Here is a 57,671-nt window from a genome sequence, read left to right on the forward strand (position 1 = left end):
GCTATGTACTGTTCCGTTTTCGAGCCCGCCTCATAACCGTAAGCGAATAATTCCTCAAATTTCTTTTGATATTCTTTTTTGAACTCTTGAACGTCAAATGCCATATATGCTTCCAACTCCTCTTATTCGTTGACTAATGACTGATAGACGTCCAGATAATCCTTGGCAGGTTCTTTCCAGCTGAAATCGCTGCTCATTGCTTCGCGAACCATTTCTGCCCAGGCTTTCGGTTGGTTCTCATATACATCCAGCGCACGATAAATGGTTCCGAGCAGTGCATAGCCACTGAAATCAATGAATGTGAACCCAGTGCCCTCTCCTGTGTAGGAATTGTAAGGGACTACTGTGTCTTTCAAGCCTCCCGTTTCATGCACAATCGGCAAAGTACCATAGCGCAAGGAAATCATTTGTGACAAGCCACATGGTTCGAATGCGGAAGGCATCAGGAACAAATCCGCACCTGCGTACATCTGCTGTGCCAAGGTGATGTCAAAATCGATGACCGCCGCAAAGCGATCAGGGTATTTTGCGGCAAAGTAACGGAAGGAGTTCTCGTATTCCTCTTCGCCGGTACCGAGAATAGCAATCTGCACATCCCGGGCATTCAATAATTCCTCGGTTTTTTCCTGCACAAGTTGATAACCTTTTTGATCAGTCAAGCGTCCGACACTCGTGATCAACGGGATGTCAGGATTCACTTCCAATCCCAAACGCTCCTGTAGGGCCGCTTTATTTGCCGCTTTACCGGTCAAATCGTCTACTGAAAAATGGAATTCCAGTTTCGGATCGGTTTCGGGATCATTGACATCGTAATCGATTCCGTTGATGATGCCCCTGATTTTCCAACTGTTATAGCGCAAAGTACCTTCCAATCCTTCACCGAATTCTTGTGTCTGAATTTCATTTGCATAGGACGGGCTGACCGTCGTGACAACGTCAGAGAAATTGATGCCGCCTTTCATGAAATTGACGTTCTCATAATACTTCACGCCAGCTTCATGATAGATGTTCATGCCGGTACCGAAAATGCTGGTCAGAATGGATGGGTCGTACACGCCTTGGAAACGGATGTTATGGATTGTGATGACTTTGCGGATGCCTTGATACGCTTCGACCCAATGGTATTTATCCACAAGCAGAACCGGAACCATGGCTGTATGCCAATCATTCACATGGACGACATCCGGGATGAAATCAATTTTTTCCATCATTTCGCAGATCGCCAAGGAAAAGAAACCGAATCTTTCGGCATCATCCATTTGACCGTAGAGAGATGGACGATTGAAATAGGCTTGATTATCGATGAAATAATAGGTCACGCCTTCCAATTCCAATGTTTTCACACCGCAATACATGCTTTTCCAACCGACCTGTACGCGGAAGTGCAGCAATTCTTTGATATCTTCTTTGTATTTCGCAGGCATGGTCGAGTAATACGGAAGCACTACCCGGATATCCACGCCTTGTTTTACTAACTCCTTCGGCAATGCATACGCGACATCGCCGAGACCACCTGTTTTAAAAAAAAGGAGCAGCCTCACTTGCGGCAAATAAAATTTTCATCGTGCGCATCCTTCTTTCTAAACGGTAATTGTTCTATTTTTTTCGATCACGACAAGATTATCTTTTGTGCCTTTCAAAGTCACGCCGGGTCCGACTGTAACATTTTTGTCCAGAATGCAATATTCAAGGATTGCACCTTCACCGATTTTAGAGCCTTGCATAATCATACAATTGTGCACTTCAGCATCCTTAGCGATGTTGACTTTACGGAAGATCAAAGAATTCTCGACCGTCCCCTCGATGACACAACCTGTAGCGAATTGGGCATTTTTCACATGTGCCCCTTTAGCATAATAGGTTGGTGCCCCATTTTTAACCTTTGTGATGACGTTTTGGCTACCGTGGAACAGCGCTGAAAATTTATTTTTTTCCAGCATTTCCATGTTCGCGTTGAAGTAAGCCGGGATAGAGTCGATATCGGCTAAATAGCCTGTATATTCGTAGGTGCTGATTTGGTATTCCGGCAAATAATGTTCAATCAGTTTGTCCGCATCGAGTTGCACGTCTTCCAGTTCGGCGCGTTGAATCAGCTCCAGCATCTTATCGACTCTCATGAAATACATATTCATGTCCAGAGCTAAACGGTCAAGTTCAGCAGCAGTATCTTCTGCATTGATAAGATGAAGCAAGTATTCATCGCGATCAATCAGAAGCACTTTTTCCTGCGGTCTCTCCTTAAAGAAAGTTTTAGGAACAGTCTTGTAGAGAACGGTGATATCGCCTTCCTTTGCCAAATGATGCTGCATAACCGCTTTGATGTCGACATTGGCCAGGATTTTGCTGCCCATGACGACAACGTATTCGCCTTTAGAGCGCTCAATGAATTCCTTATGGTTCTGATAAAAATCTGGAGCATCACCATTTTTTTCTTGGACCGCTTTCAGCATTTGTTGAGAATAGGTAAAAATCCCGCCGGCCAAGCCGGACTCAAGGTCCCATGTGGATCCGCTGCGAATATGGTCATAGATCGAGCGTCCGCTTCCTGCGATGAACATGCCCACTGATTTGATTTCAGCATGGCTGATGCTTGAAAGATTGAAATCGATCAGGCGATAACGGCTAGCGAACGGCAAAGAGGCAATCGGGCGGACATGTGTCAAAGGTTTCAACGCCGTCTCGTCCTCGGTTAAATTTAAAATGGCACAAATACTATTCATCTTCATCTTTCAGTCCTCCTATAACTTCAGCATATCCGACAACTTCGATTTCACCGTTCTTGCCAATGACATTCGCATTGTCGGCGATTTTTGCATTTTCCCCAATGATGGCATGCTCGATTGTGACATTCTCTCCGATTGTTACGTTCGCCATGATCAAACTATCGCGTACCACTGAGCCGTTACCGACCCGAACATTCTGGGAAAGAATCGAATGGGTAATTTCCCCTGCAACGTAGCAGCCATCAACAATCATGGAATCCGTCACATTGGATGTCTCTGTCAAGAATTGAGGAGGGGACACCGGATTTTTTGAATAAATGCGCCATTCTTCATCCCGGATGTTCAAGGTGTGATTTGGATCCAGAAATTCCATATTCGCTTCCCATAGGCTTTCGATGGTACCGACGTCTTTCCAATAACCATCAAACGCATAAGCGAAACAATTTTCGCCGTTTTCAAGATAGGTAGGGATGACGTTTTTGCCGAAATCTTCCATTTCGCGTTGTTTCGCCTGATCCTCAACCAAATATTTACGGAGTACCTGCCAATTGAAGATATAGATCCCCATGGATGCCAGATTGCTTTTCGGTTCTTTCGGTTTTTCATCGAATTCGATGATGCGGTTTGTCTGATCTGTGTTCATGATGCCGAAGCGAGGTGCTTCTTCCATCGGAACAGGGATAACACCCACTGTCAAACTGGCATTGTGCGCAATATGGAACTCCAACATATGGGAGTAGTCCATCTTGTAGATATGGTCACCAGACAATACCAGCACGTATTCCGGATTGTATCTGTCGATATAGGCGATATTCTGGTATATGGCATGAACAGTCCCCTTGAACCACTTTTCGCCGTCCGCACTCGAATATGGCTGAAGGATAGTCACTCCACCATCTCTGCCGGTCAATCCCCACGACTCACCATTTCCGATGTGTTCATTCAATTCCAAAGGTTGATACTGTGTCACTACCCCGACTTTATTGATGCCTGAGTTAGCACAGTTACTTAAAGCAAAATCGATTATTCGATATTTTCCACCGAACGGAACGGCCGGTTTGGCGGTTTCGCGTGTCAATTTTCCAAGCCGAGTGCCTTGCCCTCCGGCTAATATCATTGCTACCATTTGATTTTTCATAGTATCAGGAAGATTGCCTCTTCCTTTCGCCTCCTTATCATCATATCTTTGTGTGGATCTATTTATTAACACCAAAAACGCGTTTCGGTTTGATGAACAAAACTCCTAAAGCAGGTAACGTAAATTCGATCGAGAAAGGTTGGCGATTCATGCCTTCGAGGCTAGTGATCATTTCAGGCAGATTTTCGGTCCAAGTACCACCGAATTCCTTCATTTCCGTATTCAGCAATACTTCATAATGTCCCTCATATGGTACACCCACTCGGAAATTCCGACGTTCTACAGGTGTAAAGTTGCACACGACAATCAGGAAATCACGCGGTTTCTCACCCGTTCTTATGAAGGAAAGGACTGATTCCAAGTTGTTGTCAGCATCGAGAATCTCCAAACCGGTGTTGGCATCATCAACTTCATGTAAAGCTTTCGAATCTTTGTAAAGATGATTCAATGTTTTGATGTAATGCTGGAACTCCGGATTGAACTCGTTGTTCAGGACACCCCATTCGATTTGGTCGTAGAAGCGCCATTCCAGGAATTGTCCGATTTCATTGCCCATGAAGTTTAATTTCTTCCCTGGGTGAGCCATCATATAGGCTTGCAGCGTACGTAAGCCTGCAAATTGTTTATAGCGGTCACCTGGCATTTTAGCCAGCAGAGATTGTTTGCCGTGGACTACTTCATCGTGGGAAATCGGTAAAATAAAGTTTTCATTGAATGCATACATAAATGAGAAAGTGATTAGATTGAAATTGTCTTTCCGGAACAATGGATCCATTTCGAAGAAGCGCAACGTATCATTCATCCAGCCCATATTCCATTTATAGTTGAAGCCCAGACCGCCTGTCTCGATCGGTTTTGTGACATTGGCCCAAGCAGTGCTTTCTTCCGCAATCATGTAAGTATCCGGCTGGCGCTCGAAGACCTTTGTATTCATCTTCTTCAGGAATTCGATCCCTTGGCGGTTATCATTGCCACCGTCTTCATTCGGTGTCCAAGGACCTTCATCATAATCAAGATAAAGCATATTCGAAACGGCATCGACACGGATTCCGTCAAAATGGAACTCTTGTAGCCAGAAAATAGCATTTGAAATCAGGAAACTGTGCACTTGCGCTTTACCCAAGTCAAAATTCAACGTTCCCCAACGGTTGTTGATGGCGCGATTCGGATCAGCATATTCAAAAGTAGGCGTGCCATCGAAATTGGCTAACGCATAGTCATTTTTGCAGAAATGTCCGGGAACCCAGTCCATGATGACCCCGACCCCTTCTTTATGCGCTTCTTCCACGAAATCCCTTAACTCAAGCAAATTGCCGTAACGGGCAGCCACCGCGAAATACCCGGTGATTTGATAGCCCCAAGAAGCTTCCAGCGGATGTTCCATCAAAGGCATGAATTCGATGTGCGTGTAGCCCATTTCCTTCACATATGGAATCAACGTTTCAGCAAGATCCTTGAAGGAATACCAGCTGCCATCATCATGCTTTTTCCATGAACTGAAATGCACTTCATAAATGTTAAGCGGTTTTTGATAGATGGACTTTCTTTTTTTATTTGCGGCCCATCTACCGTCTTTCCATTTTTTCTCAGGCATGTCAAACACGACAGAGGCGTCTTTTGGTGGAACTTCGTACGCAAAAGAATAGGGATCGATTTTATATTTCTTTTTACCGTTTTTGTCCTCGATATAATACTTGTAACAGTCCCCTTGTGCCGCAGCCTCTGTAAAAAGCGACCAGCCTCCGGTTTTGCCGATTTTTTGCATTTCCACGGGTTTCCATTCAGTAAAATCCCCGACCACAGAAACGGTTTTTGCATGGGGCGCCCAAACTGTGAAACGCCATCCTTCAATCCCATTTTCGGTCCGTTGTTTACTTCCTAAAAAGCGGTAGCTTTCAAGATGCTCCCCGATGTTGAACAAATACATCTCTTTTTCCAACTCTTTAAGTATGTTCATTTTTGCACTCATCCAGACACTTCCCTTACAATTATATTGCTGTAACAAAACGATCCAATAATGATTTATTCAATCATGCCAGGTCCTTTCATTAATATATATTCATAATAACATTTTAAAGATGATTTTGCCATAATTCATAATAAATATATTGAAACCTTTTTTTCTGTTTGATAGTAATAATCTATCAGCCTTAATAGTTTTTTTACATAAAAACAACATTGTAAACGCTACACAAATCCAAGACACGAATATCACTATATAGAATCCACTTAAGTCATAAAAATGAACATTCAATTAGATTGTTATGAGAGTAGTTTCAATTAACCCTACTGTCATAATACTTTTTCAGTATCTACTTACAAATAGGAATATGAAAATACACAGACATATATTGTTATTAATTTCACAATTCGGATATTTGTCCCAATAAATAATGTTGACGCTTACATTTACATAGTAAAAAAACCCTGATTTGCAAAGATTGTGGCATAATTTTTACAATTCAGGGTTATTTTTACTTAATATTTACAAACGTTGGACCAAAAGTTCCACCGTGGGCACATCTGCCGGCGCCCAGTCCATCTCAGGCAATTCGGAGATGTTCACCCAACGCATTTCTGTATGCTCAGATAATCGGGGTTCGCCCTCGTATAATTCACAGAGCAACGTCGTCAATTCCACGGTTCCAAAATCATATGGATACTTGATTGTAAGAAGTTTGTCTTTGACCAGTATCCGGCAGGAAAACTCTTCCTCCATCTCCCGGACAAGTGCCTCTCCTGCCGTTTCATTTTCCTCAAGCTTACCTCCAGGGAATTCCCACAGGCCGGCCAATGCTTTACCCGGACCTCTTTTGGCACAAAAAATACTGCCCTCTTTTTCTATTACAGCTCCCACTACTTTGATCATACGGCGATTAAATCCTCCTGATTACAAGAATATTTTATTAATGACCCTTCCATCCGTGGCTTCTGGATATTTCAGTCCAATTGCATGCAGGAAAGTCGGGCCTTCATCTATCAGCCGGCCCTTCTCGACAACTGCGTCTCTGTCGATTCCTGGTCCGGAAACCATCAGCATCGTGGCATATTTTTTCTTTTTTGGACTGAAGCCGTGCGTTGCGCTATGCAATCTTCGATCAGGAAGGTTTTTTGCGGTACTCTCCATGAAAGGATAGTGCACGTCGCTCTCAAAATAATAACCCGCCTTCGCTTCCAGAATGAATAGGCAATTCTCATCCGCTCCCATTTTTCTGGCTTCTGCGGCCGAATGGATAGTTTCGATCCTGCCTTCGATTCCTTTCAACGCATCCAATATCATTTTGTTGGTGATGGTGACATCTTTCCGGTAAATATAGCAAGCTCCGTCCGCCGCTTTTGCCAGCACTTTCCAGTCTTTGATATTCCTTTTGCGATCCAAAGTCTGCCAGCCTTTGTCCAAAAACAGATGATTCGGGCGGATGACTGTATGCGTATCAATCTGATAATGATCGCCCAATACGGCCAACACGGTATTCTCATAGATGTCCATTTCTTTCATCGCTTCGATGATCTGACCGAGGTGGCGATCCATCCGGATGATGGCTTCTTTGGCTTGGTCGCTCAAGACGCCATAATGATGACGCATGCTATCCAGATCAACCAGATGCACAGCCATCAGATCCGGTTGTTTCGTTTTGATCGTGTCAACCGCAATAGCTGTCACAAACTCATCCAACTCCGGTTGGTCAATGCCGTTTCGCAATGAGCTGTATTTTTTGTTCATCTCCAGCGCATATTTCGTGCTGGATGCAAAAGCGGAAACCATCATCTGGTTTTTCCAGGGCCTGTTCGGAAAAATTTCTGCGAGGTTATAATCAATGGAAGGACTCTTCCCCGTCACCGGCCAAAGCAAAGCACATGTTGTATAACCAGCCTTCTTGGCGACATCAAACAACGTGGACTTCTTTATTTCTTTGGCATACCAATACCAATCTGGTGACAGTCTTTCCGGTTGCCGGTGTGTATTGTGGATGATGCCGTGGCGGTTCGGATACATCCCTGTTGCGATAGAAGTATGCGCTACGTATGTCAAAGACGGGTAAACCGACTCCACCTCTTTGACGAGTGCACTTCTGTTCAATATTTCCTGGAAATGGGGCAGCGTCTTGGCAAATTCTAAGTCACTGGCACCAAATGCATCTAACGAAATGATATACAGTTTTCTCTTTACCATATTATTACCCTCCTATCCTGTTATTTTACCATATATTAGATGTTGCATGGATACAGCAAGGTATTTAATTTCAATATTCTTGTGACTGTGGAGGCACGCATTTCGTCACCGTCTTTTTAAAAACATAAACAGCGGGGTTCTTTTCGCTTCGTTTCTTTCAAAATGCTATTCTTTTTTTAGGCAGTTAGGAGTAAAATGGATAATGTGCAATATCTAACAATATAATAGTGGAATCATTAAATTCGCTGACCTCCGCTGCCACATGAGCAGTTATTAGAAAAAGGAAGCGATTACATTTATTGTTTGCGCTATTCAAGAAAGTGTGGAAATGCAAACTATGACAATCACCTTCTCGGATTTTATCGACAGCATCCAGACGAATCCCATCCTCCTGATTATTGTAGTATTGACTTTGGGTGTCATCTTGGTGAACGGCTGGACCGATGCACCGAACGCAATTGCAACTTGTGTATCTACCCGGTCCATTGCTCCTCAGAAAGCCATCCTGATGGCCGCCGTATTTAACTTTTTGGGAGTCTTCGTGATGACCTCCGTCAACGCCACAGTTGCCCAAACGATTGCGAACATGGTCGATTTCGGCAACGACCCAAAACAATCCATCATCGCGCTTTGCGCCGCTCTTTTCGCGATTGTCCTTTGGGCAACGGCAGCTTGGTACTTCGGAATCCCAACCAGTGAGAGCCACGCCCTAATTGCAGGCATTTCTGGGGCTGCGATTGCATTACAGGGAGGCTTCGGGGCCATCAATGGAGCGGAATGGATAAAAGTCATCTACGGTCTGTTCCTCTCCACGATACTGGGCTTTGGCTTCGGTTTTGGCGTATCAAAGCTCACCACTGCCATCTGCAGAAATAAAGCCCGGCAAAAAACGGGACCGTTTTTCCAGAAAGGCCAAGTGCTTGGTGGAGCGGCTATGGCCTTTATGCACGGTGCCCAAGACGGTCAAAAATTCATGGGAATTTTCATGCTGGGAATATTCCTAGGGCAAGGCAACAGCGATACAACCCAATTCATTATCCCGCTTTGGATGATGATTCTCTGCTCATTGGTAATGGCCTTGGGTACTTCGATTGGTGGTTATAAGATCATCAAAACGGTGGGCATGAACATGGTGAAACTGGAAGGATATCAAGGCTTCAGTGCTGATGTCGGTGCTGCAGCTTGCCTTTTGCTCTCATCTATCTGGGGGTTGCCGGTCAGCACCACACATACAAAAACGACTGCCATCATGGGCGTTGGCGCAGCTAAACGGCTGTCTTCCGTAAATTGGATCACCGTCAAAGAAATGGTTTGGGCTTGGGTTCTGACGTTCCCGGGCTGCGGTTTGGTCGGGTACCTGATGGCGCTTATTTTCATGAATATATTCTGAGGAGATTGCAACTATGCTGATGAGAAAAAAAACAAAAGAATATAGCTACTACCAAGAATTCATCGAAGTTTCCGCAATGGCCGTTTCTGCAGCCAAATTGATGACTAGCATTTTGGCTGATTACAATCTGGAGACTTTAGAGGCCCGACTCAAGGAACTCCATGAGATCGAGCATGCAGCGGATCAAAAGAAGCACAAGATGATGAGTTACCTATATAGCGATTTTCTCCCTCCACTCGAACGTGAGGACATCATCGATTTGGCCGGGGAATTGGATACCACCATCGACACGATCGAAGACACGCTCATCCACATCGATATCTACCAGATTCAAAAAATCACGCCGGCAATGTTGAAGTTTATGGAGATAATCGAAAAGAGCGCATTGACCCTGGATGAAGCCATCAATGATCTGAAGAATTTCAAGAAATCAAAAATCATCAAAGAAGCTATCATTACCATCAATCGCCTTGAAAAGCAGGGAGACTCCTTGTACACCCGTTCGGTCAAGAAATTATTTGTCGAACAGAAGGATGCGCTGACGACAATGGCTACGACGAATATCTACGACCGGTTCGAACGGGCTACCGATTCCTTTGAAGCGGCAGCCAATGTCATCGAAAGAATTGTCCTGAAAAATTCGTAGCATTTTGCGGTACCAAGCATTCAGTATCCAAAAAAGCAAAGAAGTAGCCATCGAATCTCAGCGGATTCGGTGGCTGCTTCTTTGTTTCAGGACTATTTGTTAAAGTTACGGTTCCAAGGGGTCTTCCTTGTTGCCCTCTTCAGATTTTATTTCCTTTGTGGCATCGCTTTTTGCGGCCGGAGTTTCCGGCACATCTGCTGCACCATCCTTTGGCGGCACAGGCGGGGTGACAGTCGCTTTCGTTGCTACTACGGTCGTTCCTCCGGGTTTTCTTGGATGGGTCCGTTCAAACCGTTCTTTCCGGCGCTCTTCGATCTGCTTTCTTTCTTGGAGCTGCTTTTCGGCCCTTTGCTTGCCCCAAATCGTTTTGCCGAACAGTTTTTTGATTGCCCACAACAACAGCAGCAACAACAGAACGGCTACGAAGAACGGCATTGCATAGATGAACCAGATTGCTGCATCCTGCAGCCAATAGTAGAAGGAATAAAGCGAATCGATGAACGCATCCTTGACGCGATCCCAGAATGGCGTCGATCCGCCTTGATTGTTCGAAATGCGCGAACGCTCAGAAACCGTCAGATATAAAGCGGTATAGTCGATCAGATCATCGATGTTGTCCAATTCCGACTGCAGCACTTCTCTTTCGGCTATAGCCGCACTGAGGCTGTCCTCGATGGCAAGGATTTCTTCCACTGTCACAGCCTGGTCAAGTAGAGCCAACAGGCGCTCTTCCTTTCTTTGCAACACGCTGATGCGGGTAGCCGTGTCCTCATAATACTGTGTTACATCTTCATTGCCTTGCTGTTCGCTGATTTTCGTGCCCAGTCCACCCTCCAGATCATCCAGGAAGGCTGTCACGGAATCTTTCGGAATCCGGATTGTGTAGCTGCCTTGGCGATAATTTTGGGTCAACGAGGAAGGTGTGTAGATCATGTCGCCACCGCTTGATTCGTAGGAATATTCCACATAGGCTCCATATTTCCCGACGATTTCCTTCAGATAAGCGATGGAATCATCATATTTGAGCGTTTCATATGAGAGATGGACGGTGGTGACTACCTTTTCACCGATCAAAAGTCCCGAACCGACTTCCCCATCCATTTTGGATATTTCCGTCGTCACATTGTCTACTCCGGCAGCGTCCTGTTGCGAAACACTCGTTTCTTCAGTCGTTAAGAATGAACAGCCCACTAGTGAGAATGACAGCAGCGAAAGGATCAATAATTTCAGATTTTTCAATTGAGGCGCCTCCAATCTTTCCTAAGTTTCCTACTTAGATTATACCGCATGGCGGCCGCTGCGCCTAATAAAGCCCTTACAGAATTACAGGTCCGGCTATGCAGATTTGACTTGGTCGGAGAACAGCCGGAGAAACCGAGCGCTTCTCCGGTGAAGCTGCTCTGGCCGGAGGAGCCGGCCTATTTTCCGTGTGCTACTCCGGTTAGACTCTCCTCGCCGGAGCTGCCGGTAGATCCGGATGACCTACCTCCGGTGAACCGCCCCTCGCCGGAGCTGGCGGCCTTTTCCCCGGCAACACAAAAAGAAAGGGCCGGAAAGGTAAACACCTAAGTGTTCAACTTTCCGACCCTTTCTTCTGATACGGCATGGGTAAACCCATGGATGGGACTGTTCACAGCAGTCACCATCAAACATCCACATCCTGTGGTTGTGCAAGCACGTATGTCCCGTTTGATTTGCAATCACTATGCCGCTTGCGCGGAATGGGCGAACCCACCTGATTGCTCGTCGCCTCATCGCATGTAAAATATCTTATCATGCAAAATCTAAAAAAGCAAGAGTTTTATTTCGGTTGTAGGCAGCCTGCTGAATAATCCTTATTCTTTGCCGCTATCATCAAATTTCTCCAGCCAAGCATCAGCAATGAGCCTGTGCCCTTTTTTGGTCGGATGGACGCCGTCATTCGATAATGTTTCATATCCCTCTACAGCACCGATTGCATTCAAATCGGCATCCAGCCCGATCCAATCGGCATCGAATTCTTCGGCAAGGCGTTTGACGATTTCCTGTTTCGGGTCTAAATCGACTCGCCAAGTTTTGCGGTCTTCTGGATACGGGAAGACGAACGGCTCCATCAGAATGATCCGTGCATTCGATTTTTTACGCAAGGAAGCCAACAAATGGCGGTAATGCATTTCGAACTGTTCAGCGCCCGCTTCGGTCGCGAAAACACTCTCGTCGCCGACATTATGCCACGTATCATTGATGCCGATCAACATAGTGACGACATCGGGTTCGAGCGAAACGCAATCAGCGTGCCATCTTTCCGCTATATCATGGATTCGGTTGCCGCTGATGCCACGGTTGATCAGCTGGTAGTGTTCGGCATCGCCTCTGTCCGCAAGATCCTTCGCTATCATTGCCACATAGCCTTTTCCCAGCGAATCCGGATTGTTGCGGTTACGGCCGACATCTGTGATGCTGTCGCCGATGAAAAGCAATTTGTGCTTAGTCGTTTTCTCCATAGGTCCGCCCTATCTGTTCTGGATGACTTCAACCTTGTAGCCATCCGGATCGGTGATGAAGTAGTATCTTACGGAAGAATCAGGCAAACCTTTATAGTCGGTCACGTTGAATCCGGCAGCTGCCTGTTTGTCATGCAGGGCTTCAAATTCATCCACTCCGATGGCGATATGGCCATAGCCGTCACCGATGTTATAAGGCTCATGGTCGTAATTGTAAGTCAATTCCAACTCATAGTCATCGCCTTCCAATCCTAAGTAGACGATTGAGAATTTGTGTTCAGGGTAGTCCAGCTTCTTTTTTTCTTGGAAATCAAACGCCCCTTTGTAGAACGCAATCGATTTATCCAAGTGTTGTACGCGGATGCAAGTGTGTAACATTTTCATTAAGTCATCATTCCTCTCATTTATGCTATCTTTATCATACAGAATTATCGGTTCCTTTACAAAAAATTTGTAGCAAAAATAACCTTGCTATATCCTACAAACTGAATTATTCTAGAAGTTAGTTACCAGTGAGAAGGAGAAAACTCAATGAAGATATGTATTTACTGCCATAATCGCATCCCGAAAGAGGCTTTGATCTGCCCGATGTGCGGGTCGGACGTTTCCGATTCGGACGCTATCCAACAAGATGAATTTTATCAATCCACTTTATTCGAAGATAATACGGAAAATTTTGTCGATCTGACAGCAGATGAGGAGGAAGAAGCGGCTGAAACAGCTTCGCGTGCTGAAAAGCAAGCTTTTTCTTTCAATGGCGCAATGAATAAATTCTTCCGCTACGTTCGTTTTTTATGGAAAAAAATGAAAGACCCCGCAGAGACGAGAAAATCGCGCAGAGAAAGCCACAATCTTTACGGCTACTTCACCTTCGTCCTATCGGCATTGCTCTCAGCCGGATTGGTTACGCGGATTGCGGTCGCATTGACTAATCAATATGATCTACTTTCGCAGATTTCATTGCTTCCGACCGTCACTTTCCAGGTCGAACCGGTTGTTTGGTTCATGAAAAGTTTCCTATTGTTCTTAGCACTCTATTATCTGTACCCATTCCTAGCATATCTCATCAAAACATTCTTTCTGCACAGACGCCATGCCTTCCATAACTGGATGACGCAATATGCAGGCATGAATGCTTTCGGTCTGCTGCTATTGGGCACTGCCTTCATGATCAGTCTAATTGCCCCGATTTTGATGGCTGTACCTGTGCTGTTGTTGTTCTTGGTCCATCTCTCCAGCTATCTGGTGACGTTCATCGCCAGCTTGTACCAGACGATCAACGAAACAAAAAGGGATACCCTTTACCTTTGCCTCGGCGGTATCAGCGCACATTTGTTGTTAATGATAACGATTGCCTATGTATTATTCCTGAAAATGTAGCATAAAAACAAGTGCGGCTCACCAGTCAAAGGTGGGCCGCACTTGTTTTTTTACATATTCAAATCGGTAAAGGCATAGGGAACCAACTCTTTGATCGTCAGCTCTATGATTTTCCCGTGCTTGTCGGAAAGGTAGACAGGCGTTTCGTACCCGCACAATTCCACCATCACCTGGCGACAGATACTGCATGGTGGAAGGAAGGTTTCCGTGTCGCCGGCGATTGCGATGGCCGCAACGTCGTCTTTGTGGTAGCCTCTCGTAACGCCAGTGAATAAGGCGGTCCGCTCCGCGCAGTTTGTCGCGCCGAAAGAAACATTTTCCACGTTTACGCCTTCGATCACTTCGCCGTCCTTATAGAGGATTGCCGCTCCCACCGGAAAATGGGAATACGGGCTGTATGCATGTTGCATGGCTGATCTTGCTCTGGACACTAATTCTTCACTGTTCATCGATGATCCCTCGCTTATCATGAATGGGTATTTTTCTGCTCGGTAAATGTTCGTGTTTACAGTATACCGATTATTCCAGATTTTGCCAAACCGGAAAGGTCATCGATCCCTGTTGCCTAGATCCTGCTCAAGCTTTACTCGTTCGGATCAGAGTTCAGGCAAATTCGCCATGTAATCCTCGAGTGCCTGAATCGCTTCCGCCATAAAATCGGCTGTTACTTCGTAAGGCAGTCCGTGCGCCGGTGCTTCAGGTTTGGTCGACAGGCGGGCGATTTCCATGATACCCTCTTCATCCAATCTGCCCAAGTGCAGATCGCGGAGGCTCTTCGGAATGTTCAAGTGTTCATAGAACGGGATCAGATTGTCAATCTCCGCCCATTTCTTTTCATAAGCCAATTGGACCATGATTCCATAGGCAACTTTATGCCCATGCAGGAAATGATGCGACTCCGGGAAGTTGGTGATGGCATCATGGATTTCATGAGCGATGGTCGTCCGCGCAAAAGCATCCCCCATCCCGCCGACCATGCCACTGATGGAAGTGATGACCTCCGTCAGTTTCACAAAAGCTTCGGTCACTTCCCCCGCTTCCAGACTGGCGATCGCCAACTCGGCGTGGTCCAGGATGCTTTGTCTGCAGATGTAAGCAGCTTGGCGCGCCATCATCAGCATCGGTTGTTGGGCATTCTCAGGCAAGGAAAGGATTTCATCCGATTCGTACCATTTGGCCAGCGTATCCGCCAACCCAGCCACAAAAAAATCCTTCGGCGAATCGATGATCAATTTTGGTTCCAGCAACAAAAGTGAAGCTTGTTGCTGGAGGAAATCGTAGCGGATGAACACACCGTCTTCAGTGTACATGACGCTGAGCGGTGTCCATGGCGCGCAGTTGCTCGCCAATGTCGGCACCATTACATTCAAGATCCCCTCCGCTTTAGCTGCTGCATATTTCACAGCATCCATGATTTTCCCGCCGCCGACGCCGATGATCGCATCGCTCTCGTGCTGTACGGCCAATCCGACGATGCGGTCGACTTCTTCATAGCTGCATTCGCCCGAAAAAGCCACTTCGGTGATCGAAAAACCTTTTTGATAGAGCTCTTCAAGGTAGGGACGAGCTTTTTGCCAGGATACGGTCCCGTGCACGATCAAAATATTTTTGACGAAGCGCTGTTCCAATCGTTTCGGCAAAGTAGAGAGGACCCCCGCTCTGCATTCGTATTCTTGCGGACCAGTTCTTACGATCAATTCTTTCGTCATAAACGTCATTCCTCCCAGTATTTCTAGACCGTGCGCGTGAATGGATCACGGCTGATGCCGGCCGCCAACACTTGCTTCGCGTATTCTTGTGCGCCGAACAAGGAATGGTCGCGGTAATTCCCACATTCCTTCGCGGTCGTTGCCGGAACTACTGTCGTTTCCAATACAATCTGCAACACTTTTTCCAAAGCAGAAGCGATTTCTTCCGGAGTGTGTTCACCCCAACAGATCATGTAGAACCCGGTGCGGCAACCCATCGGTGACAAATCGATGACGCCATCGACATAATCGCGGATGTTGATCGCCAAAAGGTGTTCCAACGTGTGCATAGCCCCTGTCGGCAGCGCATCCTGGTTGGGCTGCACAAAACGCAGATCGAACTTTGTGACGATAGCCCCCGTTTCGTGCACTTCATAACCTGCTTGGCGGACATACGGAGCCTTCACCAAATCGTGATCCAATTCAAAACTTTCTACTCTAGCCATCTATATTCTCCATTCTTCAGCTTAAGTGCTGTTGTTTGTTTATGATGCGTACCAATACATTATACTAGACATTTATGAGATTTTCCTTAAAATTATATCACGTGGCGTGTTATTATGTAGGAACAGTAAAAAACTGAAAATTTGTTTTCGCGCATGAAAGGAGTGCTTCGCCACTTTGATAAGTATCGTTTTCCAGCAGTTGCTGACCATGTTCACCATCATGTTTTTTGGTTTTATTCTGATACGTACGAATGTTATCACTAGCGAGGGCACACGCCAGATATCGACCATCCTCTCCTTGTTCGTGATGCCAGCGACCATGATCACTTCTTTCAATGCAACTTTTGACGCACACCGCTTGAAGTTGTTGTTATGGGCGACGCTAGCAGCTTTTCTGACGATTTCCATCCGCGCGTTCATCGTCCGTGTCCTGCTGAAAAAAGAGGACCGCATCGACAAATACGCCACAATTTTCCCGAATGCTGGTTTTATCGGCATCCCCTTGGTACTTGCGACAGTGGGATATGAGGGCGTCTTTTTCATGTCCGGATACATCATGGCAAATAACGTCACCCAGTGGACTTACGGCCAATATCTGATTTCGGGCGACAAAAAGGCGATGACCCTGCGGCAAACCCTTCTCAATCCCGGAATGATCGGGGCTGCCATCGGTTTGTCCATCTACATCAGCCGCCTGCCGATCCCTGATTTTCTCTGGAAGTCCGTTGACAGCTTGGCAGCGTTGAATACGCCGCTGGCCATGATTATTCTCGGCAGCTATATCGCCAACAGCAATTTTTCGGAATTATTGGCTTTCCCGAAAGCGTATTGGACTACTTTCCTGCGTTTGATCGTCACCGCTCTCATCTCAATCGGTGTTATCTATTTGTTGCCGATCAATGACTATATGGTGGAAATCGTCCTGACCATCGCTTCCTGTGCGCCAGCTGCAACAAATACCGCCATTCTTGGCCGTTTGTTCGGTGGCGACTACGAATATGGAGCGAGGCTCGTGGTCCTGACCACTTTACTGTCTTTATTTACAATACCGTTCATCGTGCAATTTGCACAACTGTTGTTCGGATAATCATTTCAGAAAGAAGGTATGCACATGGAAAAGTTACTAGAAGGTATCGTCAATTTCAGAAGAGGGGATTTTGAATCTCATCGAGAGCTGTTCAAGGGGTTAAAAGCATCCCAGAAACCGCATACCCTCTTTATTTCCTGTTCTGATTCACGTATCGATCCAAATATGATCACTGGAACGTTACCTGGCGAATTGTTCATCGTCCGAAACATCGCCAATATTGTGCCGCCTTATCGGATGACTACCGAATACGTGGCAACGACATCCGCCATCGAGTATGCCGTACTCGCGCTCGGCGTAGAGAACATCATCATCTGTGGCCATTCCAACTGCGGCGGTTGTGCTGCTTGCCTGCATCCCGAAGGAAAATTAGAGGAGTTGCCGCACACCCGCAAATGGCTGGAACTGATCCATCCAGTCCGTGACCGCGTCCTGAAGGAAATCCCGGAAACCGAACCTGAGGCACGGGCTTGGATGATGGAGCAAGGCAATGTCGTGGAGCAGCTGAAGCATTTGATAACTTTCCCTTACATAGCCGCAAAAATGAGGGAAGGCAAGCTGAAAATCAGCGGGTGGCACTACATCATCGAGACCGGTGAAGTTTTCATTTACGACCGTGATAAAGGCGAATTTTTGCTGGCCAACGGTTAATAAAAATCGAAGCAAAAAAGGACGCATCCCGCAATTAAAGCCGGGATGCGTCCTTTTCATTTTGATTTCTGTTGCGTTCTATACAGAGCGCACCGGTGCGGCTTTTTTGCCGACCGCTTTCCAGACGATTTGAGCCAACCAATAGTCGACCATGCTGTGGATGACTGTTCCGATGCCGACAAGCAGCATGACAGAAGAGATCAAACCCTTATCGTAATAGGCTTCCGTCAGGTTCCCTGCAAAATAGAACAGGCTCACAACAATGACTTCACAGCCGGCATGCAAAACGCCCAAAAAAAAGCTGAAAAGCAATGATTTTTTTAAATCATGCGCCATTTCCGGGTGCCTTTGGATGTATTTCGCACCGACATACGAAAAAATCATGTGCGTCGCCGCACGCAAGACTACGACCAATGGAAAGCCGCCCAACATGAAGCCGACTGCAGTTCCAAAGGCAACCGCAACAGCGATGCCGGGTGAAAGGAACATGGCGATCATCGTCGCCACATGGCTTGCCAAGGTGAAGGATGCCGGTTCAAGAATTATTTTCAAAGGGGATATCATCGGTATCAGGATCCCTATCGCAATCAGTAGAGCAGCTATCGTAATGTGTTTCGTTTGTGTACGTGTATTCATTTCGCCAATCCCTCCAAAGAAGTATACAACTGTCTTGACAGTTGTAATATATTATATAATCTTTTCAGGCATTGTCAAGCTTATTTTCATGCGTTTTCAACCGGAATAGAGGATGCCGGCTTCCTGCAATTCCTTTTTGATGCGCAGGAAGGTGTCTTCATCCTTGCAGGCAAGTGTATGCAGGTGAACGCCGCCTGTCAGCGAAGACAGCATCGCTGCTTCGTTTGTTGCGATTTTTTTCATGAAATCGATGACATCATGGCGCGAACGGATGTGCAATTCACCGGTCAAGGTGCCATAAACGGGATGCTCTACTTGGACATCCACGACCTCGCCGCCATTGTCCACGATGATATTCAGTTCCGTCACAGTATCGGCTTGCGAGTGCTGGCAGGCAATTTTGCCCGTAAACAGGCTGCCTTCGCTCTTGAATGCATTCGCGGACAGATAGCCCCTTGGCGTTGCCAGGATCTCAATCCCTTTGGCGCGAATCAACGCGATATCGCCCACGATGACCTGGCGACTTACCGACAACAATTCAGCCAGTTGGGTGGCGTTCACCGGTTGGTCGGCGCCCTCCAATAATTTGATGATTTCATTTCGTCTCTCTGCTGCTTTCACAAACCTCACCCTTCCGTAACGCGTTCTCTTCTTTATAGTACCTATTTTTACTCCGGACTGCAAGAATCGAAAACACAAAAAGCCAGCAACGCGCCGCACAAGGCAGTCGTTGCTGGCTTTTCTTATTTGTTTTCCGTTGCGGCGATGTAGCAGCCCAATAAACGGAAATAGACGCTGCTCCGGTGGATGAAGCGCAGGGCTTCATGGACGTTTTCGTCGGCGATGTTGCCTTCGAAATCCAGGTACAACAGATATTCCCATTTTTCCCCTTCGACGGGGCGGGATTCGATCTTGATCAGGTTGATGTGGTACCTCGCGAAATGACGCAGCAGCTTGAAAAGCGTGCCGGCTTGATTGTCCAAAGAGAACACAACGCTGACTTTGTTGCAGCGCGGATTCGACTCGAGGTCCTTGCCGACGATGATGAAGCGAGTCGTGTTTTCGCTCTGATTTTGGATGCTCTCCGCCAAGATAGAGAGGCCATGGATCTGGGCGGCTCTTCTGCTGGCGATGGCACCTTTGTGCGCATCGCCGGAATCCTTAACCATTTTTGCGCTGTCGGACGTGCTGTGGAACGGAATCTGACGCCACTGCTCGTGGTACTTGAAATAATCGGTAGATTGCTGGAAACCTTGCGGGTGCGAATAGACTTCTTCGATCTGATCCAGACTGGTCCCTTCCAGGCCGATCAGGTGCTGTTCGATTTTGATGTATTGCTCGCCCACGATGGAAAGGCCGTATTTGTACAACAGGTCGAGCACTTGTGAAATCGCACCGGTAGAAGAGTTTTCCACAGGCAGAACGCCATAATCGATTTCTCCATTTTGGATGGCCAAGAAAAGCGACTCAAATGTATGGTAGTTTTTAGGATCGCGGGGCGCTTCCTTGAAATAGGCCAACATCGCTTCTTCACAGAAGGACCCCGTTTCCCCAAAGTATCCAATCTGCGCAGGTTGCTTGGGTTCGTGAATCGCAAAAATCTGCTCATAATCGTTCGAGGCTGCCCGGACATCCTTCTGGACCTCCTTTGAAAGATCCATGATCGTATCCAAGAAATGATGGGTCTGCACCGCAAATTCATCACTCTTCAGATGGGTAAGATTCTGTTCCGCAACGCGCTGCTCACGGCCTTCATCAAAGATGGGCAAATCATGTGCCACCTTGTAATTACCGATGGCTTGGGAAATGTGCATCCTTTTTTCGAACAGAGCCACAAGCTCCTGATCAATGGCATCCAACTCTTTGCGATAATCTTCTAAATCCGTCATACTCGCCTTCCACTCCGTTCTCAGTCGTATTTATAGAATTTGGAATCCAACAGCAAATCCAGGATTGCGATTGCCGTCACGGCCTCCAAGACAGGAATGGCGCGCGGTACGATGATCGGATCGTGTCTGCCTTCAACCGATAATTCCGCATCCGTCTTGTCTTCGATGTTGATGGTTTGCTGCAGCTTTGTGATGGAAGCTGGCGGCTTGATCGCCACTTTGTAGATGATCGGCATGCCGTCCGTGATGCCGCCCAAAATGCCGCCGTTATGGTTCGTGCGGGTCTTGATCTGGTCGCCGTCATAATAATAGGAATCATTCGCTTCCGATCCAAGCATTTCTGCGATGCCGAAGCCGCTTCCGAATTCCAAACCTTTGATGGCAGGTACGGAGAAAAGAATATGTGCCAGAACGGACTCAACGGAATCAAAGAACGGATTGCCGACTCCTGCCGGGATACCCAAGACGCAGATTTCCGCCGTTCCGCCGACGGAATCGCCGCTGGCTTTTGCTTCGCGGATCAGATTGCGCATTTCCTCTTCAAGCGACTCGTTCAACAAAGGCAGTTCTTTGCTTGCAAAGCCTTTCAGCATTTCAGGTGTGACTTCCGTGTTCAGGAAGCTGTCATCCTGGATTTTGGCTACGCTCTTCACGTGACCCCCGATGGTGATGCCTTGCTTTTCAAGCAATTGCTTCGCGATCGCACCAGCAAACACTAACGGTGCCGTGATCCGGCCGGAGAAATGGCCGCTGCCGCGGTAATCGTTGAAGCCGTCGTAACGGACATAGCCTGGGTAATCGGCCTGACCAGGACGCATCAATTTCTTCATCTGACCGTAGTCTTTGGACCGCGTGTCGCTATTGCGGATGATCGCCGCAAGCGGGCTGCCTGTCGTCATGTCGTTGAAGTAACCGCTCAAGATCTCAGGCTGATCTTTTTCTTTCCTTGGCGTCGTCAAAGCACCTTGACCTGGCGCTCTCCGTTTCATTTCCTCCAGAACTTTATCCATATCGATCTTATGGCCTGGTGGTAGACCGTCGATGGTGACGCCGATTGCGGAACCATGTGATTCGCCGAAGATGGATACCTTTAATTTATTCCCAAATATTCCGCTCATTGTATCTTGCCCCCTATAGCTTTATAGTCTTCCCAAAAATTCGGATACGATTTTGAAACGCACTCGGCATCCGTGACCGTTATCGGCTGTTCGCAGACTGTCGCAGCTATCGCCAGCATCATGGCGATGCGGTGGTCTTTGTAGCTCCAGACCGTCTCTCCGCCCTTCAGCGCTTTGACGCCGTGGATCAGCAGGCCTTCCGGCAGTTCTTCGATGTCAGCACCCAGTTTCTTCAATTCGCTGGCCGTCGCTTGCAGACGATCGCATTCTTTGATGCGCAGTCTGCCGGCGTTGATGATTTCCGTTCTGCCTTCGCTCAGGCAAGCCGTCAACGCGACGACCGGAATGATGTCCGGGCATTGCGCCGCATCGATCAGTGTGCCGTGCAGCCCGCCTGTTGCCGTGCCGATCAAACCGTTGCCCTGTTGCTCGAAAGTGACGCCCATCGCTTCCAGAATGGAGACGACAGCCCGGTCACCCTGTAGCGAATCCATCGAGAGATCGTCCACCAACAGATCGTTCCCCAATGCGTCTGCGCAAAGGAAGAAGGCCGCTTGGGAATAATCCCCTTCGACGCGGTAATCCGTCGCTTTGTAGGATTGTCCGCCCTTAATCCGGAAGAGTTGATGGCCTTCGTTTTCGATGGTGACACCGAAAGCGCTCATGACATCCAACGTCAAATCGATATAGCCGATCGATTCAAGCGGAGTCGTGATCGTGATGACCGAGTCTCCGCCCAACAGTGGCAAGGTGAACAAAAGACCCGTGATGAATTGCGAGCTGACATTTCCAGGAAATGAGAAATGTCCCGGTTTCAGGTTCCCGTCCACGACCAAATCAAGTTCGCCTTCTGTCGGTTTGTAAGAGATGCCTTGTTCCTCGAAAATATCGTAAAAGATCGTCAATGGACGTTTGCCCAGATTCCCTCTGCCGACGAAGCGGCTCGCGCCTTGGAAAAGCGTCGAAATCGGAACGACAAAACGCAAGGTCGAACCGGATTCATTGCAGTCGATCAGGTGTTGAGCGGTCGTTGTGTCCCCAGCTGCTTTTGCTTCTGTAACGTATTGGCCCGCGCCGGTGATCGTCAAGGTGCTGCCGTCCTGCTCGATGATTGCTCCGAATGCCTTCATGGCCTCCGTAGTTGCGATGATGTCATCCGAAAGCGCGATGTTGTCGATCTTGCAGGTGCCGTCGGAAAGCGCGGCACAGATGACCGCACGGTGCGCCAAACTTTTTGAAGGCGGGACAGTCACTGTTCCCGATAGCTTATGTGGCTGTATCGTCAAATCCATTATAATCCTCCTATTTGTTTCATCTATATGTGTTTCTCCAATTTTATCCTGCTGTTTCTTCTATAGTATAGTTCTAGATGTTCTCCAGTTCATCAAAGAAAGCAATGGTTTCATCCTGGACGTAGCTGATGCCGATTTCCTTCAAGAGGATGACTTTCAGATGGTCGTCCAAATTCTTTTTGTCCAACGTCATGATCGCCAACAAGCTTTCCAAATCAACTTCTTCCATATGCAATTCTGTAGGCAAGCCGACCTGTTTCGCCAGCGCTTCGATCACAGCTGCCGTTCCGGGTTGCGTGAATCCTTTTTTCTCGGAAAGGCGTGTGATCGCGACCATGCCGATTGCCACCGCTTCACCGTGCGAATATTTCGCATAATTGGTGTAGGTCTCCAAAGCGTGCGCAATCGTGTGCCCAAAATTCAGCAGCATCCGTTCGCCTGTGTCCTTCTCGTCCTCTTCCACGACTCTGCGTTTGATGTCGCAGCACGTATAGAGGATTCTTTCGATGTGTTCCATCATCTCTTCGCGGGTATGCAGCGTCTGGAGGAAGCTGAAGAATTCGGCATCCTTGATGCAGCCGTATTTGATGACTTCCCCTAGACCGTCGCGGAAGAAGTGATCCGACAGCGTGTTCAGCATTTCCGGGTCGATGAAAACCTTCTTCGGTTGGTAGAAAGCACCGACCAGGTTCTTCCCTCTTGCCAAATCGACGCCGACCTTGCCGCCGATGCTGCTGTCCACTTGGGCCAACAAGGAAGTCGGGATTTGGATGAAAGGCACGCCGCGTAGGAAGCTGGCAGCGGCAAAGCCTGCTAAATCTCCGATGACGCCGCCGCCCAAAGCAATAATCAACTCACTCCGGTTCAGTTGGAAATCCAACAATTGTTCATAGATCAGCGGCAGCATCTGGAAATCTTTCGTCTGCTCGCCGGCAGGCAAGGCAACCACAAGCGTTTCGTACCCTGCAGACTGCAGCCCTTCCTCCAACTGGGACCCGTAATGCGCATTGACGTTATGGTCCGTGATGATGGCAATCTTCTTGCCGCCGTAGATTTTTTTGATTTCTTCAGGAAGACGGTGGCGCAAGCCATTTTCGATCAGGATCGTATAGCTGTTTTTGCCGAGCCCTACATGTAATTCAGCCATTGTTTCACTCCTCATTCAGATTTGATAAAAAGAAAAGCGGAACGGGTTCGCTCAGCCCTGAAAGAATTTTAGGAAATCGTGCCGCCTGAGCATCGAAGAGCGCAATAGGTGCGATTTATTTAAATTCCGAAGGGCTAACCCGTGAAGATAGCCAATGCATTGGAATGCAAGGAAAACTCTTCCTTTATTTTACCGCATCCAAATGCTTTCCTTCAATGGCAATCAATTGTTTTACGACAGCCATCAACTCATCGAACTCATTCGGGTTCAGGCACTGTTGGCCATCGCTCCATGCGTTCTCAGGATCGTGGTGGATTTCAACCATCAGACCGTTCGCGCCGGACATGACTGCGGATTTTGACATGGATGGCACCAAGTAAGCTGAGCCGCCAGCATGACTTGGGTCGATGATGATCGGCAAATGGGATAATTTTTGGATGACCGGAACGGCTTGGATATCCAAGGTATTGCGCGTTTCCGTTTCGAATGTGCGGATGCCGCGTTCGCAAAGGATGACGTTTTCGTTCCCTTCGGACATGATGTATTCAGCAGACATCAACCATTCTTCGTAAGTTGCGGACAGACCGCGCTTCAATAGGACTGGCGTCTTTGTTTTGCCGACTTCCTTCAGCAGATCGAAATTCTGCATGTTGCGTGCTCCGATTTGGATCATATCGACATCCGCCTCGAACTCATCAACGAATTTCGTGGACATCAATTCGGTTACGATCGGCAAGCCAGTTGCTTCCTTCGCCAATTTCAGCAAACGTAAGCCTTCCAATTCCAAACCTTGGAAGCTGTATGGAGATGTACGCGGTTTGAAAGCTCCACCGCGTAGGAAGTTAGCGCCTGCAGCTTTTGCGCGTTGCGCGATGCTGATGATCTGTTCTTCGCCTTCAACGGAACAAGGACCCGCAATCACGCCGAAGTAGCCGTTACCGATGCGCTGGCCGTCGATTTCGACAATCGTATCATCTGGATGAAATTTACGGTTCGCCTTTTTGTATGGCTCCTGAACTTTCAATACGCGTTCGACGATATGATGTTGCTGAATGGTGTCCATCGATACTTTCGAAGTGTCCCCCACCAAGCCCAAAATAGTCATTGTTTCGCCGATTACCGGGCTCACGATGACCCCTTTATCCGTTAAGCGTTTAGTCAGTTCGTCGATTTCCTCTTTTTTGGCCGTTTTCTTCAAAATGATGATCATGTCTTGTTCCTCCTAAGTATGTTTTTGCTTTTAAAAAAATAAAAAGCGGTGCCCATTTTATATGAGCACCGCGTTAAGCTTCGTTATCCAAAAATGCTGTTGCCTGACGATCCGTCCTGCAAACTATTTCTCGCATCCTCTGATGTTTCTCATATTCGCTCTATGCAATTTTTTCCAAACAAAATATCCAGCGCTAAAATAGAAGCCCCAGAATGTAAAGTATGTAAAGTAAAAGTTTGTTTGTAAAAGATTGATAGCATGCGTGGAACCCATCGGATGACCTCTTCTCTTGTGTATCATTTAATCAGCTGAACTCATAATGAAAACGTCTGATTTCAATCATTATAACAAACGTTCTAATCATTGCAATAGTTTTTTAATTTTTTTTTAATTTAAACTGGGTATTGAAATTTGCATGGCAATAATCTACACTTTCCTAAAAGGAGTGAAACTTGATGCAATTTTTCGGATTATTCGGCGAACATCTGAGCCACAGTTATTCAGAAAGAATCCATTCGACCTTTTTCGATCTGATCGGTATGGATGCCGGTTATAAACATATTGAATTGCCCCCTGAAGAATTGAAAGAAGCGATTGAAGGGATCCGCGTGCTTCAGTTTGTCGGCGTCAACGTGACGATTCCCTACAAACAGACGGTGATGCCTTACTTGGACGAAATCACACCGGAAGCGGCGCGCATCGGTGCAGTAAATACAATCAAGGTAAAAGACGGTAAACTTTACGGCGCTAATACCGATTATTATGGATTCGGAACCATGTTAGCTTCGCACGACATCACCATCGAAAACAATACAGCTATGGTTTTGGGTTTTGGCGGTTCCGCAAAAGCAGTCGTTTTATATTTGCTTGATAACGGCATCAATAAAATTATCATTGTTTCACGAAAAAAAGGCTCACTGACTGATATTCCGGAGGATCCGCGCATCTCCTTGATGAGTTACGATGAGATTGCCGACATTTCAGGCGATCTCATCATCAACACGACACCGCTCGGCATGTTCCCTGATAACATCGGCCTCAGCGCTGTCCCTTTGGAAGTGATCCGCCAATTCAGCGCAGCTGTGGACCTCATCTACAACCCGCAGGAAACGGAATTCCTTCGTTTAGCAAAAAATGCCGGTCTGAAAACCTGCAACGGATTGGAAATGTTGGTGCATCAAGGTATCAAATCTCAGGAAATCTGGCTGGAACGGCCTTTCGAGTTGACATTGAACCAAAAAATCTATGAAAAAATAACATCATAACGGGAATAGGTGAAGGATTTGGGAAAAAATATCATCCTGATTGGGCTGCCTGGCGCAGGCAAGACGACTTTAGGAAAATTATTGAGCAATATTATCGGTTACCGTTTCATCGATTCAGATGCCTTTATTGAGGAGAAGACCGGTAAGAGCATCACTGACCTCTTCCAAATCGGAGAGGACTATTTCCGTAGCATCGAGTCGGATGCCTATAAAGAAATTGCTAATTTCGATGATACGGTCGTGAGCACGGGCGGCGGTGTCGTCAAACGAAATGAAAACATCGTGGCCTTAAAAAAGAACGGCACAGTCTACTATATCGATCGCGCCGTCGAAGACATCACGCATGACATCGAAGTTTCCCATCGGCCGCTGCTGAAAGATGGATTTGAAAGGATCTATGCGCTGAAGGCCGAACGTGAGAGCCTTTACCAAGACGCTGCGGATTTCGTCGTCAAGAACGATAAACCGTTGGAAGAGCTCGCTGCGGAAATCATCGCGCGCCACACTGGAGCAGGAAAGGAAGGCAACGCCCATGACACCCCTGAATAAGGAGCTGAATATCACAATCGTTGGCCTGGGCGTCATCGGCGGGTCCTTCGCGATGGCCCTTCACGATGCCGGGTACCGCAATCTTTACGGGATCGACATCGATCAGGCGACTCTGAACAAAGCTAAAGCGCAACAACTCATCAAGGAGGGCTATCAGGATGGGAAAGATATCCTGCCGCAATCCGATTTGGTGATTTTTTCGCTCTATCCCCGTCTCGTGCATGATTTCATTGTCACTCATAAGGATCATTTCAAACCGGGATCGATTCTGACGGATGCGACTGGCGTCAAAAAATTCTTCATTGAGGATATCCTGTCGGTTTTGCCTTCCTCGATCGACTTTGTCTTCGGTCATCCGATGGCCGGACGCGAGAAAAAAGGCATCGACTTCGCCAGCAGTTCCGTCTACAAAAATGCGAATTATATCCTGACGCCGCTCCCATCGAACAAAGAGGAGAACCTTGCTTTCATGGAGGCTTTGATCATGGAAATGGGCTTCGGACGAATCACGCGTATTTCTGCTGATTACCATGACGAAATGATCGCTTTCACCAGCCAGTTGCCGCATGCGATCGCCGTCGCTTTGGTCAATAGCGATGTCGAAGACCGGGAAACGGAGAAATTCACAGGCGACAGTTATCGCGAGTTGACTCGGATCGCCAAAATTAATGAAGAGCTGTGGAGTGAACTTTTTCTGGAGAACAAAGAGTATTTGCTGAAGAGCATCCAGACGTTTGAAGATCAGCTCGACCTGATTAAGACGGCCATCAAGAACGATGACAGCGTAGCCCTTAAACAACTTTTCATCAAATCGACCAAGCGTCGGGAAAAGTTTGACAGATAAACGCATGTTTTTATTTATGGATAACAAAAAGGATGCCATCGCGGCATTCTTTTTTTTGCAGCTTTAGGTGGCTCGACAAGTTGCGATTCCCGCTGAAGTCGACTAAAATGATAGTAGATGATATATGAGCTGAATAAATGAAAGAAGGCTGAAGAACCATGCGTGAAACGCTGAAAAAATTCAGTTACGCTGTTATCCTGTTCATCTTTGCGAGCTTCATCCTGATCACTGGGTATGAATTTGTGCGGTTCATCCAAACGAGAGGCACTGAGAAGCAAGCAGAGCATTTCCTGCGGCTTGTTCAAGTCGGCTTCGGGCTGGTTGCTTTGCTCTTCCCTTCGCTCCTGAGGAAACATACGCGTATCCTCTTACCTCAAAGAATCACCTTTATCTATGCTGTGTTTCTCTATTTGGCTCTCTTATTGGGCAGTCTTGGCGGGTTCTATGACACGGTTGCCGAATGGGATACACTCCAACATGCCTTGAGTTCTGCTTTATTTGGGGTGCTCGGATTTTCCGTCATCGCCAATCTGCAGGAGGGAGGCGTCCAAAGATTGAACCTGACACCGGTTTTATCTTCACTTTTTTCTTTCTGCCTGGCAACTACAATCGGTGTGCTTTGGGAATTTTATGAATTTTTCGCTGACAGCGTCATGGGCCAAAATACGCAACGGACCGCTACAATCGAGGGTGTCCCTCTAATCGGGCAGTCAGCTTTATTGGATACGATGGGTGACCTGATTGTGAACTGCACGGCCGCTGCGATCGTCGCTATCTTGGGCTACTTCGCCTTGAAAAGCAGCGGTAATTGGCTTGAATCCTATTTAATCACATTCGATACAGAACCCAAAAATAACGAAACGGACTAGGGGTAAAAAATGATTACAATACGTAACCTTTCACAAGACAATATCGAGGCCGCGCTTGCGTTGAGCGTCGATGATTGGCAGCGCAAATACATCCGCCCTAATGCGGAAATGCTTGCGCTCGCCTATGTCCAACCGCAAGAATTTTTCCCTGTCGCCCTTTATGCAGAGGAAGAACTGGTCGGCTTGGCGTTCGTCAAAAAAGAGCAAAAGGCTGCGATCATGACGCTCGAACAGTTCATGATCGGTCAGCCCTTCCAATCCAAAAGTTTCGGTTCCGAAAGCGTTAGGGAGATTGCGAAATGGATCGAAACGCAATTCGCCTGCACGCTGCTGCAAGCATCCATCCAAATCGGCAATCAATGGGGACGGGAAACGCTCGAAAACGCAGGCTTCATGAAGCGCGGCACCGATCTTGAAAAGCGCGAAATCGAAATGATCTACATTATGAAATAAAGAAAAGTGAGGAAACAATATGAAACCTGGACAATACGAAGCATACATCAAATGGCGCAACAACATGGTCGATTTATCGGAGGACCTCGATGAGGACGAGGCGGCGCACACGCTCATCTGGGATGCCACCGATTCGGAAGCTCGCGACGACTTCAACTTGTTGTTGGCTTTCATGACGCTCGACCAAGTAAGTCAAAATGAAATGAAACAGTTGGAGAAGCAATACGACAGCGAATTCATCTGATTATTAAAGTTATCCCACGGCGCAGCCGACAAAAAAGGCAAGTATTCGGTTTATTGACCGAACGCTTGTCTTTTTGATATGCATTTTCTTATCGTTTGATGGCACCAGACTCGGAATTCATGAAGTCTTCCACTTCTTCAGCGGAAAACTGGTTGCAGTCGCCATGGATTGTGTGCTTCATGCTGGAAGCGGCAATCGCGAAATCGACTGTATGCTCCGGTGTATACTCGGAAAGGATGCCGTGCAGGATCCCTGCAGCATAGGCATCCCCGCCGCCAACCCGGTCAACAATCGGTGTGATCGTATGAACGTTCGAGAAAGTTGTCTCCCCTTTGCGCCACATCGTCCCTTGCAGCACATTGTGGCTTGCGGAATGCACCTGACGGATGGTGGAGTAGAAGACTTCGATGTTAGGATATTTTTCCGCCATCTTTTCGTAATAATAAGTCACATCTTCCTGCTCGCTTGTATTTTCCGTAATCCCCATCAGATACAATGCATCCAATTTGCCCGCAGAAAGATAGTCGGTCAACGGCAATACTTGCTGGAGGAAAGCTCCGCATTCAGCCTGCGTCCAAAGTTTGGCGCGGTAGTTGATGTCGAAGCTGACTTTGATTCCGCGTCTTTTCGCTTCCCGTACCAATTCGACCGACCATGCGGCCCAATCTTTGGTGAGCGCGGCAGTGACGCCGGAAATATGGAATAGGTTCACGTCCTCGAATAATTCATCGAAATCCCACTCCAAGGCTTCCATGCTTGAAAAACTTGAATGGGCACGATCATAGACAACGGAAGCCGCACGTTCCCCAACGCCGCTTTCCAAATAGTAGGTACCGAGGCGTTCGCCGCCTTTCCGAAGCAAAGCCGTACAAATTCCGTAGCTTTTCAGATGTTTGCGGACCGCAACCCCCAACGGATTGGCTGGCACTTTGCTAGCGAAAGCCACTTCATGACCGAAATTCGCCAGACTAATGCCGACGTTCGCTTCCCCACCGCCGTAATGCCCGGTGAAATTTGTGGAGTAAGTCATTAATGTCCCTGGATCTGTAGATAGGCGCAACATGATTTCGCCCAATGTCAAAATTTTACTCATCTTTTCGCACGCTCCCGATTATATTAATAGTTCATTTCATTGAACGCGGTTACATTCTCCTTTCTGGTTTGATGCAGCCGGCCTTAAAGTCATGATATAAAACTTTCGTTATTTCTAAATAGGAAATAACATTTTCATTTAAGAAATTCTTTGGTTTCATTATACGGTTTCCTTTGGGTTATTTCAACACCTATGTGAGCGAATTCCTTTTTTATTGACGTTTGGACAATAGTCTGTCACTTAACATTCTCAATTCCCAGAGATTTAGGACTTCGGAACATAGGGATATGAATTACCGCACAAAAATAACCCGCCAAAAGCATTTTGGCGGGGAGAAGCAGTTCAAATCACAGTCAAAAAAACCGCCGAAACCACTTTGGCGGGGAGAAACGTCCACGGACAACACGAGATTCTCCGCCAAACCCATTTTGGAGGGGAGATCCGGTCAACTCCAAACGCGCGAACTCGAACCAAAATACCAAATCAGAACACCCAATCAACTAATAAACGTGTTCGTCCTGCTCAATTCAGCCAACAGATTCTTTTTAGTTTCCAATACCTTTTCGATGGTCTTCTCGCGCTCGAAACGGTACTTCGGCGTGCTGACGCTGAATGCGCCATAGATTTTGTTGTCGATCACGAGCGCTGCCCCGATGCAGATGACATCCAGGTCGTTCTCTTCGTCATCGGTCGCAAAACCCGACTCTTTGACTTTTTTCACTTCTTCCTTCAGAACATCCCGATCCGTTATGGTGTTCGGCGTATCCGCGACCAGTTCGACCCGATCCAGATACGCTGCCAACTCTTCGTCGCTGAAGGCGGCCAGCATCGCCTTGCCCATCGCGGAACTGTAGAGATGGTTGGTGTTGCCGATGCGGGAATTGATGTTGGCGATCGCTTTCTGGGTCTCCAGCTTGTTGACGTAGAGGACCGCATCCTTATCCAGAATGCCCAAATGGACCGTTTCGTCCAAGCCCGCCTGCAGATTCCGCAGGTACGGATCGGTGATTTTGATGATGTCCAGATTCGCCAGTCGGTTGTTCGCATAGCGTATCAGCGCACTGCCTAGTGTAAAGCGCTTCGTCTGCTCATCCTTTTCGACATATCCGATCAAAAGCAGCGTGTCCAGGATTTTCAGTGCCGTCGGGCTGGACAGACCCGTGTTGGCTGCGATGGCGGCCAGACTCTGGGCCTCCTTGCTGTTGGATAAATGATCGATGATTTTTGCGGCTTTCAGCAGGACCGTTCCGTAAGGTTTTTTCTCTTCTTCCATTTTTGACACCCCTCAACTGTTTCCTATTCAGAAATAGTTTACCCTAAAACGAGCATTCCGTACAGAAACATTTCCAAATAAGCAACGCAAAAAAGCCCCCTATCAAAGAGCGCCTTGTTGTGTTGATCAGTTGTTCGGTATTTCGTTCAGTTCTTCCACAAGCGTGACTTGCCAGCCTTCGCCGTCGACCCAGTTGAGCTGGACGCGTGCGATCGTCTCTTTTTGTGTATCGGAGACTGTGGCGGTGACTTGTTGATCGCCGGCGTTGCCGATCCACCATTCGATCATGTTGTCGGCGCTGATGCCGGTCACGGCAGCAATGGCTTGCTTGATTTCATTGCGGTCGGCGGAGCCGTCGCTGTAATCCGTGACATGTTCCCCGGTTTGGGTCGTGCCGATCGGTTTCCAGTCACCGGTATAGGCCGTGCTCACATTGTCATCGGTGGATGGAACTTTCTCCGTCTCGGTATCTTTATCGTTCTCTTCTGCAGACTCTTCCTCGGCGCTGTCTTCCTCTTCGTCCGAAGATTTTTTAGCTGAAGAAGACGTTTCGCTGGAGTCATCCGATTCGGTGATGATCATGCTTTGTGAGTTTGTTTGATTACCTGCCGCGACAGATGGTTCTTCATCATTCCCGTAAAAAATATTATAAAGGAGCAAGAGCCCTAAAAATGCGGTGGCGATGATGCCCAAGATAACGAGCAGGTTATTGCGTTTATGATTTCGGTGTAAATCTTGTCTGGTCGGTTTTTGATTGTTTTCGGACATGCGTTAGCCCCCTTCTGAATGATACAAGTTTAGCATATTTGCGATACGTCTGCGTTAAATCCAGTTTACATCTCTGTGTCACAGGCGGCTATTTAGCCTGGTTTTTCTTTTGCTTTGACACCTTAATCCTGGCCATGAGCCCGAAAAGGCTGTCCACAATGAAAATTGCCAATGCGATAGCTCCTGATATTTGTAGCGTCAGGACCAGATGCTGCTGCGCGACTGCATACTCTTTGTTGATGAAGGAGTAGACCGATTGATAAACGCCCGCCCCCGGAACCAGCGCTATGAAGGCTGGGATGAAATAGATCGTCACCGGCGTCTTCAGATAACGTGCGAACAGATGCGCGATCCAAGCGATGAACAGACTGGCCAGAAAAGTAGCACCGACGATGTCCAAAAACGACAGTCCGACAAGGTAGACTCCCCATCCCAAAGCCCCGCCCAACGCGCCATAGCGCAATGTCCGTTTCGGCGCTTCCAAAGTAATGGCGATAAAATTGACGGCTATAAAAGCGACGACCATTTCCAAAACGATATTCAGAAAGTTCATCGGATCACCTCTCCGCCGACGATCAAACCGGCACCGATGCCAATTGCGATGAAAACAGCAATCACAAAGGCCTCCAATATTTTGGCTGCTCCCGACATGTAGTCCCCGCGGAAAGTGTCACGGATACCGTTCGTCAGCACGGTACCCGGCAACAAGGGCATGATGGCGCTGATGATGATCGTATCCGGCTGTATCGGAAACGTCAGCAGTTCAGACAAAATGGCCGTCAACACGGCGATCACAAAACTGGAGACCATATTCTGGATGAACGGACGGATTTTCCATTTGGCCGCGATGTGCAGAACAAAAGAAACTGCGGCGCTGACCGGAATCATCGCCAAAAAGTCATAGAAGGTGCCTCCCATCAAAAAGATAAACATTTGGATGAAGCCGATCAGAGCAAAACTTTTTTGGCGACCGCTGTATTGGATTTCGTCGATGTTCTGCAGCGCATCGTAAGCCTCTTGGATCGTCAATTTGTCTTCGACGAAATTCCGCGAAACGGCATTGACGCGGGAAACCCGGTTCAAGTTCGTCGTGCGTTCCGTAATCCGTTTAACGACCGTGATCGCGTGCATATTCGGACTGTCAAGCGTAGCGACAAGCCCGGTCGTCAAAGCCAACGCTTCGGTCATCTGCAGCCCGGTCTTCTTCAGGATGCGCGTCACCGTATCCTCGACACGGTACGTTTCCGCGTTGCTTTCCAACATGATTTTCCCGGCCAGTACCGCTGTATCCATGTATAATTCAAAATCCATTTCCGGATTAGGTGTAACCGTCATCCAAATCCCCCTTCCTTTTCAAAACATTATTGGTATATGTAAAAGTTTGTAAACTTTCCAAGCTCAAATTAAAGTAGCTAGGCTTGCATTTCCAATAGCTGCATCAATTCTTCTTTCGTCAGGGATGTGACCGATTGGCCCCCAGCCTGTATGACGGAATCGATCATTTCGCGCTTCTGTTCCTGCAATTCGTTGATTCGTTCCTCGATCGTGCCAGTCGCAATCATGCGCATGACCTGGACGACCTTTTTCTGGCCGAAACGGTGCACGCGGTCCGTCGCTTGGCTTTCGACTGCCGGATTCCACCAAGAGTCGTAGAGAATGACGGTATCCCCGCCCGCCAAGTTCAATCCGGTCCCGCCGGCCTTCAGGGAAATCAGGAAAAGATCCTTCTCTCCTTCGTTGAAGCGGGTCGTCAGGGTCAAGCGATCCTGATTCAGCGTCTGACCATCGAGATAGAAATAAGTATCTCCTGTTTCATCCAACTTTTTGCGGATGATGGCCAGCATTTGCGTGAACTGGGAGAACAAGACGACGCGTCTGCCGTTCTCTTTGGCCTCCGCCAAATACTCCATCAACCTTTCCAATTTTCCGGACCCGCCTGTGTAGTCCGCCATTATCAGCGCTGGATCGCAACAGATTTGGCGCAACCGCGTCAAGCCGGCCAAGATTTTGATCCGGTTTTCGTTCAGCGTCTTTGCGTCCAGCATCTCTTTCGTTTCCTGGCGCATCAACTGCAGCTGCGACAGGTAAACGGTCTTTTGTTTTTCCGTCATTTCGATGTAGGAAATCGATTCGATTTTCGGCGGTAGATCCTTCAGCACATCCCCCTTCATCCTGCGCAGGATGAACGGTTTGACTTTCTTGGCGATTTCCGCTGGTTCCAGCTGCTTGAAGTCTTTTTTCGTTCCGAAGAGCCCGGGCTGTGCGATACTGAAAATTGTGTAAAGTTCAGACAAGGCATTTTCGATCGGCGTCCCGCTCATTGCAATTTTGTTGTTGGCGATGAGCGCGGAGGCGGCTTTCGTCGTCTTTGCCGTGGCGTTCTTGACGCTCTGCGCTTCATCCAGGATAACGGTACGGAATGCCAGCCCTTCATAAAGATCCTCATCGCGTTGCAAAAGCGGATAGGAGGTGATCCAGACCGGAATATTTTCGGCGATTGCTGTCGTTACGCAGTCGCTTCTTTCGCTTTTCGTACCGGTGATGAGCTGCGTACGGATGCCGGGCGCGAACTGTTGGAATTCCTTTTGCCAATTGTAAAGCACACTGGAAGGGCAGATGACCAAATAAGGTTTTTCGTCGCGTTCCCCGAGCGAACCAGCAATGAAGCTGATGATCTGCAGTGTTTTGCCGAGCCCCATATCGTCCGCTAGGATTCCCCCGAAGCCGTAATAATCGAGCCCTTTCAGCCATTTGAAGCCCGTTTCCTGATAAGGGCGCAAAGTCGCTGTCAAATCGTCTGGCAAGTCGAAGTCGATTTTTTCGGGCTTCTCCATCCGATTGATGAGCGTCATGAAATCCTCATTCTGATGAACGATCCCCGCGTCGGTATCCACACCGAAAGCCTTATAGAGCGGCAAAGACATCTCTTTCTTCAGATCCTTCAAAGGTACGTCCAGCTGCACGACCGCATCGGTCAACTCCTTGATTTCCTTTTGGCGCAAGTTGACGATTTTACCGTTGGACAGGCGATGATAGTTTTTGTTCTGTGCGATCTGACGGACCATCTGTTTCAGGTCTTCCACATTGATTTCATCGGTTCTGAAGGTCACATCCAAAAGCCGTGACTGGTTGTTGACTTCGATTGCGACTTTCGGCGGCCTGACCGGTTGGTAAAGCAGGTTCTCAACAGCCGCTGTCGTGAATATTTCGCAATAGGGAGCGAGCTTCTCAAGACCTTCGTACAGGAACGACATGATATCATCCAAGACCTCCAGATAGAGGGAATTCTCAAATTGAAACGCATCATTTCCTGACTCGATGAATTTTTGCAATAAGACTTCCTCAGCGATCCTGTCCCTGACAATTGTTTCAGGCAACAGGATTTTTTCAGTTTTGATTTCTTTTGTGCCATCAATTTTGGTTTCACCATAGCGGAAAAACAATTCCAAAATCAGTCTTTCCATTTTCCAGTCCAGATAGAGTTCAGCCTGCAAAGGATAACGTTGGTAGCTCGCCTGCACGGATTCCGTTAGCGAGATGTTCGCAAATTTCTGCATCGCTGGAACAGCGATCGCCAAGAAATCACCAGCGGCTTCCGGTGGGATATGCAATCCCTCATGCCCGGACTGCGAAATGGCTGCATAGATGCTGTTCAAGCGGTCCTTTATACTTGTGGTCAAATAATAAAAATGTCCGCCTATAAGAAAGATATCCGCCTCATGGAAAAAAATGTTTTCTGGTGCAGCCTCTGTCGTCTCTTCGAAAAGCAGGCCACCATCCGTTAATTCACTCAGGTCAAAACGAATCGGCAATTTTTCAGAACCCATCACCAAATTTTCCGGCAATATGCGTTTCCCATAGGTCTGATAAGGATTGGTTTTGAAGCTGGCTAGAGGTGTCATCGACAACTTTTCCAATAGTTCTTTCAGCATACTCCCGGGCAAAGTGATCTCTTTGCGATCCTCGTTCGACCGACGCTCACGGCCTGAAGCTGTAGCAGAATCGCTGACTTGCTTCAAAAGAAGAAAAACGGCACGGTCCTCAGCGGACAGTTCATGTTTGTCAGCTGAAAAAGTGAATTTTTTGCCAAAGGGAACCTGCTGTCCCGTCAAAATGCTGTTGACGACGTATTCGCAATCTTTCACAATATAAAGTTGCCCGCACCCTACCCGCATCTGCAGACTGAAACGTTGCCCATAGCGAAGGTTGGACATGATCAGTGTAAATTCCACCTGGATGGGTACCCTATCGAATAGATCGTTTTCTTGAAGCAATTCGAATTGAAGCACGTTCAGCAAGCGTCTCGTCTGTTCGCTATCGTATTGCTTCATCGAAGCATTGCTGGTCACATCTCCTGTCGATGCTTTTTTGATTGAGGATTTCCGTTCATCTCTGTATTCCGAGGAAGAATTAAGTAACTCAAGCAGGAAGGCAACTACATGTTTACAGGGTCCAGGATAACCTTTGAAGGCCGGACACGGACAGTAGTAATCCTCGATTTCCCCATATTCATCAAGATAAACCTCTACATCATAGATTTTTGTCCCTTTGATGTCTGCATAAAAGGAACGCCCACCCTCTTCCGATCTGAAATTCCGGATTGTCCTGCTCTCAAACAATTGCAGCCCTTTCTCGAACGTGGTTTTGCTGTATGTAATGTCCTTAATATCTTGCGTATTGTATCCCACTGATACCATTCTCGGTCCACATCCTCGCTTAGTCTTTATAAGTTTACCATAGACCCGTGTTGATCAGGCTACAAAAATAGCGCCAGGATTGTTGGATGCGACAGAACGTGGCAGAATGTTCGGGGACCGGTGGGCCATATTCCCGAATAGCCATCCTCCAATCGGGAATTCCCCTTTCCACAGCGCTATTTGCAGTAACTTCGGCCCCACTATATTACAGTATGCAAATATAATCACAAAAAAGATGTCACTTTGTGTTGACAACGCCCCCAATGTGACATACTATATATTCATTAGAACATCACATTAAGAATTGAGGTGAAAAAATGGAACTTACCGATAGGCAAAAACAAATAATCGAAATCGTCAAGAAACAGCAGCCGATTTCCGGTGAAAAAATTGCCTCCATACTAGGATTTGCGCGGGCGACGCTGCGCCCTGACTTTTCGCTGCTGACGATGAGTGGCATCCTTCAGGCCAAACCGAAAGTTGGTTATCTCATCAATGAGGAGCACACCAACTCCGTGCTGGTCGAACAGATCGCCAAACAAAAAGTCGAAAAGGTGATGGCGATCTCGGTTAACCTTACCAAAGAAACGAGCATCCAGGATGCCATCATCCAGCTTTTCTTGGAGGATTGTGGTTCCCTTTATGTAACAGACAACCGGGAAATACTGGGGATCGTTTCCCGCAAGGATCTGCTCAAGAGCGCTTTGGGCGACTCCGATCTGAATGCCATCCCGGTCGGAATGGTCATGACGAAAATGCCGAATCTGTATACCGTCTTCAGCGATACATTCGTTGTCGATGCCACGAAATTACTCGTTACCCATCGCGTCGACAGTTTGCCAGTCCTTTCCCGTTCCGTGTATGAAGAAACCGGAAAAAAAGAGGTCATCGGAAAATTTTCGAAATCGACCGCCAGCAGATTGTTGCTTGATATATTCAACAAAGACCTTTAGGAGGAAAGTGTGCAAATGGACCTTAATGCAATTTACTTAGTATCTGATTCCGTCGGAGAGACAGCCGATGTGGTGATCCGATCCGCCCTCTTCCAATTCGAGACGGAAAATTACCAACTGAAAAAATATTCCTACGTGCAGACGGCCGAGGAAATCGACGACATCTGTGAAAAAGCGGTCGAAGATGAGAAGGCAATGATCTTCTACACCTTCGTGAAAAAGGAAATGGCCGATTATATGAAAGTGAGGATCGAACAATCCAGCTTGATCGGAGTCGACATCTACAGTCCGATCCTGACCGGCTTGGGCCAACTGTTCCAGCTTCCGGCCAAGGAGAAACCGGGCATCAACCGCCAACTGGACAAGGACTATTTCAACCGCGTCGAAGCCATCGAGTTTTCCGTCAAATACGACGACGGACGCGATCCGCGCGGCATCGAAAAGGCCGACATCGTGCTGCTGGGCGTGTCCCGCACCTCCAAGACGCCACTGTCGATCTATCTGGCGAACAAGAATGTGAAAGTCGCAAACATCCCGCTATTTCCGGAATCGAAGCCGCCGAAAGAAATATTCACGATTGCACCGGAGCGGATCATTGGCTTGGTGAATTCACCGAAAAAACTCAATGAGGTCCGTAAAGAACGCCTGAAAACGCTTGGACTGCCGCCCTCCGCCAGCTACGCCGGGATGGAACGCATCCTCGAAGAACTCGAATACGCAGACCAGATCATGAAACAGATTGGCTGCGAGGTCATCGACGTTTCGAACAAAGCAATAGAGGAAACCGCAGACCACATCCTGCACTATATGGATGTCATGAACATCAGCCGCAAACAACTTTAGACCACTTATAAGGAGGAAAAGTATATGACTATGACTAAGCAATGGGTTTACCGTTTTTCAGAAGGCAAAAAAGAACAAAAGATGTTATTGGGTGGAAAAGGCGCCAACCTCGCCGAGATGACCAATCTCGGCCTGCCCATTCCTCCAGGATTCACGATCACGACTGAATCCTGCATCCATTATTTCGATGAAGGACGGACACTTTGGACTGCAATCCAACAGCAGATTGATTACGCCCTCATCGACCTGGAAAACGCGGTCGGGAAATCGTTCCATGACCCTTCTAACCCGTTGCTGGTGTCGGTCCGGTCCGGTGCTGCTTTCTCAATGCCTGGCATGATGGACACAATCCTGAATTTGGGACTGAATGATGCGTCCGTCGCCGGTCTAGCCGAACAGACGCAGAACCCGACTTTCGCTTTCGACAGTTACCGTCGTTTCATCCAGATGTTCGCCGATGTCGTAAAATCCGTTCCGCGCATCCATTTCGAATCGATTTTGGATACAGTCAAAAATGAGAACGGTTACCAGTTCGATAACCAATTGACATTGGAAGACCTGACCGACCTGGTCGCGCAATACAAAGCCGTATACCAACGGGAAACCCGCGAAACTTTCCCGCAAGAACCGCTTGACCAATTGCACCAAGCCGTTCAGGCCGTCTTCTCATCATGGAACAATGAAAGGGCTATCCTTTACCGCGATATCCACGATATTTCGCACAATCTGGGCACAGCCGTCACCGTTCAAAGCATGGTGTTCGGAAACCGCGGCAACGATTCGGGTACAGGTGTGGCCTTCACGCGCAATCCGGCTACCGGCGAGAAAAAACTGTTTGGGGAATTCCTGATGAACGCGCAAGGCGAAGATGTCGTGGCAGGCATCCGCACCCCGTTAAATATTGACACACTGGAAGAAGTGATGCCGGCAGTCTACAACGAATTCAAGGCCATCGCTGAAAAACTGGAGGATCACTACGCCGATATGCAGGACATCGAGTTCACGATTGAAAAAGGCAAGCTGTACCTGCTGCAGACCCGCAATGGGAAACGGACAGCAGCCGCAGCCGTCGCGGTGGCAGTGGATTTGGCCGACGAAGGCCTGATCACGAAAGAAGAAGCGATTATGCGCATTGAAACCGACCAATTGGACAAATTGCTCCACCCGACTTTCGACACGAAAGCTTTAGAGGAAGCTACGATATTGGCGACGGGACTTGGCGCATCGCCAGGAGCGGCATCCGGACATATCTACTTCTCCACAGCTGATGCCGAAGCGGCACAAAAAGACGGCATGCCGGTCATTCTGGTCCGCCGGGAAACCTCCCCTGAAGATCTAGCAGGCATGATGAGTTCTGAAGGCATCCTGACGGCACGAGGCGGTATGACTTCACACGCGGCAGTCGTGGCCCGTGGTCTGGGCAAATGTTGTGTGGCCGGCTGTACGGCAGCGGTCATCGATGAAGAAAACAAAACCATCGTCATCGATGCTGTTACGCTTCACCAAGGCGACCTGCTTTCGATCGACGGCGCAACCGGAAGAGTCTACGCCGGCACCATCGCCAAGCAGAACCCGACTTTGGGCGGCAAATTCAGCACCTTCATGGAATGGGTCAATGAAATGAAAGTGCTGCAAGTAAAAGCCAATGCGGACTCCCCGACCGACGTTAAGCAAGCATTATCCTTGGGCGCGGAAGGCGTCGGACTTTGCCGGACCGAGCACATGTTCTTCCATAAGGACCGGATACCGGTAGTCCGCCAGATGATCCTTTCCCGCACGCTGGACGAACGCAAGAAATACTTATCTAAATTGTTGGGAATGCAGCGCCAGGATTTCCAGGAAATGTTCGCCTTGCTGCAGGATCGCCCGATGACCGTCCGGCTGTTGGATCCGCCGTTGCATGAATTCCTGCCGACAACACATGCAGACAAAGTCGCACTGGCGGAAGCTATGGGAGGCACTTTGGCTGGACTTGAGGCGCATATCGATTCGTTGCATGAAGTCAATCCGATGCTCGGGCACCGCGGTTGCCGTTTGGCGGTCACTTACCCTGAAATCTACCGGATGCAAGCGCGCGCCATCATCGAAGGCGCCATCGCCGCTTCCGAAGAAACCGGCAGCACGATTACTCCGGAAATCATGATTCCCTTGGTCTGCGACGTCGACGAGTTGCGCTACGTCAAAGCGGAAATCGTGGCGGAGATCGAGGAAGTACTCTCTGAAAAAGCTGTGAACATCCCTTACCTGATTGGGACCATGATTGAAATCCCGCGTGCTGCCGTCACTTCCGATGAAATTGCAATGGAGGCGGACTTCTTCAGCTTCGGCACGAACGACATGACACAGATGGGCTTCGGCTTCTCCCGCGACGATGCCGGCAAGTTCCTTCAGGAATACGAAGAAAAAGGCTTGCTGAAGCCGAATCCTTTCCACTCATTGGACGTCAAAGGCATCGGTAAACTCGTCAAATTGTCCGCCAAGTTGGGTCGCGAAACAAATCCTGGCTTGATGCTGGGCGTCTGCGGAGAACACGGCGGAGATCCTGATTCTATCGCCTTCTTCTCAAGCATCGGTTTGGATTACGTTTCCTGCTCACCATACCGCGTGCCGATTGCTCGCTTGGCTTCCGCGCAAGTAGCAATCAAAGAAAAAAAAGCGAAAATGTCTGTTCATAAAAATGCTGTGTTGAGCAGCATTTAATCGAAAGGACCCGGATCGATGACTTCGATCCGGGTCTTTTGTGAAGGTCACGATGAGATAACGCTCTGGTTGTCCAATTCTTCTTGGTTATCGGACAACCAGAGCCAACAACACATACAGTGGCTTTCAGAACGGTTATCTTTCTGCTTATTGGTTATTATTCTTATATTGTCCGAATTCTATTGTCAACAAGGCGAAAATATGTCAGTATATAAGCATCTTCCGCCTTGGATACAAGGTCGGAAATGAAAAGTCAGAAGACAGTATTTCATAATAATGGAGGAATAAAAATCATGATGGAATTACCAAATTGTCCGAAATGCGGCTCTGCTTATACTTACGAAGACGGCGCTATGCTTGTCTGTCCAGAGTGCGCGCACGAATGGAGCGCGGATGCTGCTGATGCAGCAAACGAAGATCAATTGATCGTCAAAGATGCGAACGGCAACCTGCTGCAGGACGGCGACACTGTTACAGTCATCAAAGACCTGAAAGTCAAAGGCAGTTCGAGCGCTTTGAAAGTCGGAACAAAAGTTAAAGGCATCCGCTTGGTGGAAGGCGACCACAATATCGATTGCAAAATCGACGGCTTTGGCGCTATGAAACTGAAATCCGAGTTCGTCAAAAAAGCATAACAGTCAATCCAAACGAAAAAACTGGCGAGGATCCCTTAAGGGACCCTCGCCAGTTTTTTTAAATAATGGAATTGATATAATATAATCAAACTAAAAAGCGCATCATTGTATATATTTAATGCATTTGCACAATACTTCGTGCATTCAACAACGATGTCTAGCTGCACGGGTTAGCCCTTCGGAAATTAGATAAATCGTACCCTATTGCGCTCTTCGATGCTCAGTCGGCACGATTTCCTAAATTTCTTTCAGGGCTGAGCGAACCCGTTCCGCTTTTCTTCTCTTCACATTTAATTGGGTGATACGTTACCATTCTATCCGGCCTCACGCCTTTCATCTGTACGATGGCTGTCACACCTGACAGCTAGGAGATATGCGTCGGATCACCGTTCCTTTCCTTTGTGACTTGTCGTTAGAAAGATTAATGGTCATCACCCCCGTTTATTGCGTATGTTCATTATGATAAGCCTGTTGATTCCGTTCAGGACCAACAAAAAAACACATGCGAAAGCACGTGTTCTGTCGGGCAAAAGAATGAATGGGAAAATTGTTTAACAACAGATCCGTACTGACCTTGAGAAGCACGCATTTGCAAATTCAACAAGTCCATCCTACTCACTCCCTCGTTTTCGATTGAAAAGTATCTTGCCCTTGCCTATCATCTTACCCCTATTATACTAGGATAATCCCTGTGGCTCAATTAATTTACCCAATCCTTACAGAAATAAAATAATCCCGTTTTGATTGCCCATTCATTGCTTTTGTAAGGGCTATCCTTTGACATTTTCCAGCGGCTTGCATACAGTTAAAGCAAAGCCACTCACGAGCATAACAGCAAAGTTTGTCGCATAGAAACAAGGAGGTTTACCAATAATGACTACAATCATGATCACAGGAGCAAGCGGTAATATAGGAAAAGTTTTGGTGGATCATCTGAAAAAGGACTACGAATTGACTTTGGTTGATATCCATTTTCACGACATCGAGCCGGCACTTTTGGAGGGAACAATCGTCAAGGAACTGGACCTGACTGTCGTCGGCAACTGGGACGGCCTGCTGGAAGGAATCGATTACGTCATCCATCTGGCCGCAAATCCTTCGCCCTATGCTGCTTTCGACGATTCGCTTATTAGCTTGAACTACAAAATGCCCTACTACTTGTTTAAGGAATCATCAAAATACGAGAACTTTGTCAAGCGCATCATCTTTGCGAGCTCCTTCCATACCGTCAGCGCCTACCCCAAAAATGTACAGATTCCCGTCAATGCCCCAGTCCGTCCGGGAGACCTTTACGGCGTATCAAAAGCCTATTTGGAGAGCTTGGCCAGCCACTTCGCCTTTACCGAAGGCCAAGAATCAGTCGGCATCCGCATCGGCAACTTCGATGAAAACCTCGACAATCCATTCATCAATGAAGCAGACTTGGCCGAATACGTGTCGCCGCGGGATCTTTGTCATCTCATCGATTGCGCTCTCAACGCCACGCTGATCGAGCCGTTCCTGTTGGTGAACGGACTGTCGGACAATCGGTTCCCGCGCCTGGACATCTCGCAGGCACGCACAGCCATCGGTTATCGGCCACTCGACGATGCTTTCGTGATGAAGGGTTTCTTTAAGGATGACAACGGTGATCCTGTCGAACTGTCCAACGAGGAGCATTGATTCGATGATTTGTGAACAAGTTTCCGTTTTTGTACTTTTTCGCCTACATCCGCCTCACTAGCTCTTGAAGAGCAGGAATCGAACTGATAAGATGTTCAGAGGAGACAAAAGATGTTTCAGATAGACGGAAGGATGTACAATAAATGGCAAAAAAGAACAAAGGCAACCAAATCCAACGCAGAAATGTGACCCCAACAATACCCGAACTGCATAAAAATAAACAAGCGGCGGCGAAGAAAAACTTGCCGGTGGATGAAGACCCAACATTGCAAAATTCCTATAATATCACAATGTACGGCATGTTGATTGGCGCATCAATCGGCTACTTCGCCGGCAATGTGACGATCGGTTTCGGTATCGGTACACTAATTGGTGGCGTTATCGATTTCTACCTGAATACTCAGAAGAAAAAGAAACGCGAAGCCATCCTGAAGGTACAGGCTGAAAAAGAGCAGAAATAGGTACTATTGTAAAACCTGGAGTCCCGGCCTCCGCTTTTTTGGACGCTCTTTTGTGCAGTGTGTTCCTTGCATAACGAAAAAAATTGTAGTAAAGTTAGCTATAACTAAATAGACCGTTTCACAAAGGGGCGCCTTCATGGCTGAGATTGAACATAGATTCTGACCCTTCGAACCTGTTCGTTAGCACGAGCGTAGGGATTGTGATTGAGAAATGAAATTCATTCTCCTCCTTTGTTGATGGTGTGTTGTGCCTAAAAAAGGAGGAGTTTTTTTATGTCAAAAAATCTGAACATCTGGATTGAGGGAACCATCATCGCTGCCTTAGCGACTGTGTTGTCTTTGATCCCTTTCAATATCGGCCCTAGTTTTTCGGTTACGGTAGGTGCGCCGGTCATGATGCTTTACTGCCTGCGCCGCGGATTGGTTCCTGGGTTCTTCGCCAGTTTCCTGTGGGGTGTGTTGCACATTCTGATCGGGACGGCCTACATCCTGACCCCGTTGCAAGGATTCATAGAGTACTTCATCGCTTTCGGTTTCACTGGTTTGGCAGGCTTATTCACGCTGAAAGTCCAACAAGCGATTGCTGACCAAAACCAAAAGGCGCTTGTATGGCAAGTCATTTTAGGCACCATCGTCGGCACGGTCGGCCGCTACTTCTGGCACACGATTGCTGGCTACTATTTCTGGGGATCCTACGCACCTGAAGGCTGGAGCGCATGGCTCTACTCCATCGTCATGAACGGCGTCAGCGCCTTGGCAACCGGCGCATTCACAATCATGGTACTGGCGGTCATCGCTAAAACGAACCCACAATTGTTCGTACCGAAAAAATCGGTGCGCGGGTACTGATTGATTAAAGAGCAAAGTGGTTGTTATCGGCCTATGTCGGCTGTTTGCGCTCGCAATCTGAGTGACCTGACGACGAGCCAAGTTTATCCGTGTAACAAAAACCAATAAAGCAGAAGCAGCCTCCATTTTTCGAGGCTGCCTCTGCTTTATTTTATTATTCTACAAGCCCGGATTGGCGTTCCAGCGTGAAGCCCTTCCCTGCGACCTCGTGAACCTGTCCGATGATTACGAATGCAAACGGATCGATATCATTGACCAAGGCATTGATGGCGGCCAGTTTGCGCTGCTCGATGACGCAAAGCACCGCTTGCTGCTGAACCCCTTCAAAAGCCGTTTCGATGTTCACCAGCGTCAGCCCAACATCTTGCACATACAGCAATGCCTCTTTAATTTCCTCAAATTTTTTTGAAATGATGAAAAGCTGCATCTTATTTGTTCCGGTGACCATGACTTTGTTTATGACGATGGACGTCAAGAACACCATGATGAGCCCGTAAAGGATCTGTTCCATACTGGAAAATAACGCCTGGACCAGCAGGAAAATGACGTCGAACGCATACATCCCCACCGCAACCGGAATCCGGAAATGCTTGTTCAGGAGCAGTGGCGGAATGTCCATCCCACCCGTTGATGCACCGACCTTAAACACAAGCCCAACACCCAATCCGCATAGGATACCAGCGTAGATAGCCGAAAGTAGGATGTCATCCGTCATGTCCTGTAAGGCAGGTACTGTCCGGAAAAAAGTTAAAAATGTCGGGAAAATAATCGTGCTCAAAATCGTAGTCAATGCGAATTTCTTTCCCAACAAAGTCGCCCCAACGAAAAACATGAACCCATTGAAAACCAATACGACCAAAGAAATGTTCAATCCAAAAAAATGATTCAAAATAATGGCAAGACCCGTCGTTCCCCCGGCGATCAGATTCTTCGGTAAAATAAATGCCGCAATCGCAAATGCGACAATGATATTCCCGGCAACGACAGCGGCTATAGGTTTTAAAGTATGCAGTAGTTTCAAATATGTCACTCCTTTTTCTGAGATTTATAATACCCGGATACCTTTCAAGAAAAAGATATCCACGCCATTATAACAGATAAATGGAGGATGGAAAGAACAGTAGCAAACTTTTCAATTCCAAGAAGTGCTAGCAATGATACAAAAAGATTATGTCAAATAATCAATAGTAAATTTTTTATTTTAAAACAAAATAAATATTTATTTTGTCTGCAATATTTATCACTTTTTAAAGTATAATTATAATAACGATTCAACTTCTTACGTCACCATAACAAATTTGAAGGAGAACAAGATGTTGTTTTGATTCATACATAACATTTATTAGGGGGGCAATAAGATGGGTATTTTTGATAAAATCAAAGAACTGTTATCTGTAAAAAAGACGCTTGAATTAAAACAATTTGAATTAACAAACCTAAATGCTGAAATCGATATTACGAATAACAAAGTGGCAATTTTAAAGGGAAAGATTGACATTGAACAGAAAAATCTAGAAGAAAAAAATAATCTGATAGCTGAAAAAGAAAAAACCCTTCAGTTATACAAAGAGGAAGCTAGAACTGAAATTCTTGATGAATTGGAAAAAATAGAACACGATATTGAAATAGCAAAAATAGAAAAGAAATCACTTGAAGATGATAAAGAAAAGTTAACCAAGGAAATTAACAGATATTCAGCTCAAGCTAGAAAGTATAAATCAGAATTAGTGGGACTTAAGAAATTCAAAAAAATCTACCCCGAAAATACAGATTTATTTACACAAGCTGATAATGGTTATTATGTTCGCCCTTCTGCATTGGAAGACGCAGATGAATTTCTCAAAGAAGATAGCTTACTGGATAATGTTGTACGACTACATTTACACACTGACAATTCTAAGGAATTAAAAAAACTAGCCGTCGCAACCCAAAAAGAAATTGATACGTTGCTTGATAACTTCAAAACAAACTACACTACAAAAGCAAATGAAACTATTTACGAGCTAATGGTCATCAGTTTGCAAGCTGAGATCCAAAATTTATTATTTACTTTGAGCTTCAATAACCTTGACACTTCTAAAAAATCATTAACAATAATATTTGATAAATATCTTGCAATTGCAAGTAATGGTAATCGCAGTATATTACCAACAATCACTAGATTCCTTACTCAACTGCAACCACTTTACTCAGAATTGTTAACGATTGAATACAAACACTACATTTACAAACAACAAGAAAAAGAAGAACAACGCCAGTTAAGAGAACAAGCCAAACAAGATAAGGAAGAGCAAAAAGTGCTTGAAGACGAACGTAAAAAACTTGAATTTGAAGAAAGTAAATTCCAATCTGAAATTGAAAGGAATCTTGAATTGTTAAATACGGAAACTAATCCAGAAATGGTTGATCAGTTAGCAGCTAGGATAAAAGAACTCGAACAACAAATGCTCAATATCGAAGAGAAAAAAGAAGTTATTGCTAGCTTATCGCATGGTAAAGCAGGATATGTATACGTTATTTCTAACAAAGGAGCATTTGGGGAAAGAATGTTTAAAGTAGGAATGACTAGAAGATCTACACCTCTAGACAGAATAAATGAATTAAGTGGTGCTTCAGTGCCATTTAAATTTGACGTTCACGCTTTAGTATTTAGTGATGATGCAGTAACTCTGGAAGCCTCATTGCATAATAAATTATCCAACCAAAGAGTAAATAAAGTGAATTTTAGGAAAGAATTTTTTGAAGCAAATATTGATGACTTAGAAATATTTATTGGAGAAATAGATCCTACTGCCGAATTTGACTCCAGAATGGTTGCAGAAGAATACAATCAAAGTTTATTTTTAGCGGAAAATACTGATGGAATTGAAAAAATGATTTAATATCCAGACAAAAGATTATACTCTCCTGACCCATACGTAATTGAATCAAGAAGTACCTGTCATGATATATAGGCGGTTCTAGACGCCATGTTATTTTCCCTGTTTTGTGATATTTCCCGCATTTGCGGTTTATATAAAAAACTAATTGGAGGAATCATCATGAAGAAGTATTTATTATTGTTAAGTAGTGCATTGGTTTTGGCAGCCTGCGGAACGACTAGTGATGTTGAAGTTTCAGAAGAAGCATCATCAACAGCAGAGGTCGCTTCACAGGCAACCTCTGCTGAAACCGTAATTGCTGAAGAAACTAGTATCGTCGAAGAACCTGTAGCGAGTGTACCAAGCGAACCTGTTGTAACCCCAACGCCAGAACCTGGAGTTTCAAGAGAATTTAAAAATGCGGTTGGCAGCGCAGAAGACTACCTAAATCATACGAGTTTTTCTAAGCAAGGACTATACGACCAACTGTTATACGAAGGGTTCCCTCAAGATGCAGCACAATATGCGATTGATAGTGTGGTAACGGATTGGAATCAGAATGCGCTTCAGACTTCCGTTGACTATTTGGATTACTCTTCTTTCTCTTATCCAGGTTTGTATGATCAATTGATTTATGAGGGTTACACTGCTGAGCAAGCGCAATTTGCAGTTGATAATGTAGTAACCGATTGGAATCAGAACGCGCTTCAAACAGCCCTTGATTATTTAGACTACTCTTCTTTCTCCGATCAAGGTTTATATGGTCAATTGATTTACGAAGGTTACACCGCTGAGCAAGCAGAGTATGCAATGAACAATTTACCCTAATAAATAAAAAATCGCTAAAGTGTCATAAAAAATAGGGTTCCCAACATCATTGAGATGTCGGAAACCCTATTAAACTTGTTCTATCAATGCGGCCAAGAAGACTCGAACTTCCACGGGAGATACTCCCACCAGCCCCTCAAGCTGGCGCGTCTGCCATTCCGCCATGACCGCAAAACTAACTATTTCATTATACTTTTGAAGATCACTTCTGTCAACGTTTGCTTACTGATTTTATATATATTAATAAGGCCTTGATTATTTAATAATATACGCAAATATGAAACATTACAGTTTACTGATACTATCAACATATATTTGGGAGGGCAAGCAAAATGTTGGGGAATGATCTTTAATACAAGTATGAACCCTAAAATCTAAGTTTCCATCTCGCCAACAATACAAAAAGCATCGACTATACCCACATAAAGGGTACTCGATGCTTTTTTAGATTTCTTATTAAAGGCCATTGGATTTCTCCATGGAAAGTCTATCCCCAATTCTCACTTGTTTACTGACAGTATTCGCATTAGACTCAACAACATATTTTGCTTTTCTGATAATCGGAGAAAGGCTGCCTGGCCTCATATTGGAAATGATGTGGACCACTTGATGATTTTTATCCACAAAAACGACATCAATCGGAAATTCCATGAAAAAACAATGCACGCTGTTGCAAGGGTGGATCATCAATCCAGTATTCTCGGGGAGATCCTTTTTCCACATCAGTCCCCTTAGCCGGGATAAAAAATGATCTGCCTGGATCAATTGTTGTAAAATAATTTCGTTTGTCTCCAAGTTAATTAGTTTATCCATATCAAAGTTTACCTTCCAATACATTTTTTGCCTTGTCTTCTGGTACAAGTACTTTTTCTGCTTTGTAAGTGAATTCGTAACCCCCAGAATCAAAGGTATCCTGGTCAAATATTTCCTTACTTGTGAATACTTCACCATTAATTTTAAATATCCCAGGTGGCGTGGTGCTTATCTCAATGCGGACAGGAAGATAGGATTTTGATAATGTACGATACCCTTCCAGCCATTTTCGTTTCGTATGACGTTCCAAAACATTCACCATCAACTGGTAAGAGTATTTCGATTCGGTTAAAACCAAATCGGCAGTCGAATCTTCTTTTCCAAACGCAATCACAATCTTAGCAACTCTATCTGGCAAAACTATCTCCTGCTGTTGTTCTGAATCCAAAGCTTTATATTGCAGATAACGGGGAATGCGCAATGCTCGTTTCACTTTTTGCACGTATAGCATTTTCCCAACAGCTAAAATAAGTAAAGGCAAAAGTATGATTAATACGAGCACATACCAATTATTCAGGATGAATGACTGGATATTCCGTATCATCATGGCTGTTCCTGAAATGACTGAAATGGTCGATTTTATGTTCGACTCCACGTATGTTAACGGATCTTCAGCTGTAAGCATTATCTCAAAATCCTGTTTTGATAACGGTGTCTCTTTAAATATGGAAATCGTAACAGTTTCATCTACTGTTTCTTTCGGTTCCAAAGTTACGACTTTTTCTTCTGTTAACCCTAAATCAGAATCCATCGATAAATGAACCGTTTCACTTCTGCTGGAATGATTTTCCAGTTTAATCGGAATAATCAGCTTTCCCCCTGGCTTGCTGGTCAGATTTTTTCCAACCACCGTGCCTGTAACTTCGCCGGCAGAAACCACTTTGTATTGGCCGATTTCATTTTCCACCGTGAAATTCAACCCATCATACGTCCCTTGCACAATCAGAGATGCAGTTACATCCCCTTCTGTATTGAAAGGTAAAAACAGCGTATAGATGGCATCTCCTCCCACTTGATCACCGCTCGCTTCATCTTGGTTATCCATAAGAGAATGGATTTCTTGCTTACCATCAGAATAGTCAGCAATCAAATTGAAACTGTTGATGGTAACGCCCTGTGAACCATCTACGGGAGTTCCGCTTAATTCAAGATAGCCGGTTATTTTTTGGCTTTCCGAAACCTTAAAGATTGCATCATTGAGGTCGACCTCACTCTTCAGAACGGGCAATTCCTGTACCTTAATCGTCGTCAGATTATTCGTGATAACCGTTTCGCCGTCCTTGATGCGGGTATCCAAAACATATTCACCCGTTTGGTCAACACTTTCATAGACGCCTACATAATATCCGTCCTGTAGCGTTAGTATGATGCTGTCTGGATCAGCGGTTCCATTTTTTGAAACTTGAACTTCCACAACCATTTGCGAGTCCAATTCACCCGTCACTGCAACTGATACAGCAATCGGTTCATTGATTGAGTGCTGCATATTCGCCTTCGGTTCGACGACCCACGACTTCAGGAAGAGATCCTTATCACCGAATAATTGAACTATTCCAGTTCCTTTCACGAGCAGTTGCCAATCCCCGGCCAGTTCTCTATCATCCTGATTCATGGTTACAATTGTATAATTTTCATTCCTCTGAACAACGACTTTGTCGGCTACATTTTGACCTGATGTTGGATTGGCAGAAACCTCAATCCCCGGTGTGTCATTCGTGACGACCATCGTGACTTGAGATGTATAGCTATCAAGCTGGAACGGCAAACTATTTTCTCCTTCAACGTCAATGGTCTCAGTCAGAAAAGTTTGTCTATTTTTTAGTGTTCGCAGTACTTCAAAAAAATTAACAGCTATTTCACTTGGATTACCAAGAAACTTTGCTTCTCCTCTAGTATCTGTAGCAATCCGCTGCAGGATTGATTGATCAACCGTTCCGAACCCTATTGCGTAGACAGGATAATTCTTCAGACCGATTTGACCGGTCGTCTGCCACAGGGAATTCATGTAGTCCGACATAAAAACCTGGTCTTCCCGTTTAGCATAATCCGGCTCTGGAACACCATCGGTCAGAAAAATGATTACCTTGCGGATATCCTTTTCGGTAAAACTGTCCAATTGCCTTTCCGCTGTTTGAAGTGCCAACTGATAATTCGTATTGCCGTTAGCATTGATTATCGGGGCTAGCGTATTTTTTATTGCTTGCTTATTATTGGAATCACCAATTTGCTGCAACGGCACCAATTCCGTCACATCCGTTGAGAAGGAGACGATGCCCAAGTAGTCTTCCGGACTTAATAGATCGACAAAAATATCAGCAGCCATTTTTCGGAGGTTAGCAGGATCAGTCTCCGCCATACTTCCCGAGGTATCGATTACCAGTGACACGGCAATTTCTTCGGAAGTCTTATCTTCTTCTGCCAAAACAGGCGGTGAAAAGCTTAAAATCAAAAAACTCATCAAAAAACTGAAGCCAACTATTTTTCTAAAAGACATGGTTTTCGCCTCCTTTCACATCTGTTATTTCATCAAAGTTGCCATAATATTTATAACTGCAGGTCCCAAAATAACTACAAAGACTGCTGGGAGCATAAACAGTACTAATGGAAATAGCATTTTAATCGGTATTTTTGCAGCATTAGCTTCCGCTCGTTGACGTTTGGTCAATCGCATTGTATTAGCTTGGATTCTTAAAACATTACCGATATTCGATCCCAATTCTTCAGCCTGGATGATGGATGTTACGAATGTCGCCAAATCCTCTACCTGTGTACGTTTCACCATATCCCGCAAGGCCTCGGAACGATCGCGTCCTTTGTTTATCTCGTTCATAGTGAGAAGTAATTCATCGCTCAGAGGACATTTCATTTTTTCTGTTGTCCGATAGATAGCCATATCAAACGACAACCCCGCTTCTACGCTAACATACAGCAAATCCAATAAACTCGGTAAAGCATATTGGATTTCTAGTTTTCTTTTATCTGATTTTGACTTTAAGAAAGTATAAGGGAATAACAATCCAATAGCACCGGCCAAGATAATGTAAATGACATTAGAAGATGAAGCCGTTATTTTCATTAGGTAGTATAATAGGAATGGAAGAATGACTCCCATCATTAATTGGATTGCCAAAACATTATTTACTTTCATTTTTTCACTTGTCCCGCTACTGCTCAGCAAGATTTCGTATTTCTCTTTGATTGCAGAAGGAGCTAAATTCCCCAATGATTGAAGCAACTTCTCATAGGCTGGATTAATGACACGTGCAATAAAAGGATCCCTCATTTCTTCATCAAAGACATCCCGTGTGTCTGCAATCACCTTCACATTGTCCAATCGCTCACGTACAATCATTTTTGGATTTATGAGTATATCATAGAATTGATAAAACAGAAGCAGGCTAGTAAGAAACAATGATCCATAAACAAGCAGTTCCATTTTTATCCCTCCTATATTTTCACTTGGACAATTTTGACCAACGCAATGATTCCAATCATCATCATAACAGCTGCGGTGCCCAACATCATTAACCCCAACGGATCAGAGAAAAGGGTACCGATGTATTCTGGGTTAAGCATAAAAATCACACCAGCAATCGCAATCGGCATAATTCCGATGATGACCGCAGACATACGGCTTTGCGAGGTGAGAGTGTGTACATCGCCCTTCAATTTAACTCTTTCCCTAATTGTCCCTGAAATAGTATCCAATATCTCGGACAAATCCCCGCCTACTTGCATTTGAATTAAAAGTGTTGTGATAAAAATATCCAAATCTTCATCGTCTGTTCTTTTTGCCAAATCCTCCAACGCTTCATTCATATTTTTCCCATAAGAATTGTCCCGCAATACTTTCGAAAATTCGTCCGCAATTGGGGCTTCCATTTCTCTGCTTACAACGGCCATGGCCTGCGGAAAACTAAAGCCTGCCCGCAACCCATTTGACAATAAACTTAAGGCCTGCGGCAGTTGGGAGTTTAGTTGTTTTGCACGTTTCTTTCTGATGGACTCGATGAATATTTCAGGTACTTTGAAACCCAACAGGAATCCCAAAATGAAAAACCAAAACTTCGAGTAAAGTTGGAAAAATACAGTTCCTACAACTAGCCCGCCTATGATAGAAATCTCGATGAATTCTATCGGCTTCATTTTGATGTACGCCTGTAATAATTTTGATTTTATATTTACAAAGTAATTAGATCTTTCCAGATATTGAATAGATTTCCATAACAATCCATCCAGAAAGCTCGATTGTTTCCCTTTTTCGGAAAAGTTAACCTGTTCCATTGACTTGCCAGCTTTTGATAAACGCTCTTTAATACTTCGTTTATTTTCGAACAGAAGTAAATACAACATCACAAGAACACATATTGTTGTAACGAAAGTAAATATTAAAACAGTAGGTAGCATATCAATTCCCCTTTCTGTAAGAATCGAAGTTGCTAACAGAGGTCTTGAATAGACTGGCGGGCACATTTTCACCATGTGCTTTTATCTTAGTCAAAAAATTAGGCAGAATACCAGTTGCCTGGTGCTTTCCTTTGACCGTCCCTTGTTCGTCGAAGCCCTCTTGATTGAAAATGAAAACATCCTGTAAGGTTACCGTATCGCCTTCCAATCCGACAATTTCACTTATTTTCGTTACTTTTCTGGAACCATCTAACATCCGTGATACTTGGACGACCAAATTGATGGCAGAAGCCACTTGCTCGCGGATGGCACGGGATGGCAACTCAATGCCAGACATCATAACCATTGTTTCCAAACGAGACAGGCTATCTCTAGGAGTATTGGCATGAATGGTCGTTAAAGAGCCATCATGTCCGGTATTCATTGCCTGTAGCATGTCCAATGCTTCCCCACCACGAACTTCCCCTACAATAATGCGATCTGGACGCATCCGTAAAGAGTTGACAACAAGGTCTCGGATTGTTATTTTTCCTTTACCTTCTATATTGGCGGGTCTTGATTCCAACGTAACAACATGTGATTGCTGCAATTGCACCTCAGCTGCATCCTCTATTGTTACAATTCTGTCCATTTCCGGTATAAAACTGGATAAGACATTCAATAAAGTTGTCTTCCCGCTGCCCGTACCTCCTGAAACAAGAATATTAATCCGACCTTTCACGCACAAACGCAAGAACTGAGCGATATCAGCATTTAAAGTGCCGAAGGTTATCAAATCATCGACAGTAAATGGATCGCTTGAAAATTTACGGATAGTGATTGATGGACCTTTGACTGCTAAAGGTGGAATGATGATGTTGACACGTGATCCATCCGGTAAGCGGGCATCCACTAAAGGGGAACTTTCATCTACTCGCCTACCTAACGGTGAAATAATTTTATCAATAATGTGCATAACGTGTTTGTCATCCCGGAACTCATTATCGGTTTTCACTATTTTCCCTTTGCGTTCAATAAAAATATTTTTAGGGCCATTCACCATTATTTCTGTGATTGTATCGTCATTCAATAACTCACTTATCGGTCCAAAATGATAGATTTCACTCATGACTGTCTGGTTGACTCTTAATTTGTCAGCAAAAGATAGATGCCGCTTTTGATCGTAGATGATAGCTCCGATGATGTCATTTATTTTTTCCTGCGTCTTTTTCTGTTGGGCTCCATCATCCGCCTCTTTTGTGGCAGGTAATTGATCAATGACTATTTGCAGTACCTCGTAGGCTAATTCATCCAAGTCTCTTCTTCTTTTTGCCAAGCCATTCTGATCTTCCATCTTTTCTTCGCTATTCGCCTCAGCAAATCCAAAATTTCCGTAAGCTCCAAGGTTCATGTTTTCACCCTCTTCTGGCTATTTCTATATTTTAGGCGTTCATTGGTTCATCCTGAACGATTCTCGTTCTCATTTTGTCGATATGTTTTGAAATATTATTTTTTGGATATTCATAAACCAGGGGTACTCCTCTATTTAAAGAAGACAGTACTCTGCGATAATCGAACCCAATTGCGGCATCCACTTTTTTATTAAGCGTCGCTTCTACATCTTTCTGCTTAATATCTCCCTTACTATCCTCTTTATTCAAGATGATTCTGATTTTTGATTGAGGAAAATTCAATTCTTTTAATGTTACCAATAAGGCTTTGATATTCCGAACAGAAGAAATCTCTGGTGTTGTGATGACCAGTAGATGGTCGGCTAATGCCAATGCCGGCATGATTGTTTCGAAGAACCGTGCAGGCATATCGATTATGACATAATCGAATGATTCTCTTAAAGCTTCAATGATGATCCGGATATGGTCAGCGTTGATGAATTCATTCATTTGTTGTTGAAGATTTGCTGGCAATACTTTAATACCAGATTCATGTGGTACAAGATAGCTTTCAATCAGATCACTATCTATATGTCGTATATCATCCACAATGTCCGAAATGGTGAATTTGGGGTATAGATTCAAGGCTAACGCTGCGTTTCCAAAGTCCAAATCCAAATCGACGAGCACGACTCTTTTTTCTTGATTTTTCGCCAAGGATGCCGCCAAGTTAATGGATACGAAAGTCTTCCCTACTCCTCCTTTTGTGCTGAAAACCGTATATACTTGTCCAAGTTCACTTTTTCTCACTTTTTTTTGTGGGGCTTCTTGTTGCAACGTAACTTTCTTCTCTTGCAGTTGATGGATTCGATAGATGGCGTTCATCAGCTTTTCCGGTTCTATCGGTTTAATCAGAACGTCCTTCGCACCTGCCAAAAGGGCATTATGCATGGTTTCCTCTTGCAACGATTCTTCCATCATGATTATTCCAATACCGGGATATTGAGAAGAAACTCTTTCCGCGAATGCATAGCGATTACCGCCTCGACCAGATCCCATCAACAAAACATCCATCGGTGATCGCTCCAGTAATTCTAAAACAGGGGCTTCATCTATAAAATCACCTGCAAGTTGGACATAGTCTATATTTTTCAATGTGTCAACAATGTTCAAACGATCCATTTCTGAATCTGCCAATAATAACAGTTTCATCCTATTCATTGTTCTCACCGCCCTTTCCACGAATCAAAATTAGCTGTACCATAGTTTGGTAATTCTTGTTCCGCAGTGTCTACAGCGTTACGAAGTGTAAAATAGAAAGATCCATTAACCGCTGCATAGGCAATCACCTCAGCTTGCGCCGGTGTCACCAGTAGCGTCAATGATGTGGGCACTCCTGTTTGAACCTCTTCTGCTCCTGTGATATATGGCCCTTTTTCTAGAATTTCTATATTCTGCAATTGCGTTATTACCAATTTTTGATCTTCAGAAGGTGTGTAACTTACCAAAACGTCTACATTATCCCCCGGCATAATATACCCGCCAATACCGCTTGTTTCTGTTGTAGGCACGGCAACGGCTCTCATGTTTTCAGGAATCTGATAGGCCAACGGCGCATCTCCGGTATCAAATATGACTCGCTCACTCAGCACCTGTTCTCCTGCTATCAATTCCGTTGTGGTTGTCCCCCCAACTACGTCTTTAATAGACGTAAAAGCATCTGGATGGGCAGCTTCAGACGGAATTTCTTTTATCTCCAACATTTCTGTGGTGACCTTCACGTGTGCAGGAACAGTACTGATTGCCACGACTATTTTCTCCATTTCAACTTGATTTTCTTTACTTGCAACTGTCGCTTGATTCAAATAGATATATACTAATCCTGTTGTAACCAATGCCAGTATGACTGTGATAATCCCTATCCTTTTTTTGTTTTTCATGTAGTTCTCACCCCTTCAAAAATATCACTCAATCAACTTATGATATGTAACAGCTTCAGTTGTAGTACCAGTATTCGGATCAACTTGATCACCTGGTTGGGCAATTGCGGTGAATTCTATCGGAATGCCTGAAAAA

Annotated in this window: 54 protein-coding genes, 1 tRNA gene, 1 pseudogene and 1 riboswitch (2 of these 57 cut by a window edge); of the genes and pseudogenes, 20 read left to right on the top strand and 36 right to left on the bottom strand. The window is 45.9% G+C overall.

Annotation, left to right across the window (positions count from 1 at the left end; all coding sequences use genetic code 11):
• The 7 genes and pseudogenes from BLV66_RS04600 to BLV66_RS04630 all read right to left on the bottom strand — a co-directional run.
• Nucleotides 1–104 carry the start of a glycogen/starch/alpha-glucan phosphorylase gene (locus BLV66_RS04600; RefSeq protein ID WP_086987601.1) on the bottom strand. The gene continues 2,311 nt to the left of window position 1, outside the view, so 104 of the gene's 2,415 nt are visible here — the first part of the coding sequence; its start codon is at nucleotides 102–104; its stop codon lies off the left edge, out of view.
• 18 nt (nucleotides 105–122) lie between these two features.
• Nucleotides 123–1,563, bottom strand: a pseudogene (gene glgA / locus BLV66_RS04605) (glycogen synthase GlgA).
• A 17-nt stretch (nucleotides 1,564–1,580) separates the two neighbouring features.
• Nucleotides 1,581–2,726: a glucose-1-phosphate adenylyltransferase subunit GlgD gene (gene glgD / locus BLV66_RS04610; protein ID WP_086987600.1), complete on the bottom strand. Its 1,146-nt coding sequence runs from the start codon at nucleotides 2,724–2,726 to the stop codon at nucleotides 1,581–1,583.
• Complete coding sequence (locus BLV66_RS04615) at nucleotides 2,713–3,861, bottom strand: glucose-1-phosphate adenylyltransferase (protein WP_086987599.1); 1,149 nt, start codon at nucleotides 3,859–3,861, stop codon at nucleotides 2,713–2,715. Before BLV66_RS04615 ends, glgD begins: the two co-directional genes overlap by 14 nt.
• 58 nt (nucleotides 3,862–3,919) lie before the next feature.
• A complete protein-coding gene (gene glgB, locus BLV66_RS04620) occupies nucleotides 3,920–5,830 on the bottom strand; it encodes a 1,4-alpha-glucan branching protein GlgB (RefSeq protein ID WP_245826754.1) in 1,911 nt (636 codons plus the stop codon).
• A 516-nt stretch (nucleotides 5,831–6,346) separates the two neighbouring features.
• A complete protein-coding gene (locus BLV66_RS04625) occupies nucleotides 6,347–6,730 on the bottom strand; it encodes a (deoxy)nucleoside triphosphate pyrophosphohydrolase (protein WP_086987598.1) in 384 nt (127 codons plus the stop codon).
• A gap of 21 nt (nucleotides 6,731–6,751) precedes the next feature.
• Nucleotides 6,752–8,035: an alkaline phosphatase family protein gene (locus BLV66_RS04630; protein WP_086987597.1), complete on the bottom strand. Its 1,284-nt coding sequence runs from the start codon at nucleotides 8,033–8,035 to the stop codon at nucleotides 6,752–6,754.
• A 337-nt stretch (nucleotides 8,036–8,372) separates the two neighbouring features.
• Here BLV66_RS04630 and BLV66_RS04635 point away from each other — a divergent pair, with 337 nt between their 5' ends.
• Complete coding sequence (locus tag BLV66_RS04635; RefSeq protein WP_086987696.1) at nucleotides 8,373–9,425, top strand: inorganic phosphate transporter; 1,053 nt, start codon at nucleotides 8,373–8,375, stop codon at nucleotides 9,423–9,425.
• Nucleotides 9,426–9,438: 13 nt separating this feature from the next.
• Nucleotides 9,439–10,071 (top strand): DUF47 domain-containing protein, encoded by a 633-nt coding sequence (locus tag BLV66_RS04640; protein WP_086987596.1) that lies wholly within the window; start codon nucleotides 9,439–9,441, stop codon nucleotides 10,069–10,071.
• A gap of 105 nt (nucleotides 10,072–10,176) precedes the next feature.
• Here BLV66_RS04640 and BLV66_RS04645 read toward each other — a convergent pair whose 3' ends face one another.
• From BLV66_RS04645 to gloA, 3 genes are all read right to left on the bottom strand, one after another.
• Nucleotides 10,177–11,310, bottom strand: a complete 1,134-nt coding sequence (locus tag BLV66_RS04645; RefSeq protein WP_086987595.1) for a DUF4349 domain-containing protein — start codon at nucleotides 11,308–11,310, stop codon at nucleotides 10,177–10,179.
• Between the two features lie 596 nt (nucleotides 11,311–11,906).
• The gene (locus BLV66_RS04655; protein ID WP_086987593.1) at nucleotides 11,907–12,554 is read right to left on the bottom strand and encodes an SGNH/GDSL hydrolase family protein; all 648 of its coding nucleotides are present in this window, start codon (nucleotides 12,552–12,554) and stop codon (nucleotides 11,907–11,909) included.
• A 9-nt stretch (nucleotides 12,555–12,563) separates the two neighbouring features.
• Nucleotides 12,564–12,938, bottom strand: a complete 375-nt coding sequence (gloA, locus tag BLV66_RS04660) for a lactoylglutathione lyase (protein WP_086987592.1) — start codon at nucleotides 12,936–12,938, stop codon at nucleotides 12,564–12,566.
• 147 nt (nucleotides 12,939–13,085) lie between these two features.
• Here gloA and BLV66_RS04665 point away from each other — a divergent pair, with 147 nt between their 5' ends.
• Nucleotides 13,086–13,934 carry a hypothetical protein gene (locus BLV66_RS04665; RefSeq protein ID WP_086987591.1) on the top strand — a complete coding sequence of 283 codons (849 nt, stop codon included), beginning with the start codon at nucleotides 13,086–13,088 and terminating at the stop codon, nucleotides 13,932–13,934.
• 50 nt (nucleotides 13,935–13,984) lie between these two features.
• Here BLV66_RS04665 and BLV66_RS04670 read toward each other — a convergent pair whose 3' ends face one another.
• The 3 genes from BLV66_RS04670 to BLV66_RS04680 all read right to left on the bottom strand — a co-directional run bounded on the left by BLV66_RS04670 (nucleotide 13,985) and on the right by BLV66_RS04680 (nucleotide 16,128).
• Nucleotides 13,985–14,383, bottom strand: coding sequence for a cytidine deaminase (locus BLV66_RS04670; RefSeq protein ID WP_086987590.1), 399 nt, complete (start codon nucleotides 14,381–14,383; stop codon nucleotides 13,985–13,987).
• Nucleotides 14,384–14,530: 147 nt separating this feature from the next.
• Nucleotides 14,531–15,643, bottom strand: coding sequence for an iron-containing alcohol dehydrogenase family protein (locus BLV66_RS04675; protein WP_176974140.1), 1,113 nt, complete (start codon nucleotides 15,641–15,643; stop codon nucleotides 14,531–14,533).
• A 23-nt stretch (nucleotides 15,644–15,666) separates the two neighbouring features.
• Entirely contained in the window at nucleotides 15,667–16,128 is a 462-nt protein-coding gene (locus BLV66_RS04680; RefSeq protein WP_086987588.1) for an S-ribosylhomocysteine lyase, read from the bottom strand.
• A 175-nt stretch (nucleotides 16,129–16,303) separates the two neighbouring features.
• Between BLV66_RS04680 and BLV66_RS04685 the strand changes: the two genes are divergently transcribed.
• Entirely contained in the window at nucleotides 16,304–17,215 is a 912-nt protein-coding gene (locus BLV66_RS04685) for an AEC family transporter (RefSeq protein WP_086987587.1), read from the top strand.
• Nucleotides 17,216–17,239: 24 nt separating this feature from the next.
• Nucleotides 17,240–17,866, top strand: a complete 627-nt coding sequence (locus BLV66_RS04690) for a carbonic anhydrase (protein ID WP_086987586.1) — start codon at nucleotides 17,240–17,242, stop codon at nucleotides 17,864–17,866.
• 78 nt (nucleotides 17,867–17,944) lie between these two features.
• Here the strand turns inward: BLV66_RS04690 and BLV66_RS15565 are convergent, their stop codons facing one another.
• From BLV66_RS15565 to aroF, 7 genes are all read right to left on the bottom strand, one after another.
• Nucleotides 17,945–18,502: a hypothetical protein gene (locus BLV66_RS15565; RefSeq protein WP_176974141.1), complete on the bottom strand. Its 558-nt coding sequence runs from the start codon at nucleotides 18,500–18,502 to the stop codon at nucleotides 17,945–17,947.
• A gap of 96 nt (nucleotides 18,503–18,598) precedes the next feature.
• Nucleotides 18,599–19,123, bottom strand: a complete 525-nt coding sequence (locus tag BLV66_RS04705) for a transcription repressor NadR (RefSeq protein ID WP_086987583.1) — start codon at nucleotides 19,121–19,123, stop codon at nucleotides 18,599–18,601.
• Nucleotides 19,124–19,245: 122 nt separating this feature from the next.
• Nucleotides 19,246–20,391 (bottom strand): prephenate dehydratase, encoded by a 1,146-nt coding sequence (pheA, locus tag BLV66_RS04710; RefSeq protein WP_086987582.1) that lies wholly within the window; start codon nucleotides 20,389–20,391, stop codon nucleotides 19,246–19,248.
• A gap of 20 nt (nucleotides 20,392–20,411) precedes the next feature.
• Complete coding sequence (aroC, locus tag BLV66_RS04715; protein ID WP_086987581.1) at nucleotides 20,412–21,509, bottom strand: chorismate synthase; 1,098 nt, start codon at nucleotides 21,507–21,509, stop codon at nucleotides 20,412–20,414.
• Nucleotides 21,506–22,801, bottom strand: coding sequence for a 3-phosphoshikimate 1-carboxyvinyltransferase (gene aroA / locus BLV66_RS04720; protein WP_245826753.1), 1,296 nt, complete (start codon nucleotides 22,799–22,801; stop codon nucleotides 21,506–21,508). Before aroA ends, aroC begins: the two co-directional genes overlap by 4 nt.
• Nucleotides 22,802–22,874: 73 nt before the next feature.
• On the bottom strand, nucleotides 22,875–23,948 hold the full coding sequence (gene aroB / locus BLV66_RS04725; RefSeq protein ID WP_086987579.1) for a 3-dehydroquinate synthase: 1,074 nt from the start codon (nucleotides 23,946–23,948) through the stop codon (nucleotides 22,875–22,877).
• Between the two features lie 184 nt (nucleotides 23,949–24,132).
• On the bottom strand, nucleotides 24,133–25,158 hold the full coding sequence (gene aroF, locus BLV66_RS04730) for a 3-deoxy-7-phosphoheptulonate synthase (protein WP_086987578.1): 1,026 nt from the start codon (nucleotides 25,156–25,158) through the stop codon (nucleotides 24,133–24,135).
• 455 nt (nucleotides 25,159–25,613) lie between these two features.
• On the opposite strand from aroF, the gene aroE reads away from it, so the two are divergent.
• The 6 genes from aroE to BLV66_RS04760 all read left to right on the top strand — a co-directional run bounded on the left by aroE (nucleotide 25,614) and on the right by BLV66_RS04760 (nucleotide 29,382).
• Entirely contained in the window at nucleotides 25,614–26,423 is an 810-nt protein-coding gene (gene aroE, locus BLV66_RS04735; protein ID WP_086987577.1) for a shikimate dehydrogenase, read from the top strand.
• An 18-nt stretch (nucleotides 26,424–26,441) separates the two neighbouring features.
• On the top strand, nucleotides 26,442–26,972 hold the full coding sequence (locus BLV66_RS04740) for a shikimate kinase (protein ID WP_086987576.1): 531 nt from the start codon (nucleotides 26,442–26,444) through the stop codon (nucleotides 26,970–26,972).
• Nucleotides 26,956–27,816 carry a prephenate dehydrogenase gene (locus tag BLV66_RS04745; RefSeq protein ID WP_245826752.1) on the top strand — a complete coding sequence of 287 codons (861 nt, stop codon included), beginning with the start codon at nucleotides 26,956–26,958 and terminating at the stop codon, nucleotides 27,814–27,816. Before BLV66_RS04740 ends, BLV66_RS04745 begins: the two co-directional genes overlap by 17 nt.
• A gap of 158 nt (nucleotides 27,817–27,974) precedes the next feature.
• Nucleotides 27,975–28,685, top strand: coding sequence for a DUF2238 domain-containing protein (locus tag BLV66_RS04750; protein ID WP_086987575.1), 711 nt, complete (start codon nucleotides 27,975–27,977; stop codon nucleotides 28,683–28,685).
• A gap of 9 nt (nucleotides 28,686–28,694) precedes the next feature.
• Complete coding sequence (locus BLV66_RS04755; protein WP_086987574.1) at nucleotides 28,695–29,138, top strand: GNAT family N-acetyltransferase; 444 nt, start codon at nucleotides 28,695–28,697, stop codon at nucleotides 29,136–29,138.
• Between the two features lie 19 nt (nucleotides 29,139–29,157).
• Entirely contained in the window at nucleotides 29,158–29,382 is a 225-nt protein-coding gene (locus BLV66_RS04760; RefSeq protein WP_086987573.1) for a hypothetical protein, read from the top strand.
• Between the two features lie 88 nt (nucleotides 29,383–29,470).
• Here BLV66_RS04760 and BLV66_RS04765 read toward each other — a convergent pair whose 3' ends face one another.
• The 6 genes from BLV66_RS04765 to BLV66_RS04790 all read right to left on the bottom strand — a co-directional run bounded on the left by BLV66_RS04765 (nucleotide 29,471) and on the right by BLV66_RS04790 (nucleotide 37,213).
• The gene (locus BLV66_RS04765) at nucleotides 29,471–30,475 is read right to left on the bottom strand and encodes a sugar kinase (RefSeq protein ID WP_086987572.1); all 1,005 of its coding nucleotides are present in this window, start codon (nucleotides 30,473–30,475) and stop codon (nucleotides 29,471–29,473) included.
• A gap of 496 nt (nucleotides 30,476–30,971) precedes the next feature.
• Complete coding sequence (locus tag BLV66_RS04770) at nucleotides 30,972–31,748, bottom strand: IclR family transcriptional regulator (RefSeq protein WP_086987571.1); 777 nt, start codon at nucleotides 31,746–31,748, stop codon at nucleotides 30,972–30,974.
• Between the two features lie 126 nt (nucleotides 31,749–31,874).
• The gene (locus BLV66_RS04775; RefSeq protein WP_086987570.1) at nucleotides 31,875–32,516 is read right to left on the bottom strand and encodes a YrrS family protein; all 642 of its coding nucleotides are present in this window, start codon (nucleotides 32,514–32,516) and stop codon (nucleotides 31,875–31,877) included.
• Nucleotides 32,517–32,604: 88 nt separating this feature from the next.
• Complete coding sequence (locus BLV66_RS04780; protein WP_086987569.1) at nucleotides 32,605–33,069, bottom strand: threonine/serine exporter family protein; 465 nt, start codon at nucleotides 33,067–33,069, stop codon at nucleotides 32,605–32,607.
• Nucleotides 33,066–33,851, bottom strand: a complete 786-nt coding sequence (locus BLV66_RS04785) for a threonine/serine exporter family protein (RefSeq protein ID WP_086987568.1) — start codon at nucleotides 33,849–33,851, stop codon at nucleotides 33,066–33,068. Before BLV66_RS04785 ends, BLV66_RS04780 begins: the two co-directional genes overlap by 4 nt.
• A gap of 77 nt (nucleotides 33,852–33,928) precedes the next feature.
• Nucleotides 33,929–37,213, bottom strand: coding sequence for a DEAD/DEAH box helicase (locus BLV66_RS04790; protein WP_086987567.1), 3,285 nt, complete (start codon nucleotides 37,211–37,213; stop codon nucleotides 33,929–33,931).
• Between the two features lie 317 nt (nucleotides 37,214–37,530).
• Between BLV66_RS04790 and BLV66_RS04795 the strand changes: the two genes are divergently transcribed.
• The 7 genes from BLV66_RS04795 (at nucleotide 37,531) to thiT (ending at nucleotide 45,316) form a co-directional block, all read left to right on the top strand.
• Nucleotides 37,531–38,166: a CBS domain-containing protein gene (locus BLV66_RS04795; protein ID WP_086987566.1), complete on the top strand. Its 636-nt coding sequence runs from the start codon at nucleotides 37,531–37,533 to the stop codon at nucleotides 38,164–38,166.
• A 15-nt stretch (nucleotides 38,167–38,181) separates the two neighbouring features.
• Nucleotides 38,182–39,009, top strand: coding sequence for a pyruvate, water dikinase regulatory protein (locus BLV66_RS04800; RefSeq protein WP_086987565.1), 828 nt, complete (start codon nucleotides 38,182–38,184; stop codon nucleotides 39,007–39,009).
• 30 nt (nucleotides 39,010–39,039) lie between these two features.
• Entirely contained in the window at nucleotides 39,040–41,709 is a 2,670-nt protein-coding gene (gene ppdK, locus BLV66_RS04805; RefSeq protein WP_086987693.1) for a pyruvate, phosphate dikinase, read from the top strand.
• A gap of 296 nt (nucleotides 41,710–42,005) precedes the next feature.
• Complete coding sequence (locus tag BLV66_RS04810; RefSeq protein WP_205076523.1) at nucleotides 42,006–42,344, top strand: zinc ribbon domain-containing protein YjdM; 339 nt, start codon at nucleotides 42,006–42,008, stop codon at nucleotides 42,342–42,344.
• Between the two features lie 873 nt (nucleotides 42,345–43,217).
• A complete protein-coding gene (locus tag BLV66_RS04815) occupies nucleotides 43,218–44,006 on the top strand; it encodes an NAD-dependent epimerase/dehydratase family protein (RefSeq protein WP_086987563.1) in 789 nt (262 codons plus the stop codon).
• A 143-nt stretch (nucleotides 44,007–44,149) separates the two neighbouring features.
• On the top strand, nucleotides 44,150–44,467 hold the full coding sequence (locus tag BLV66_RS04820) for a hypothetical protein (RefSeq protein ID WP_086987562.1): 318 nt from the start codon (nucleotides 44,150–44,152) through the stop codon (nucleotides 44,465–44,467).
• A 114-nt stretch (nucleotides 44,468–44,581) separates the two neighbouring features.
• Nucleotides 44,582–44,682, top strand: a riboswitch (TPP riboswitch).
• Between the two features lie 58 nt (nucleotides 44,683–44,740).
• Nucleotides 44,741–45,316, top strand: a complete 576-nt coding sequence (gene thiT, locus BLV66_RS04825; RefSeq protein WP_086987561.1) for an energy-coupled thiamine transporter ThiT — start codon at nucleotides 44,741–44,743, stop codon at nucleotides 45,314–45,316.
• A gap of 154 nt (nucleotides 45,317–45,470) precedes the next feature.
• On the opposite strand, the gene BLV66_RS04830 is transcribed toward thiT, so the two are convergent.
• Entirely contained in the window at nucleotides 45,471–46,337 is an 867-nt protein-coding gene (locus tag BLV66_RS04830) for a YitT family protein (RefSeq protein ID WP_143033101.1), read from the bottom strand.
• A gap of 337 nt (nucleotides 46,338–46,674) precedes the next feature.
• Here BLV66_RS04830 and BLV66_RS04835 point away from each other — a divergent pair, with 337 nt between their 5' ends.
• Together BLV66_RS04835 and BLV66_RS04840 are read left to right on the top strand one after the other, a co-directional pair.
• Nucleotides 46,675–48,198: a GIY-YIG nuclease family protein gene (locus tag BLV66_RS04835; protein ID WP_086987559.1), complete on the top strand. Its 1,524-nt coding sequence runs from the start codon at nucleotides 46,675–46,677 to the stop codon at nucleotides 48,196–48,198.
• A 159-nt stretch (nucleotides 48,199–48,357) separates the two neighbouring features.
• The gene (locus tag BLV66_RS04840) at nucleotides 48,358–49,005 is read left to right on the top strand and encodes an Ltp family lipoprotein (RefSeq protein WP_245826751.1); all 648 of its coding nucleotides are present in this window, start codon (nucleotides 48,358–48,360) and stop codon (nucleotides 49,003–49,005) included.
• An 87-nt stretch (nucleotides 49,006–49,092) separates the two neighbouring features.
• Here BLV66_RS04840 and BLV66_RS04845 read toward each other — a convergent pair.
• The 9 genes from BLV66_RS04845 to BLV66_RS04885 all read right to left on the bottom strand — a co-directional run.
• A tRNA-Leu gene (locus BLV66_RS04845) sits at nucleotides 49,093–49,176 on the bottom strand.
• A gap of 285 nt (nucleotides 49,177–49,461) precedes the next feature.
• Nucleotides 49,462–49,818, bottom strand: a complete 357-nt coding sequence (locus BLV66_RS04850; RefSeq protein WP_176974142.1) for a DUF192 domain-containing protein — start codon at nucleotides 49,816–49,818, stop codon at nucleotides 49,462–49,464.
• Nucleotide 49,819: 1 nt separating this feature from the next.
• Nucleotides 49,820–52,312 carry a vWA domain-containing protein gene (locus tag BLV66_RS04855; protein ID WP_086987556.1) on the bottom strand — a complete coding sequence of 831 codons (2,493 nt, stop codon included), beginning with the start codon at nucleotides 52,310–52,312 and terminating at the stop codon, nucleotides 49,820–49,822.
• A gap of 24 nt (nucleotides 52,313–52,336) precedes the next feature.
• A complete protein-coding gene (locus BLV66_RS04860; RefSeq protein WP_086987555.1) occupies nucleotides 52,337–53,254 on the bottom strand; it encodes a type II secretion system F family protein in 918 nt (305 codons plus the stop codon).
• Nucleotides 53,255–53,265: 11 nt separating this feature from the next.
• Complete coding sequence (locus BLV66_RS04865; protein ID WP_176974143.1) at nucleotides 53,266–54,225, bottom strand: type II secretion system F family protein; 960 nt, start codon at nucleotides 54,223–54,225, stop codon at nucleotides 53,266–53,268.
• Between the two features lies 1 nt (nucleotide 54,226).
• Entirely contained in the window at nucleotides 54,227–55,615 is a 1,389-nt protein-coding gene (locus BLV66_RS04870) for a TadA family conjugal transfer-associated ATPase (RefSeq protein ID WP_086987553.1), read from the bottom strand.
• 31 nt (nucleotides 55,616–55,646) lie between these two features.
• Nucleotides 55,647–56,816, bottom strand: a complete 1,170-nt coding sequence (locus BLV66_RS04875; RefSeq protein ID WP_086987552.1) for a CpaE/TadZ family protein — start codon at nucleotides 56,814–56,816, stop codon at nucleotides 55,647–55,649.
• Between the two features lie 5 nt (nucleotides 56,817–56,821).
• Nucleotides 56,822–57,535: a Flp pilus assembly protein CpaB gene (gene cpaB / locus BLV66_RS04880; RefSeq protein ID WP_086987551.1), complete on the bottom strand. Its 714-nt coding sequence runs from the start codon at nucleotides 57,533–57,535 to the stop codon at nucleotides 56,822–56,824.
• Nucleotides 57,536–57,559: 24 nt separating this feature from the next.
• Nucleotides 57,560–57,671 carry the 3' portion of a pilus assembly protein TadG-related protein gene (locus tag BLV66_RS04885; RefSeq protein ID WP_086987550.1) on the bottom strand. 1,040 nt of this gene lie beyond the right edge of the window, so the window shows 112 of its 1,152 coding nt (coding positions 1,041–1,152); the start codon falls outside the window, past its right edge — the gene reads right to left on this strand; the stop codon is at nucleotides 57,560–57,562.

The organism is Trichococcus collinsii, assembly GCF_900107505.1.
Classification (GTDB): Bacteria; Bacillota; Bacilli; order Lactobacillales; family Aerococcaceae; genus Trichococcus; species Trichococcus collinsii.

Coding starts and splice junctions, on each gene's coding strand:
- glgD (WP_086987600.1), bottom strand. CDS start 2,726: ATGAAGATGAATAGTATTTGTGCCATTTTAAATTTAACCGAGGACGAG.
- BLV66_RS04615 (WP_086987599.1), bottom strand. CDS start 3,861: ATGAAAAATCAAATGGTAGCAATGATATTAGCCGGAGGGCAAGGCACT.
- glgB (WP_245826754.1), bottom strand. CDS start 5,830: ATGAGTGCAAAAATGAACATACTTAAAGAGTTGGAAAAAGAGATGTAT.
- BLV66_RS04625 (WP_086987598.1), bottom strand. CDS start 6,730: ATGATCAAAGTAGTGGGAGCTGTAATAGAAAAAGAGGGCAGTATTTTT.
- BLV66_RS04630 (WP_086987597.1), bottom strand. CDS start 8,035: ATGGTAAAGAGAAAACTGTATATCATTTCGTTAGATGCATTTGGTGCC.
- BLV66_RS04635 (WP_086987696.1), top strand. CDS start 8,373: ATGACAATCACCTTCTCGGATTTTATCGACAGCATCCAGACGAATCCC.
- BLV66_RS04640 (WP_086987596.1), top strand. CDS start 9,439: ATGCTGATGAGAAAAAAAACAAAAGAATATAGCTACTACCAAGAATTC.
- BLV66_RS04655 (WP_086987593.1), bottom strand. CDS start 12,554: ATGGAGAAAACGACTAAGCACAAATTGCTTTTCATCGGCGACAGCATC.
- gloA (WP_086987592.1), bottom strand. CDS start 12,938: ATGAAAATGTTACACACTTGCATCCGCGTACAACACTTGGATAAATCG.
- BLV66_RS04665 (WP_086987591.1), top strand. CDS start 13,086: ATGAAGATATGTATTTACTGCCATAATCGCATCCCGAAAGAGGCTTTG.
- BLV66_RS04670 (WP_086987590.1), bottom strand. CDS start 14,383: ATGAACAGTGAAGAATTAGTGTCCAGAGCAAGATCAGCCATGCAACAT.
- BLV66_RS04675 (WP_176974140.1), bottom strand. CDS start 15,643: ATGACGAAAGAATTGATCGTAAGAACTGGTCCGCAAGAATACGAATGC.
- BLV66_RS04680 (WP_086987588.1), bottom strand. CDS start 16,128: ATGGCTAGAGTAGAAAGTTTTGAATTGGATCACGATTTGGTGAAGGCT.
- BLV66_RS04690 (WP_086987586.1), top strand. CDS start 17,240: ATGGAAAAGTTACTAGAAGGTATCGTCAATTTCAGAAGAGGGGATTTT.
- BLV66_RS15565 (WP_176974141.1), bottom strand. CDS start 18,502: ATGAATACACGTACACAAACGAAACACATTACGATAGCTGCTCTACTG.
- pheA (WP_086987582.1), bottom strand. CDS start 20,391: ATGACGGATTTAGAAGATTATCGCAAAGAGTTGGATGCCATTGATCAG.
- aroC (WP_086987581.1), bottom strand. CDS start 21,509: ATGAGCGGAATATTTGGGAATAAATTAAAGGTATCCATCTTCGGCGAA.
- aroA (WP_245826753.1), bottom strand. CDS start 22,801: ATGGATTTGACGATACAGCCACATAAGCTATCGGGAACAGTGACTGTC.
- aroB (WP_086987579.1), bottom strand. CDS start 23,948: ATGGCTGAATTACATGTAGGGCTCGGCAAAAACAGCTATACGATCCTG.
- aroF (WP_086987578.1), bottom strand. CDS start 25,158: ATGATCATCATTTTGAAGAAAACGGCCAAAAAAGAGGAAATCGACGAA.
- aroE (WP_086987577.1), top strand. CDS start 25,614: ATGCAATTTTTCGGATTATTCGGCGAACATCTGAGCCACAGTTATTCA.
- BLV66_RS04745 (WP_245826752.1), top strand. CDS start 26,956: ATGACACCCCTGAATAAGGAGCTGAATATCACAATCGTTGGCCTGGGC.
- BLV66_RS04750 (WP_086987575.1), top strand. CDS start 27,975: ATGCGTGAAACGCTGAAAAAATTCAGTTACGCTGTTATCCTGTTCATC.
- BLV66_RS04755 (WP_086987574.1), top strand. CDS start 28,695: ATGATTACAATACGTAACCTTTCACAAGACAATATCGAGGCCGCGCTT.
- BLV66_RS04760 (WP_086987573.1), top strand. CDS start 29,158: ATGAAACCTGGACAATACGAAGCATACATCAAATGGCGCAACAACATG.
- BLV66_RS04765 (WP_086987572.1), bottom strand. CDS start 30,475: ATGAGTAAAATTTTGACATTGGGCGAAATCATGTTGCGCCTATCTACA.
- BLV66_RS04770 (WP_086987571.1), bottom strand. CDS start 31,748: ATGGAAGAAGAGAAAAAACCTTACGGAACGGTCCTGCTGAAAGCCGCA.
- BLV66_RS04775 (WP_086987570.1), bottom strand. CDS start 32,516: ATGTCCGAAAACAATCAAAAACCGACCAGACAAGATTTACACCGAAAT.
- BLV66_RS04780 (WP_086987569.1), bottom strand. CDS start 33,069: ATGAACTTTCTGAATATCGTTTTGGAAATGGTCGTCGCTTTTATAGCC.
- BLV66_RS04785 (WP_086987568.1), bottom strand. CDS start 33,851: ATGACGGTTACACCTAATCCGGAAATGGATTTTGAATTATACATGGAT.
- BLV66_RS04790 (WP_086987567.1), bottom strand. CDS start 37,213: ATGGTATCAGTGGGATACAATACGCAAGATATTAAGGACATTACATAC.
- BLV66_RS04795 (WP_086987566.1), top strand. CDS start 37,531: ATGGAACTTACCGATAGGCAAAAACAAATAATCGAAATCGTCAAGAAA.
- BLV66_RS04800 (WP_086987565.1), top strand. CDS start 38,182: ATGGACCTTAATGCAATTTACTTAGTATCTGATTCCGTCGGAGAGACA.
- ppdK (WP_086987693.1), top strand. CDS start 39,040: ATGACTAAGCAATGGGTTTACCGTTTTTCAGAAGGCAAAAAAGAACAA.
- BLV66_RS04810 (WP_205076523.1), top strand. CDS start 42,006: ATGGAATTACCAAATTGTCCGAAATGCGGCTCTGCTTATACTTACGAA.
- BLV66_RS04815 (WP_086987563.1), top strand. CDS start 43,218: ATGACTACAATCATGATCACAGGAGCAAGCGGTAATATAGGAAAAGTT.
- BLV66_RS04820 (WP_086987562.1), top strand. CDS start 44,150: ATGGCAAAAAAGAACAAAGGCAACCAAATCCAACGCAGAAATGTGACC.
- thiT (WP_086987561.1), top strand. CDS start 44,741: ATGTCAAAAAATCTGAACATCTGGATTGAGGGAACCATCATCGCTGCC.
- BLV66_RS04835 (WP_086987559.1), top strand. CDS start 46,675: ATGGGTATTTTTGATAAAATCAAAGAACTGTTATCTGTAAAAAAGACG.
- BLV66_RS04840 (WP_245826751.1), top strand. CDS start 48,358: ATGAAGAAGTATTTATTATTGTTAAGTAGTGCATTGGTTTTGGCAGCC.
- BLV66_RS04850 (WP_176974142.1), bottom strand. CDS start 49,818: ATGGATAAACTAATTAACTTGGAGACAAACGAAATTATTTTACAACAA.
- BLV66_RS04855 (WP_086987556.1), bottom strand. CDS start 52,312: ATGTCTTTTAGAAAAATAGTTGGCTTCAGTTTTTTGATGAGTTTTTTG.
- BLV66_RS04860 (WP_086987555.1), bottom strand. CDS start 53,254: ATGGAACTGCTTGTTTATGGATCATTGTTTCTTACTAGCCTGCTTCTG.
- BLV66_RS04865 (WP_176974143.1), bottom strand. CDS start 54,225: ATGCTACCTACTGTTTTAATATTTACTTTCGTTACAACAATATGTGTT.
- BLV66_RS04870 (WP_086987553.1), bottom strand. CDS start 55,615: ATGAACCTTGGAGCTTACGGAAATTTTGGATTTGCTGAGGCGAATAGC.
- BLV66_RS04875 (WP_086987552.1), bottom strand. CDS start 56,816: ATGAATAGGATGAAACTGTTATTATTGGCAGATTCAGAAATGGATCGT.
- cpaB (WP_086987551.1), bottom strand. CDS start 57,535: ATGAAAAACAAAAAAAGGATAGGGATTATCACAGTCATACTGGCATTG.